Below are 57,671 nucleotides of genomic sequence, written 5' to 3'. Positions count from 1 at the left end.
AATCTAATGCTTCAATTTCATAGATATCATCATCTTTCCACACAATCTCACTTTTACAAGAAGTAGGAGTGAAATCATTATCATCATAGAAAGACGACCGAATATCAACGGAAGTAAATAATGATTCACCCTCGTTAAAGTCCTCATTTAAGTATGTTATTTGCATTTTAAACGTAGAAAGCTCCTAATTTCATTACGTAAACAAGGTTGACAACCAGTACAAACACGATCAGTTATACTAGATACTAAAAAATCGATCAAAACATAAAATTTATTTTTAAATAGATCTTCATATAAGTCTTTAGAAAAAAACATGCCCTTCTTCATTTGTAAAAAACGAACTTTCATCTCGTAATATTGGTTCCAACTTATAATAACCAGACAAAAAATAATCTGTCTTAAAATAACGGATTGATATAACACCCTCAGTTAAATTAAGAGCATCAATATAACGTATTTTCCTTTTAACATAATCACTTATAAAAATACTTAATCCGTATGTTTGGGATATATCCGGCTCAACTTTAACAAGTCGGATTTTATAATTATACAAGCTAACTAGGTCATCAATTTTATGCTCTGTATAATTCATGACATTTCCCATTCAACTGACCAATCGGAAGCCTTTTGATACTTTGCATATGAAAAACTCTTAACAGAGTTGATTTTCTCTATAATTGATTTATGAAAAAAAACAACGATAGAACCATAAGAGGGTTTGAATACCAACCTTTCCTCGACGGGTATTTCTGATAATAGATCAAAGTTAAACCCCTTAACTTCATTCTCTATATCGATAATATTATAACAATGAAGATAAACAAACTCTTTCTCTTTGATCTTAGCAGGAACAAGTGAGTTTTTGTATAGCATTAATTCTGATAATACTGCAAGAAAATCCAGGTCAAACAATATCTCAGTGTTGACAGAAACATCAAACGGAGCATCGATAGCGCTGAAATTCTTTAAGCTAATACACTCAAAGTTAACATGCATGGTTGTAGATATCGCTTTATCCATTAACAAACTAAATCCACGTTCATCTTCCATGTTTACTACAAAATTCACCTTTGTGTAGTCATTTGATAACACATAATATTCTTCACTAATTGGTATCACACCATGCTTCTTAAACAAATAATAAAAAGAAGGCTAAGCGTTCAGCTTGCGTTTCCTCTTACAAAATACTCAACACATTACATAAATTGAAGTTACGTGCTCAAAAAAGCGCCTTTCGGCGCTTATTATACATCCCTAACCCAAACGTCCTTGACGTCTTTTTTAAGAAGGTCAATCACACTTTTGTGAATGAAAACTAAGCCAAAATCTTCTTCTAGTTTAAATATCAATCGTTCTTCTAAGGGGATATTTTCTAATTTAGAGAAATCAAACTCTGTTGACTCGATATCTAACCAGTTCAACTTGCCATATTGTTTTTCTTTATCCGTCAATTTATAAGTTTGATGTATGTAAGGCATACGATAATCTTCGTAAACTTTAATTTCATCATCAGATGGCTGGCTTGGAGAACAATCCACGCGAGCGTCTAACCACTCTACTCCGTGTACGACCAGTTTCTCTACTTTTGACGCAATATCACTGATGATAAATAGCTTCGGAGAAAAAGTCATTTCCAAAAGCAGATCAGGCTCTACTGGCACTATTGGTTTAGGGGTTTGCTGGAATGGGAAGTTAGTTAAGTTTTGCTTTGTTAAAATAATATAGTCTTCTTTCATTATTTTCCCCTAAAATTTAGGTGCACGCATAGATGTATTCTTCTTCATTTTCCTAACTAGAGAAAATCTTGAATCATTACTAATCAAATCATAGATTTCTGGAGCGAAAAATACTGCAGTATCAGCTCCTTTAGCCCTATAAACCACCCGTTTATGGAAGGGGATCTTTAAAATTTTCTCTGGGCTTAGAAACAATCGGTGGACGATCAGGTCCCCATTGTTTGGTGATACTTCTACAACACTTCGTTCAAAGTCGACAACGTCTTGAATGTTATTCAGAGCTAGTATATATCGATCGGTGATGACTCCATCTTTAGTCGATAGTGATGCTGGATAAAACTCTACACCATAAGGATCAAAGCTCATTACAAGATCTGCAAATTCTTTAGTAACACATATGTCACCATTGTCCGAAATGGGGTGAACCATGGAGGAAGTTACATTTTATCCTCCCATCTTATTGGACTCTCCGAACTCGTTGGGTGAAAATTATTTGTACTATATAGAAATTCACGATCATCCACACATTGGAATACCGTTGAACTTCTCATATAGTCCTCAGAGATTACCGAAAACTCCATCTTATACCTCTTTATTGTTTGGTAATTATCTTGCTTTGCTCTCTTACACTCATAAGGCGATATTACTAGTGAAGGAATTAAAAACACATCAATAATCTTCTGTAGGAGCAAACCTTTTTACAAGCGGAATTGGCTGATTAGGATATGTTAATACGTTGGATGGAACCGAATAAGAAAATTCATCCGGAAAATCATAAAGTGGTGTTTCAACAATTTCTCTAGCAAAGTAATAATCGCTCATTTACAACTTCTGACGTTCTTATTTTATTCTTGTTCTTTAATTCAACAGGCATCAGCGGTGCTTCAATCGTAGTATTAAAGAAAAAGCGCCATGAGACGCTTTTCAATGCTGGCAGTCTAATAACGGCCATATGGAGCTGTGGTATCATACCATACATCGACACATCCAGCTGACTTCAAGTCTTTAACGAAGTTCTCACTAATATATAATTCATTATTCTCGTTAAAAACAAAAGCATATTTTTCTTCTACTTCTAAATCTGTCAGGGCTGGGAATTGTAAAAGTTCAATTGTTTTATAATCATCAAACTGTCTATCATAATCGTCGGGATTACTACCAAAATCAAAATGACTATCCCAAGTATCTTTTCCTTCTAACCAAAATTCATTTAACTTTTCTAAAATTTCTTCCCAAATTACGAATCGGATAGTATTGTCAAAAATAATAAACAAGTCAGGGTTAGAAAAAACCATACCTGGTCTTTTTTCTGGTAGAATATTGCTTAAATTTTCTTTAATAAACTTAATATACATATTACTTTAGGATTGTTATTTACATAAAAGTCATTTAAATTTAATTTCATCTATCTAAAGTCTGAATAGCCGTCTGCCGGTATAAATTCCACACCGACTAGCTTAGAATTTTTTATTTTTTCAACTAAACTTTTATGGAAAAAAACACACTTCAACCAACCAGGATCTATCACTATCTGTCTTCTATCTACTGGTATAGTCTGAATTAGTTTTTCATCTAATATAAGATTAAGAATACCACTAATCATCTCATCACCATTAGAATCCTTTCGGTACCTCTTGATCTTACTTTCAGATCTATCAATCAACTTAATCTCGTTGACAACTTGTAGCATAAGAAAATCATGTTCGCCTTTATCATGAAGTTTAATATCGACCCAATTAACCCCAAAAATGTTATTAAAATCTAATTTCGAAAATTCATTTTTCTTAATCGAGAAATTTGGCATTTCAAGTATATCTGGGATTTCATAATCATCTTGTGGAAGAAATTCGACTATCAAGGGAACAGGTGCTTTAGGGTAAGTAAAACTCGTTAAGGGCACGGAATCGATGTATTCATCTGGAAAACAATAAATTGGGGAATTGACACACTCTCTTGCAAAAAAATATTCACTCATTTTCCAACCTCAAGTTTTCTAGGTTTCATAGTCTTACCTTTTACATTCTTTATATTGTGTTTTTCTTCCGGTAGCTTGGAAGATCTACTTGGGCATGCGCTTCTTGATTTATTCTTGCTTTCTATATTACTCTCGCCTGCACAACCTATGTCACTTGCCGGAGAGTAATCATGACCAAAAGTCGAAATTGTATATAAAAAGCTATCTAAACACACTAAAACGTCTTCAGAGACGTCGTCTAAATCAGACTGAAAGTGCCTTTTATTCCCTGATTTGCAATAATAGCCTCTTCTTGCACTTTCTTTTACACCTTTAATATCTCGATTAACTGACTTTATATACTTTATATCATCCAGCCGCAACTTAGATGCTACGGGGTCAGGAACCTTTGTTACCGGAATTGATGTAAGTTCACCACTTTCAAGATCTGAACTTGTTTCCCAAAACTGTTCTTGCTCGGTCTTGAAGTCCAAACCTCCACCATGGCCAGACTTATGGACGTGTGTATTGACTTGACAAGCGATATCCGTTTTGGAAGGGAACATTACCCCATTTTTCCAGGTGTTTATATCATACTCATATGCTTCTCTGTATTTTTTCCACTCTGGAGTATCTAAGTTTTTAGTTGTTATGATGTGGTGAGCCTGAAGTCCGAACTGTCCGTCATCCCCCTTCAAACGTCCATCCGCCCATAAATGTTCATTGAAGCCCGACTTATAGTGCTTAGATTTAATTGCTTTTGCTAAAGCAGGCCCTGAACCTTTTATAAGACTATGTGTTTTTGCAGTTGAGTTTTTAGCCATGATGGTATTGACCCCTAATAAGCATCACATTTTTCTGGTTTTTTCTTACAAACGGGACAGACAAAGTCTTTTTTATCTTTGTCCTCATTTGCCTTCGCAGAACTCTTTCCTGACTGTGCAGACTCGCCAGTATTATGTTTTACTTTTGCTGGGTAAGTTTTCTCACTCTTACCTAAAATTCGAGCAAAAAGGTCATCAAACTCGCCCATCGCTTCTTTAAGCTTATCCGGTACCATCTTATCGATGATTTTTACCTCATCCGCTAATTTCAAGAAATACGTACCGAGCTCATCTGCACCCATTCTGTTTGCGTATGAAGCCAACTCAGTTGCCACTTCAATGCAAGGTTTTAGAACATCGCTAACAATCTGGCTGGTCTGTTTTGCATAATCCATCCAATCTAACGTGCGTAGGAATTTTTCTGGATCGCCTTTACCCATGCCTCTTAAAACAGCAAGCAAAGTATCTTTTGATGTTCCTTTACCGCCTTTTAACGCAACTTTACAAGTGCCTTTGACTGCACTACCAAATGTCGGGACACAACCGATAAGCGTTAATGAAAGAGCTAGCCAGTTTTCCGACTTTTCACGTTCTTCCTCATTCAACAACGTCATAATGTTCGCTGATAAATCGCGGACATCTGCTGCTTGATCGACAACAGGGATCATGGTCAGGGCCGTATTGGCAATGATCTGTTCTACGGAGGCATCATCGTTAAAGTCACCAAGAATAACGCCCCAAACCCAGCTTGCAGCACCAGACATTCTCTTCCACGCATTCTCCCAGAAACCGACTTCTCCACGCTTAGCTTCTTCAATAATTAGCTGCGCGTTTGCACTTGGATCAAAGTTCGGGTTAGTCTTGGTTGGAACATTTGGCATAAAATCGCGACTGTCCTCACCATACTCTATGGCAAACTCACCCGGAGCAACACCACCAACCGATGCTTTACCGTTGTTGTCTAATGTTCCTTCAAATACGGCGCCAGATTGATCTGTGAGAGTGTAAGTTGCGCCTTGAACGGGTTCGCCGTCTGAGTAAGAGAGGTACAAATCAACCGTATACGTCCCTTCCTGCTCTTCAGTCACAGAAACCGATGGGTTTTGTGCGCCACCCAAACACATAGTGTTGGCTTTGTTCATGGTCATTTGATCGGACAGACGACATACGCCCTTACCTTCAAATTTAACCGTTGGTGAGGCTGAAATGAATTTTGCTTCGGCTTCTATCGTGCCTGAGGCAACGCCTTTTCTGTCACCGCCCGCATCGCCGGTACTTTTTGAGAACGTACTGCCCTTGATAGCGACACTGTTACCGCCATCCATAGAGACTGTCGTAGTCCCACCAGCAAGGTCTGCTGATTTAGCATTGTTGCCATAAGGGATAGGGACGACTGGCTTGCCGACCTTAGTTAAACAAACATCTGGGAGCGTTGCATTCGCTTCACCACCTGAGCCTTTATGAACTATCGAAAGTCCATTCGCACCAACTGTTACGCCCATAACCAATCCATTTGAATTTTATTGATTGAATGATAAAAGAGATCGCAAACTGCAATCTCTCTAAATAACTAGTGAATTTCACTAAAAGACCAGTGATATTCACAATAAGCCCTAAAACTGGCAGAAGATCTCATTTTAGATCTCTGGTTATCTATACATTTCAAGCAGTTGCTGAAATTTTAAGTCTATGACGATGTAGGTTGCCGCATACATAAGCGCAAACGTCATCGCACTAAGACTCAAGATCAGCTTGGGTGAAATTACCCTTTTTAACGGCTTCTTTAGGTATTTAGCTTTAAGGTTGATTAAAGAAACTTTTTCTTGTTCTGCTAGGCGGTCATCTCGCACTAATCGATAAATGGTGCTGCCAATTTCCGCTAACTTTTCATTACCACGCTCTTCACGGCCGTACTTGCCTTGGAAACCAAGTTGAAGCAATAAATAGAGAAACTCTATAACGTGACGGTATTTGCGAGGGTCGGCTTTTAAGCGGTCGAGAATAACGAAAAACTTGTCACCACCAGATGTTTCGTTATGGAATTCAGACAGTAAGCTGTTCTGGCTCCAGTGACTATTTGCCCCCCACTCTTGCCGACAAACAGATTCATCAATCGCCGCACACAAGCAGTAACGAATAACAAGAACCGAAGCACGATCGAGCTCCATTTCATTAAGTTTTCGTTCACCTTTTCGAATCTCACGTGCCACTTGTTCACGAAATGGCATCGGGTCATCAAGCCAAGGGATCGAAGACATACAAGACAGACTAGCGATCAACCATGAGAACTGGTCCACTAGCGGGTTAATACCCATGTTATCGATAGATAGATCTTGTACTGCGATGTTTCTCGACAAGTCAGGCGCTGGCATTACCTCCATTGGTTTGCCAGGCTCTGGTTGGAATAAGACTACGGTGACGTCGGTTTCTGCGTAACTCATAGACGAACGGCCCAAAGTTGCAATGATAAGTTAGCGAAATCGCCCGCAACGTGAATCGCAATCGCAGCAGTGTTCTTCAATGCCATCCACTCTTCGCCCGTTTTATCGAGCTCGAAATAGGTGTAGCCAGCGTGATACGGCAGCGCGCGTGGCACAACTGGCATTGGTTTGATCTCAATCCCAGGCAGTTGAAGGTTAATCAAGTCACGTATGTTATCGATAGAACCGATCTTCGTTTGGCTGACAAACTGGGTATGCAGAACATCCAAGGTCACGTCGGCTTTAACTGCGAGGATAAAGGTTGTCGTATCAATGATCTTATTGTCAGGGATTGCTGCCGTTCTGATGCCATAGTTCTGATCTTTTAAGGTCAGTGGAATTGCTCTTTGCTCAGACATCACGCTCAATGTCATTTTTGCACTGTCTAGGACACGAGAAAGACAGCTAGTAAGATCACCATGATTGTACTTCGTAAACTCAATAGGTCGGCGTGTCGTTGAGCACAGCGTCGAAAGCTCACCTTCTGCCTGAAGAAGAATTCGATACAAAGACTCAGGATGCACAGCTTCTGTGCTTGCGAAATGCCAAAACAAGGGTTCGTATCGGTTGAGCGCTTGCAATAGCATAAAGTCAGAAACCGATGATACGCCTTGTTGATCCACCACCCCTAATCGCTGAACTATCGATTCCGCGCGATGCTTCAACATAGAAGCAAACTCGGTCGCAAATTTACTCAGTACTGTCGACGCATGAATATCGATACAGGTAGGAATGAAACTATCATCTAAGATCACGCTGCCATCAGGCTTCACTTCTGAGATCTTTAAGATCGGAACAGACGTATAAGCACTCTTATCTTCATGATCGTACATTAAGCAAAAGTTAAGCTTACCGACGACGATATTTGCCATGTCTTCCGAATCATAACAAGCGTCAACCGCTTCTTGAGATTCCATCGTATAGCGCGCACCGTCTTTTTTGGTACCAAACAACTCAGAACGTTCCGATGGTAACGGACAGCACAAATAAACGACTTTATCGGCAATCGAAGGATCTACATCTTTCACTTCAGGCAGCTCGGCAAGCAACGGAAGCTCAAATGGTGTCCGGTCTTGTAAAATACCTTCAGCACGAGTAATACCGATTTTACCCAGTGCTAGTAACTGAGAGTTGATTTCTAAACGTTTAACTCCCCAATGCAAAGGCGATGCATTGGCACTCAGTAGGCTCGATAGTTTACTTTGCGAACGATCGAGTTGTTGAAAATGCTGCGGCTTCATGAACATTCCATCTTGCCAAACAACTGGATTGTATAAAGACATGTTTCTATCCCTTAAAAGTAAACCTGTTCAATGCCGCGAGTGTTATCAGAAATTAACTCACTGCCCTCTAACTTGAGCTTGATGTAGTACTCGCTCTTCTCTTCAATAACTTCCACTTTTCGCCATGACGAACCATCAATATCACGAAAAGCCACTGAAAAACCGACGGCACGAGTGTCAGGGTCTAGCGTTAGCATTTCATGAACTTTTCCACCTGGCTGTATTTGATATTCGTAACGTTTGATGTACTCATCACCCAACGACGCTTTATCGCTCTCAAACAAGGCAAAGAAATCTAAGCTTCGGAACAATACTGGCGAACTTAATTCGTGAAGACGGAGAATAACTGGAGATGACTGGCCCCCATTTCTTACATTGAGTACAGGTGATGCCTCAATAACCAATTCAATCGACGAAGTTTCTGGTGTGATACCAGTGGACTCTTTAAATTGATCCCACATGGAACAACCGGACAACATGGCAAATCCGAGTAATACGGCGATACTACGCATGGTTTCCCTTAATCACTTTGTTATAGTTTTTCTTAATCAGCCCTTTTAAGGATGTTTCATTAAGCAGGCGACGATTATTAGTGTAGAAATCTAGGTATTCGGTCCACAGCTTTGACTTAGTTGAGAACAAAGACTGGCTAGTGACCCTGTTAGCAAATGCTACGGGATCGTTCGTTTCTGACTGTTCTAAAATGAGCTCATTCAGTGCTTTGTTAAACATAACTTGGTGGTCGTTCAGCTCATCGAGCATTTGTTCAACCAGTTCATTTGGAGCCAGTAATTGCTGACTATTCAAAGTGAGCATTAGCTCTGCAATGTTCGAGTTAGCCTCACTCGCACTCTGCTCATCTTTTAACGATTCCACTTCGTGCAACTCTTTCTGTAGGTTATCAATACATAAACGCAAGCAAGTGCCCATTTGCTTGAATAACTGCGCCTCGTTTGTCATCAACTCTGAGTTTCGAATACCCAAACCATCAAAAAACGCTTGCGCTATATCTTGAGAGCAAACGGCCGCATCAGTATCGACTTGTGCTTTCGTCGTACTGTTTATCGCGTGCTCTGCCGTAGGTATTTGAAGTTGCTGATTAGTGTTAGGAGAAGGCGTAAAAGATTGGGTCATCTCTTCCCATTTTGACCCTGTGTTAGCCTGCTCTACGACCATCTCAGTAACATTAGGCGTACGATGTTGTCTTTGAATCGTGCTATCTGGGGCTACTGTGCCAGGTTGCATCACCTCAGCTGAGGCAATATCGGCTCTATGTGCCTTACCGCTTTCTGGCGCTAATGCATCATTGACTGATGCGTTACTCTTGGTTTCCGCAGCCATCCAGTCTTCAGGGATTAGGCTTGGCTGATCGAATTCGGAATATATACTGAAACTGTCATCGACCACCTGACGCGTGCTTTCCACGGTTCTAGGTTGTTCAGATTCTGTACGCTCATTATCACGAATTAAGTAATCGTCATCTCGCTGCATCGAAAAGTTAAGGTGAGCAACAGGATCATGACAATCAATGTCATCCTGTTTAGTCTCCATAAACAAATCTTCTAAGGCACCGACTTTTTCTTCCTCTTCGACAACCGCATCTCCTAGACTAACCAGAGGATCGCTAGATACTCGCTCAGGAGCAATATCAGCGGCGATGTCTAGTGTTGAGGTAACGTGCTCAAGAGAAACACCAATCTCATATTGCCCTAAAGAAATGATGTCGCCATCAACTATCGCAACGGGTTGATTTTTTAGTATTTTATTCCCATTTACCATTGTGCCATTAGTTGATACGTCACTTATATAGTAGGTATCTCCATACACGCTGAGCAAACAATGAGTGCCCGATATAAAGCGGTTGTGATCGGCTAAAGACACGCTACAGCTTGGGGAACGACCTATCGAACCACCACTTTCAGGCATTTCAATATGCTTTGCACCGGTGTATTCCTCTGGACACTTTGAGATAAATAAAACTAGCTGATTTGAGTACATTTACGAACCTCAAAAGAGCAAAGAAACTGATAGTTCAAGCCCACCAATTCCATCATTTACAACCGGAAGGATATAAGAGGCCTGCGGGATAATTTGTATATGGGCGTCAGGATTACTGCCTAACTTTATAGCAGTACCAAGGGTCATAACCGCACCTAACTCAAACTGGTCGATGTCTTCAACACTCTCATAACGATAGCCCTCTTGGTCTACTTGCCAGCGATTAGAATATTGCGAGTAACCGACAGACAAGCCCGCACCAACGTATGGCGTGAAAACACTCCAAGAAGTCAACGCATATTGAGGAACAACACGAAGTTCATAGTTCGTCGCTTCTTGATATAAGCCGTTTGCTGGCGCTTCAATATCTTCTGCTAGATAGTTTAGCCCTAACCACCAACGCCAACGGTTATTGTTTTCATCAATAGGACGAGTATGAACCAAGCCGAACCTAAGCGTATCCTGCTCACCACTTTTACCTTCATCGTATTTAATGCTATCGATAGTCAACATACTGGTAGAGAGTCCATATCGCTCCCCTTTTGCCATTGCAACAGAAGAAAATAGACACATGGCTGAAATCAGCCCAATTTGACTTGGTTTTAGCATTTCGTCCCTCTAGGAAAACCGATATTCTACTTAGAGGCGAAAGATATCAATTATATTCTCTTTTTCAATAAGCCTAAAAAAACACCTATAATTTAATACATTTCAACTATCAGGTTGGTTGTTTTACCTACAAACAAAAACTAAAGAACCGACTACAGATTAAGTGACGAGACAGTAAATCTTTCTATTTAAATAGAAGTAACAGAATTTGATTGCTAATTGAACAAAACGTAATCTCCGATAACAATTTAGTTACTTTTTAATCAACGTTCTTATCTTCATATATAAGTTTCTTCTTATAAATAGACTTAACTATTGATATTAATATTATGAACAAAGATCACACTAAAAGTAATTTAATTTCTTTTAATGAATTTTTATTATCTAATCCGCTTATTTTGTCTATAGAATTGCGGCAGATGTGCACTGCTTATAATTTAATATAACAGTAGTGAAATCCTATATAACTTAATACTTCTATATGATCAGTTGGAACTTTCCTTATGTTTTTTACCGACTTCGCTCGAAGACCAATCGATGAAAATAACCCAAGCGGCTCTAATCCTAATGGTTCTGAGGATTTTGACGAAATTAAACGTCAAATAAACAACCTGAATAAAGTCACAGGGAGAGTCTCGTGGAAAACGGTTCAAACACTCTCAAAAAAGATCTTGAGTACCCAAGCGAAAGACCTACGTTGTTGCTGTTACTTTACCGTTGCGTCAACCTATAACGACGGCTTAAGAGGCCTTGTTGAAGGGTTAAACTCAATACTTGATGTGTGTGTCGTATATTGGTTCAACGCGTATCCAGAGCATTCAAAGTCAAAGGCACGAATGAGCGCTATTGAATGGATGGTAGAGCATACTGAAAAACGAATTAATAAGCATCGGGCGTTACCAGAAGAGCTTCCATTGATAGAGGCAGCACATCAATTATGCTTGAGGATTGAGGAAGAGCTTCGTCTTCATTACGGTATTGAAGCGCCGTCATTAGGTCGCATTCGCCGTATTTTGAATCAATGGATTGAGCAGATAAAAGAACAACAAATTGCGGCTGAGTTACGCGAGAAAAAACAAGCCAACACTAGCGCTCCTGCAGCAACGCAGAAGGCACCTGAAATTAAAGTGAATGTGTCTCCCTCTCCCGCACCGGTGTCATCACCCAACCTAAATAGCCAAGAGAAAGCATCACCGGCAAAGTCTGGTCGATTTATGATCTACTTCGTTATTGGTTTGATTGTTACTGCGATATGTTCACATTTCATGTACGAGCAACAACGTTATCGAACATTGGAGCAAAAAATTAATCAAGCTTCACTTAATGAACTTGTAAATTTGGTCGCCTCGTTAGATTACGAAAATAAAAAATATGCTCAGTCATTGAAAACGCAGGCCATTAATCGTGTCGATATTATGATGAATAACTGGTTTTTAGACTCGGCAAAAGTAAGTAACGTCAGCGAGCTCGATAGCTTGACCAATGAATTAATCGCAATCTATCCGGATTCGTCTTCTGCACAGCAGCTACGTCAAAACTTTTTGACACAGAGCGCCCATTTAGAAGACCAGTTTATGGATGTTTATAAGCGATTCTCAGACGCAAGAACGGTGTTTGCCAACGTAGCTAGACAGAATGTAGATAAGAACTCTGAAAAGGCGTACGAATACAGTAACTCGTTATTCCCGCTTTTAGGTCGTATTGAATACGCTGAAAAGTATTCACAGCAAAAGGAAATTGACCGCGCAACCCTTTTACTGAACATCTACCTATATAAATTGAGTCAGCTACAAGCTGAAAAAACTGACAATAAATAACAATACAATTAAAGAAGTTTTAGGCTTATGTTCAAACAAAAACTGTTTAAAAATCCAGTGGTGATTTCTACTATATTGATGTTTTTAGTGGTTGCAATTATCACCACTATTTATCTGCTTTTTCTTGACGAAATCGATCAACTTTATCTTTGGCTGACCCTTGGTGCTATCGCCATTGTTTACGTCACTTTTCAATTCACATTATGGTTGAAGAAAAAGAACAACGCTAAAGCTCAACATTTGGAAACCGAGGAAGAAGCACTTTCTATGGTTATCCAGCCTCTTCTTGCTAACTCAGGCAAGAAACCAATTTACCTGATGCTTGGTAATAAAGGGTCAGGGCGACGTCAATTTTTATTTAATTCTAGTGCAATTAAACCGATGGATCGCACTAGAACCGCTAAGAATGACTTTTTTGAATGGTACGAATCTGACAGCGCTGTGTACATCAAACCAGACCAACGCTTAGTGTTCCAGGAAGTATCAAGCAGTGATGCTTCTTTATGGAATACGTTCATTGAAGAAGTTATTCATCATCGACCTCGAAAGCCATTTTCTGGGTGTCTATTCTTCACCGATTTCGAGTTCATGATCGTCTCTGAGCCAGAGCAAAAAGAGTACACCATTTCGTCGTTATTGGCGCGCTTGAGTACCATCAACTCTAAAACGTCTTCAGCATTGCCAATCTATTTGATTATGTCAAAGCTAGACAAGTTAGACGGCTTTAAAGAATACATGCACTTTAGCTCTCTCAAGACACGTGTTGAGTTCCTCTCTATCCCACTAAAAGAAGCCAAAGGTGTATTTGTAGAGTACTACCGCGATAGCTATCGAAATCTAGTGAGAGTGCTTGAAAGTAATGCGCTAGATGCATCCGCTAATTCAACGGACATTGATGAGAAACAAGCAATACTCGCTTTCCCTAAGCAGTTTGAGCTATGTCAGTCTGAAGTCAGCTATGTGCTTGAGCGTCTATGTGATGTTAACAACGGTGTCTATTCACTAGACATCCGTGAGATTTTCTTTAGTTCGAGTCTGCAAGGCGGTCGCAAGTACAATTTACTTGCAAAAAGTTGTAGTAATTACTTCAACTTACCTATTATCGCGTCAGAGCATACTCAGTTAACAGAAACGCCTTATTTCTCTCGCTTTCTGATTGATTCACAAATATTGCCGGAAAGCGACTTTGCGGGCGAAAACAAGACGTATCTTCGTCTAATTCAGAGACAAAGCCGTTTGGCAATACTCGGCTCTATTATCCTGCTTACTGGGGGCAGTTACTTCTTTTTCACGACATTAGACAGTAACTTACATGTGATGAATCAACTCTTGAGTATCGATGACAAATCACAAGTGGAGCAAGATGCAAGATTCGATGAGCTTTTAGCGAAGGCGACGAAAGCAATAGAGCCTTCTTATGGGGCGTGGCTTAAAGGTTCTAAGGCTTTGGATGAAGAGATATTACCACTCAACATTAGCCGTTTGGATCAAAGCACTCGCATCGCTTACGAAGCATTACTTAAGGACGTTGCTCAACAGTTGATACCTCTCATTGAGAAAGGTTACCGTCTACAACTGACACAAAATCAAAACACTTTTACACGCGCTTTACCTCTATTGAAGGGGTATCTAATGCTAAACGATCCAACAAAGCGTGATATCCGTTTTTTGCGTCATCAAACTCTCCAAATGATGAACGACTTGAGCAACCAAAATGACGTCGTCAATCAGGCGATGCGCTATTTGGACGCTTACTTTCGCACACAGTTTGATCCAATTGATATCAATATGGATCTTGTTCGCGCAACACGTCGCTCATTGCTAGCAAATTCGAATGTTGATCTCGTTTATGCAGGCATTTTAAACGAAGCAAATTCGATTGATTTAGGAACCCTAGATCTGCAACGAGCTGTGGGTTTTGAGTTTAGCAATGTGTTCAACACACCAATCGATAGCGAACGCTTGATCGTAGATAAGATCTATACCTCCACTGGTTTTAGCACTTTTTATCGACCACGCGTGGACCTAATGTCACAACAAGTCATCAGTGACAACTGGGTTTTAGGTCTGTCACAACACGTTATTCCTACTAGTGAAGAACAAGAAGCCTTCAAAGAGGAAGTACGTAAAAAATATACTGACGACTACATCAGTAATTGGCGCAATGCGCTGAGTGAACTAAAAGTCCAGAACTATGACAATGTCGGCGATCTAACGAACGCGATAGACTTAATCTCGGGCCCTTCTTCACCAATGACAACCGTACTGAAGCAGGTCTATGCCAACACACAATTTTCACCCGTTGGTGAAAAAAATGCTCTGATTTCAAAGCTAGACCCGAAACTCGTGGCAGCGGCAGACTCCGCATCAGACGCAGTAGAGGAAGTAGTTAAGCCTGATTACTTGTTGATGAAACGTGTTGAACAAGCTTTTCACTTATTAAACCAACTTCAGGTCAGTGAAACACCAAACTCCCCTACTCCTTGGGATGAGACCGTAACAGCGCTAAGCCGTGTTCGCACGTATATGAAAGACATTGCTGATGCACCTGACCCGCAAATGGCGGCGCTAGCGGCAGCTCAGCATCGAATGAACAGCAGTGAAGCTGACCCATTAATCAAACTTAAACAGATTGCCCAAAAATCACCGGAACCCGTTCGTAGCTGGTTGTTAGATGTGGTTCAACAAAGCTGGTCAGTCATGATTAAAGAGTCCGCTAAAGGCATTCAAACCCAATGGTACAGCGAGATTTACACCAAGTTTAAAGAGATAGGGCTGGGACGATACCCATTTGATCTAACAGCGACCGAGGAAATCTCAATTGAAGATTTTGAATTACTGTTTGCTTCAGGTGGCTTGTTAGACACATTTATTCAGAAAAATTTTGCACCGTTCTACGATACCAATTTGTGGACGCCAAAACAGGTGGATGGCGAGACGATGCCAATCTCTCCGGCTCTGTTAGTGCAACTGCGTAACTATAACGTTATTCGAGACACATTAATTAATAAAAGCACTAACCGCGTTCATATTCCGTTTAGTGCAAGAGTACTCGATCTTGATTCTAGTGCGATTAGAGCGAGCTTAAAAATTGCAGATACCAATATAAGTTACTACCACGGTCCAAGCCGCATTCGTGAAATGGCATGGCCACCGCAAAATGGTGACTTCAATATTAGTATCACACTCCAGGATGTAACCGATGAAGGCAGACAGCACGTTTTAAATAAGAGTGGTCAATGGGCGATATACAGATTGCTAGGTGACTCGACCTTGACAAACACTCATAACGGCAGCTTTGTCAGTGACATAAAAGTGTCAGGGAGGGACTTGAGCTTACGCATCACTCCGTTGACACAGAAAAACCCATTCACTCTTGCTGAGCTGTATAACTTTACGCTCCCAGAGTCGATTTAATAACAATATAAAAACAAAATAGGCAGAACACATGATTTCAAACATGACTTTACAAGGTTTAGATAAATTAGATCGAAAAATACTTTCAAGTCTATTATCGAATGGGCGAGAGTCGATTGCGAATCTATCCCGAAACATTGGTTTGTCTCGAACAGCAGTAGCAGAAAGAATTAATCGTTTAGAAAAGACCGGTATTATCAAAGGCTATACCGCACAGATTCGTGTAGAAAATGAAGGGCGAAAAGCCGCTAGTTATCTACTGATCTCTTGTGAAAAGGGTAAGAAGAATGATGTAACGAATGCACTTAAAGAAATCCCTGAGGTTCGCTTAACGAGCGTTGTTGGTGGCAACTTTGATATTATTGCCCTAATTGAAGCGCCCGACCTGCAGTCTATTCATCATCTTTGTAATGAAATTGAATCATTTAACGGCATTCAAAGGCTTGATACTACCGTTGTACTGCATCAGCCGATCAGTCGTTAAGCTTTTCTGACCTCTTTGAGGAAAACATAAAGGGCCGCTCGTTGAGCGGCTTTCTTATATGCTTCCGATAAGTCGAATTTTGGCGTCTTTATCACCTGGGTTGCCAAGCCAGAAGGTTTGACCTAGTTGGTTCCCTTCTCCATTACCCAGTTTGTTTTCTGGAATACTGTCTAAGTTAACTGTCAACTTTAGGTCCCACGACATTGGGTCACGCAGAATAAAGCGCATCAAGCCCACCAGCGTCTTATGTAACTCACCATCGTAGGAAAACTGCTTAAACGTTTCAAAATCGATGTTGTCGATACACAAGTTAAACTTGCCGTTCAAATCCGCAATGCTTTGTCCCAAGTGTAAGCTTTGCCCCAATACACAATTGGAGCGGTTGAGTTTGTTGCGTTGGCTTTCTGCAATCTCGACCCGCCGATAAACCCATTCTTCGATTCGCACATTCGGCAGTGAAAAGTAGTGTGAAACAATACCGGAAATAAGCTTAGGTGAACGTGTACGCGTAGATAACTGGTTCACGTAAGACAGAACTTTCGCTCGATCTAACTCCGCGACTTCGCAATCTTGCATAACGCTAGAGAGACCAGCCAAATGCAGTATGCGCCCAGAAAACGCATCGCTTGCCCCGCTTTTGTACTGCACGTGATATCGGTATTTCTTCCAAACACGATACAGTAAGCTTGTATAGCGGTTGTGGAAAAAGTCGAAGAAATCCTTCACTGGGTTATCATCGGGATCACGACCGACGAGTTTCTCAGTGTAAGACGCAGGTAGGGGCGAGCTTGAACCATGCAAGCCAAGAAAGTTCGTCTCAATACGTGAATATTGCTGTCCGTTTCTTTCCATATGAGTAATAAAGTCCATATCACTCTTTGGAAAGCACAGGTTTGGCGACACGCTGAACTCAATTCGCTCTTGGTGAAAGTATTTGTTCTCGCCCACGGCAACAAAATTTGAGTTTGGCTCCAGCTGGTAGTGTTTCTCTAACAGCAACACCGCTTGGTAGAAACTAAACTCATTCGACTTATCAGAAAGTGTGTTAATCATAGTATCGTCTGCTGCCCGATTAGGCTTGCCCAGTTGTAAACCTCGCCCGTCGCTTCATCGAACACCTCTAGTTCGGTAAAGGAGTTCACACTCGAATACAAACGGATAAATTCATTCAATACCGTGGCCATAAGGAACATATCGCCTTCATTTACGAAGAACTTAGAGTCCGTCACGAGCTTGAATTGGTTACCACGCACAGATACACCACGAAATACGCGATCGATTGGTTTCATCTCTGAAGAAATAATGCCATCAAGTCGATGAATCGACGCGCGGTGGGCTTGTCTATCGACTCGAGAGTGGAAATCATAAGTCGAGAGCAACACTTTCAACACATCGATATTGGCCAAAGACAAGTAGTTGAGCGACATGTTGGCAATCAACTGCCATTGAAGCTCACCATTAACCTGAGGACTTACTGACTGTGTTGGCTTAGTAATGTTTTTAAACGTCGCATACGTTGGCGATTTGTGCGTCGCGTACGTGATGTCTCCTACTGACAGGCGCTCCGCTAAGTCCGCGTTACTGCATTGCAGTTTCATCAATACTGTTTCAGTCCCTAAATCCGCGATGTCGCCATTGTGAGTATGGAATGAGATATAGCGCTCTAACCCTCTTCCGCTTACTCGCTCGCCCACTTTGGATTTGTAGAACTCTCGCTTATCACGCTGGTTGATTTGGTGCTCAAACGATTCAAATTCAATCAGTGGTTTTCGGCGACGCTCGTCTTTACTCCAGCTCTCCACTTGCTCAATGGAATAAACCTCGTAATGCTCCTGAGTGTTACTTTGTGGACGCACCTTGTACTCGTTTCGTCGATGCTCTAAACGGATTGGATCGCCGTCTTTTTCAAACAAGTTGACGGCAGGTGTGCAGTGCAACCTTAAGTGTTTATCTTTAAGCACCACTTCTGAAGGCAAAGCACGCTTAAAGTGGAATTTGATTTTGACCGTACTGCGTTGGGGAATGCCTTTTAACCACTCTAAACCCTTGATGTCGAAGAACATGAACTTATCTGGCAAAGAGAAGAATTCTTGCAGCAAGCGGTAACCTGCGAAGGAGTTTTTACTGTAAGGCAGCAGCGCTTCGTCTTCTTCATGCCCCACTGGCTTAACGTATTCTGGCCCTAGGCGGTGTTTGTAGCCACCACCAACATCTAGCTCGACGTAATCTAGATAACGGAACAGCCATAAGAAGACAGTGCGAGTAATATGAATCTCACCATGCAGGTGCAATCGCAGCGTGTCTAAACCTATCCGAGACAGCTCAAGGCCATGCTCCGTCGATAACGTCACATCAATCATCGAACTGGTGCGGCTGTTAGTTTGTTCAATGTTAGTAATCGTAATTGGGTATAGATTGACGTCATAACAAGTACGGAACAAACACTGCGTGCCTTCTACCTGCTCGCTGGCCATTTCCGCACCACGTTTCACCACGGTTTTCTCAGTAACACTTCCGGTATGCGGTTTTAGTTCGCTAATGCACAAAGACGGGATCGAACGCATGTAATGTGGCCACAGCAAAGTCATCAGAGATTGCGTTAGCTCAGGAAGTTCATCGTCAATCTTTTCGCGGATGCGTCCGGTCAAAAAAGCAAAACCTTCCAGCAATCGTTCGACATCTGGATCAAAAGTTCCTTCAGAGAGAAAGTGAGTTAACTTCGGATGATATTTGGCAAACTCACTACCCGACTCGCGTAAATACGTGAGTTCATCTTGAAAGTATTTACTGTTACTCAAGTGGCACCTACTAAACGTTAAATTGGCCGTCGGTTCCCATGTAGACATCGATCGACATTGGGACTTTACCGCCGTTATGGGAAACTTCGCCGCGAATACCAAAGCCGAGTTGTAATGGATTATGGTGGTCTTCACGGTAATGAACCTCGACATTAAGCAGTCGGGGCTCAAAGCGCTCTATGGTTGACGTGATGTTTTTTTGAATATGGCGAACGAGGTTTGTGTTGTTAGAAAGTACGTCGTTAAAATCTGGCAGACCATACTCATTGTCGATCATTGCGTTGCCGGAGTGCGTATTCAACAAGTCAGCGAGATGCGAGTGAATGGATTCAATCAAATGCTTATGAGACACCACTTTCTCGTAGCAGTTTTTTGGTTCTCCTAGCTCGATCCGCTCTAAAAGACGGTAACCTTTTTCCATATGCGGTCCTACGAAAAAAGCAGCCAGTCTTCACTGGCTGCTTGATGGTTTCAGTAATGGGTTATTGGTCTAGCTTACCAACTAGAGACAAGTCGAAGCTGGCGCCCATGTACTTGAAGTGAGGACGTACAGACATCGATACTTTGTACCAGCCTGGATCGCCTTCTACGTCTGATACTTCAACCTTCGCAGCGCGAAGTGGGCGGCGACCACGAACTTCCGCTGGCGGGTTCTCCTGGTCAGAAACGTATTGACGAATCCACTTGTTCAATTCGATTTCTAGGTCAGAACGCTCTTTCCAAGAACCAATTTGCTCACGCTGTAGCACTTTGATGTAGTGCGCTAAACGGTTGATAATGAACATGTAAGGAAGCTGAGTACCTAGCTTGTAATTCATCTCGGCTTGTTTGCCTTCCGGCGTGTTCGCAAACACTTTTGGTTTTTGAACAGAGTTTGCAGAGAAGAACGCCGCGTTGTCAGAACCTTTACGCATGGTTAGCGCAATGAAGCCTTCTTCCGCTAGCTCGTACTCACGACGGTCAGAAACCAGGATCTCGGTTGGGATCTTAGTCTCGATTTGACCCATAGCTTCAAAGTTGTAAACCGGTAGATCTTGTACAGTACCACCGCTTTGAGGGCCAATAATGTTCGGACACCAACGGTACTTAGCAAATGATTCACTGATCTTAGACGCCATCGCGTACGCTGAGTTACCCCATAGGTAGTTATCATGGCTGTCTGTCACTTGCTCATCGTAGTCAAACGCCTTAATTGGGTTGTCTTCAACAGAGTAAGGCGTACGTAGCATAAAGCGAGATGTACATAGACCTAGGTAACGTGCATCTTCGTGCTCACGCAGACCACGCCATTTCGCGTACTGTGGACCTTCAAATACAGACTTCAGATCTTTTAGGTTTGGCAGCTCTTCGTAGCTGTCTAGGCCAAAGAATTTAGCCGATGCAGACGTGATGAATGGTGCGTGAGACATTGCACCTACGTTAGCCATGTATTCCATCAATTTGATGTCAGGCGACGAAGCTGACATAGCGTAATCACAAATGACGGCGCCAACAGGTTTACCACCGAACTGCCCGTATTCACGTGTGTAGATTTGCTTGTACAGGCCAGACTTCACCACCTCTGGAGCGTCTTCGAAGTCATCAAGAACTTCGTCTTTCTTCGCAGAGATCAGTTCGATTTGAATGTTCTCGCGGAAGTCAGTGTGATCAACCAGGTACTTAAGGCCACGCCACGTTGATTCAATCGCTTGAACTTCTTCGTTATGAAGAATTGCATCAACTTGCTTAGACAATTTTTGGTCGATTTCAGAGATCATCAGATCAACCAGAGATTGGTCGACTTTCTCTGTGTTCGAACTGCTTAGTAGCTCACTGATGAATGCTTCTACGCCGCGTTTTGCAACGTCAAAACCTTCATCACTTGGCTTTAAACGTGTTTCGTTAAGAATGCTATCCAGAAGTGAGCCTGATTCAACTAAGGCTGCTTCTTGTTCTGGCGCTTGTGCTTCTGCAGACATGATATCCCTTACTCTTCTTTCGCGTCTTGGTCGTTGCCAATGCTTAGTTCATCCAACAGTTTCTTTCTCGCTTCTTCATCTTGAAGAACCGATGCGATCTTCTTACGGAACGCAGGAACGTTTCCTAGAGGACCTTTAAGTGCAACCAAGGCTTCGCGAAGCTCAAGTAGGCTGTTTAGTTCAGGTACACTTTTCGCGATCGCTTCAGGAGAGAAGTCCTTCATGTTTTGGAAGGTCAGATCAACACCAATCTGGCCGCCTTCTTCATCAGAAAGACGGTTTTCAACGTTGACTTTAACGTTTGGAGACATGCCCTCTAGCACTTCGTTAAAGTTGTCTTTGTCGATGTTAATTGGAGTACGTTCTTCAATTGGTGTCTCATCTGCACGCGCAGTAAAGTCGCCAACTACCATCATGCTTAGCGGCAGCTCTACGTCTTCTTGCGTATCGCCAGTTGCTGGAACATAACGGATATTAATTCGCTCTTTAGGAGCCACCGAGCCGTCACGTGACATAATTCGTTCCTTATCTAACTCTTTAATTAGTCGTAAATTGCTTTCCACTCTTCATACTTCTCAGGTAGAAGATCCTTGCTTCCAAATAACCGATGGAGTGTTTTTCGAATTAGGTCTTCTAACTGTGACGATAAGTGGGGTTCCCAGCTCGCGAGATTAAACGCTTTTTGTACTTCCCACCCCTTCTCAAGATACGGCAAACACAACGGGTATAATCCAACAGACTGGTAAGCTGCTATCAATTGCAAATACAGCATGAACTGCCCACGTCCCGAGCTATCCAGCTCAAGTTTGCGGGCAAGCTCTGCGGCACATTCCCCTAGATTTTCTAGAGTGATATCCTCCATTGGCAGCGAGTCTTCCTGCGAAATCACAACCGTTTGAACAACGGGTTGAGAAGTCGAAGAAGTAGTATCTTGAGTCGATAACCAGCTCAAGGTCGCTTCATCTGCAAATGGTATAGAATTCTTAAATGAGAGGTGCTCGATGCCCTCTAGCGATTCAACAAAACGCGTCACTTCTTGTTTCACAGCAAGCGCTGCATCATCAAAGCCCAAGTTATTAAGCATCGAATACACGAAGTAATGGCCCGTCAGCCAAAACGGCGCATCCGTTAATGTGCGCTCCAAACGCTTAATGGTGTCGATGTCGCTTTCTTGGTCAGCTTTATCTCGGTATTCCGCTTGTTGATCGGACGACACTGCCAAGCTCAAAGGCGTTTGATTATTTTGGTGGTCGGGTAGACCATCAATGTCATCCCAAGTCAGATGACGATAAATCCGGTAAGCCAGCGGATCACTTGGGTTCGCATGAAGCATGACTTCCGCAACCTTCTTCAAGGTGCGCTTAGAAGCCGTCGGCGAAGAGAAGTCCGTATCGACATCGACTTCTTTTACTACCGCTTTCTTAACTGGCGCAGGTTTAGGGGCCGGCGGAACCGCCTTCACCGGTGCGGTTTGCACTTCACTCTGCGCTGGCGTTTCTTCGGCAGCAGGCTGCGTAGCTGGTGCAGGCGCCGCTTGTTCGACGTTAACGACTGCATCATCGCTCTGCTCATCAGCCACCGCTTGTTGAGATAAGACATTGAGTTGAGTGCGAATCTCAAAGAAATCCGCTTCTGAGTCTTGGTAAACCTCGTCGTACTGGCGCTGCACTTCTTCAATAGTCGAAATGCAGTTTGATACCAAATCCCATGACTGAGCGCTTTTCGCTAACTTGCTGCTGACCAGTTTAAACTGATGGTTCAACCATTCGACCGCGCCATCTCGACCCCGCTTTCGCGAAGGATACAATTCAACGCCAAAGCGACTTAACGCCTCACTAAGCAGCTTTAGACCTTGTTCAAAGCCTTGCAGACCAAACTCTTCTGTTAGCGCGCGAACGAGGTAACAAATGGCTTTTAAGTCTTTACTGTGGTGCTCTAGAACTTCAGTCGCGTGCGTTTTTACCACGCTCCAATCTACTGTTTCGCCAAACAAGGAACCGAATTTCTTCACTTCGGACTCCATCATTTCATAGCAAAACTCGTAACGGGCATCGTTTCCCACTGGAGATTCATCAGAAATAGGATTAAGCAGACGATCGATATCAATGTTGGACAAAATTCACGTCTCCTTCAGTCAAGTAATCTCTCAACGCACGCGCTACCGCAATTGCGCCATTTGCTGGCTTAGATAATCGATGGCTCTGCTCAATCGCATCCGACGCCATGCTATCTAGAATTTTCGTGATTTCTGTAAATTTACTTGGTGCATTCCGTTCTAAATCGGCAAGGGATTCATGTAGCTTTTGTTTGTCGTAAACGGATTGCTCCATCACGGTGCTAAACAAAATAAATTCGCTTCTTGCGACGATTAAATCCTTTATTTTTTTGTCTAGTTCTGGCGTATTACCGAAGTAGGCTTTGGCTAATTCGGCTTCTTCAATTGCTTTGGTGTAAAAGTGCGCCTCTGCATGTTTATCGATGGAGTCATTAATATTTTCCATCACAGCCTTTGGTAAGATTTGGTTGTAAAAATAGGCTTGTGACTGGTTTAACAACCATGCCTCTTTCATTTCATTTTCTGCGAGCTTAGCTTCACCATCTAAAATTAAGCGAGCAATCTGCTTATCTCGACTGCCAGCTATGGCAGATACTTTCATGGAATCGATAGACGCGACATTTAACCCAGACATCACTTTAGTCAACGCCTCATCCGCATATGGAAACAGAGCACCGTCACGAACAAGGGTTTCTCGCAAGGTGACAAGCTCCTTACGTAATTCGACTAATGCCATTGGTAAGCCATCCGCTAACGATTGATACGACGTTAACTGAGCCTGTTTTTCTTCATATAAATTCGAGAGGCTTAACTGCTGAGCTTGATATGCTGTTCGATAAGCTTCTGTCATATCAATACTCTGAGTAGCTTGAGACAATTCTTCTTTGATTTTCCATGGAGGCTGAGCCAAAAAAGAAGCCGTTTCAGAGGGCGTAATAACGTGAGTTACAGTAGTGACACCTCGGGAAAAAATGGCATCCAATTGATCTTTATTCTGTTGATACAAATAACTTCCTGCTGTTGCCAGCACACTCAACACTAAGCTCGCCTCTAATATTTTAAAGCGACCATACGCCGTTTTATCATTTGGCTTACAGTGTGTAAGCAGCAAGTCCGCGTTACGCAAGCTACTGAAAATTGGTGCGTTAGAATTTGAGCTAATTGATTGCGTATCGATTCGCGCTAACTGTTGAGCAAAAGAAATAGCGGTATAGCCATGCCCTCTTGGTTTGTTGATGACTTCTTTCAGCAATTTCCAAATATGAGCCGGGATCAAAGCCGGACGCTTTCGATCTTTTAACTGCTTATTCCAAGCATCACCAAATATTGATCCTAAAAATAGGTGTCCAGCGAGCAAAGCGAGAGAGTAAACATCATCTTGCGGTTCCGCGATGCCAGTTTCTATATAAAGAGGGGAAGCGTAGCTCAAGCTTGCTTCTGCGTAAGGTTCTGTCTCTCCAATGTAACGAGCAGCGCCGAAATCAATGAGCTTAACGTAATCGCCTTCACTCACTAATACGTTAGATGGTTTAATATCAAGATGGCAGATACCTCTTGTATGCATAAACTCTAGAGCGCCAGCGAGTTGATACACCAACCAAGCGATGTGGTCGTGGCGGAAGCCTTTAGAAGAATGACGCTCCATTTTTTCTGCCAGTGATTCACCTTGGATCCACTCGTACATCAAATATGGGCGTTCGAATTCGTTGCCGATTTTTACAAAGTTAGCCACGCTAGGGTGTTGAGAAAGCTCCAGCCTGCTCGCTTCGTTAATCAACATTTTGCTCGCAAATTCTGGCGAGTCATCATTGATAACTTTGCAACAGATTTGCTTCTCTGGCTGCCCTTTTTTTGCAAGATGGTAAACCGTTGTCTTACCATTTTTAGAAGGAAGCTTGTCTAATACATCAAACTGTGAAAAAAGCACGTACTCAAGCTTCGGCTTATTTTTTTCTGCTAGCCTTTGCTCATTCAGTTTCTTTTTCTCAATAGCTTTAACAACCAACTGATCGATATATCCTTTGGCTGTACTCTGATTATTAGACACTTAGTACTCTTTCATAGAATAAATATTATTAGAGTTGAATAATATTTTCTTGAACGTACTTGTATCAAGGTTGGTATTTAAAACAAACAGTAAGCCTATTATTTTAGTTATTATTACTAACTTATTAGACCTTTTTACTTACGCTTTCACTGCATGAGTTATACGCTTTTTCGTGTTACAAACTTCAACCTAATAATATGAGTATATTTTCATTGCCATTTGATCGATGAGTGCCCACTAACATTGCAGTAATTGGAGAACTCCTTTGTCACCATGAAAGTCGAACATTAACAACGTAGTTGGTTGCTTAAAGTGGTGCTCTCTGACCGCAAAGGCAATTAAAGCGAGAGAAGAACAACTGCCCATTGTGCCCCACAACTCATTGATAAGCTGCGGTTGTTCTGGGTTCGTGAATCGTTCTGCTTTCGCCCCCAGAGCAAAGCCGTAATCTTCCGAATGCATGCGCAGGTTCGTCATATCGGAATACACTTCACCAAATGAATCGAGCTTTTTAGTCGCACGTTGAACAAGTCGAAACATGCCTCTTCGGTCTGAAGTGTTTAATTCCGTATCAATGTAGCCAAGCTGCGCTTGAGGCTTAAGTTTCAATGTTTCTACGGTGTTTTTTCGACAAAGAATTAAACCCGCCCCACCCTCGCTCGGAATAACGCCCCATGGATTATTGGTACTCATTACCATCGCATCGTCGATGAGTGTTTGCATCGAACTCACCAAGGAATCGACACTGATACACATCATAGCATCATATTTATCCAATGATTTCATGGCCTGGAGAACGAAACTAGGCCCACTGGCATGAACAGCATTCACCACAGAGAGAAATTCAGCATAGTTACTTTCACCAAGCCATTCTTGCACCTTTACTAGAGAAACAGACACAGGCACCGCTATAAGCAAAGGTATTGGTCTCAATGAACGTGGTAACTGCGCTAACAATGAATCAAGCAAGTGGGTGATTAACTCACACGTTTTTTCAAACTGCTCACTTTCTTTGGTGTATTCGATTTTGGCGTAAGTAAAACGCTCGATACCATCATCCCCTACACATTGGTCGAATCTTCCTAAATCAGCATACGAAACTGCACTAGCAATATCTAAATTCATACCGGTTGGCGTCATCACTTCCATCCCTAGCACGTAACGGCCTGTTGAATTATGCATGCTCGCTTACCTCTTCCAACTTAGTGATGGATGTCGACACCAACAAATGCTCCTTGCCCTGACAAGGAAACGCAGCGGTGTAACTGATTGATATAGTTTTCTTTTCCGCATCAACGAATAAGGTGTACATCGCCATATCAGCTTGATAACTTTGATCTTTGAACGTCGCGATCGCACGGTATTTTTCTTTAGGAATTCGAAATGAAAGCGTGTCATCATGACAAAAACCACTCATCATCAAACGCTCCCCCCCACGAAGGAAGCCTTTGCACTGTTGATCAATAGGCGCGCTTTGGAAGAACCGCTTATCAAAATCGAGTGGCAACATTGGCTTGCGATTCTCAATCCAATCGTCATCGAACGTGCCGGCCAGCTTCTGGCGCGACTCAAAGAACGGAGGCACAGGCCCGAACCCCGCAACGCGTAGCTTTTTCGCGGCGGCACTCCAGTCCTCTCGGGGATAAAAAATCGAGGGTACTTTCTGTTCAAGCAATTCTTTGTTGGAGTCGGCAACCCCACCACCTATTCGGTTACGTAAATCACCGCCTACCGCGCAAGTGTAATCAATGTCTTTTTCAATAAATGGGACTGGATTGCTCAGCGTGATACTGCCAGCATGCTCAACCCATACGCGTTCCCCGTGAATAGCGAGAATCTTATCGATATGACCATCAATCAACACGCGACACTCTTGGTATGTCACTGGCTTTTTCGCGTAACTGCGCGCTTTGCCGTAAACAAGTACATCTGTGTTGTCTTTGGTATACGCGAACTCGTGGTCAACTTTCATCGCAGAGAAGCCTTCTTCGCCCAAATATTGGGGATCATCGAAGATTTCACTTTCACCTAATTCGTGCCAAACCACACCATCGAATTGCCATGTGCGTTTGGCGACCACAACCCACACTTCATCGCCGTTTTCGTCACGTTGAAAACGACCTTTAAGTGATAGCTCAGGGTGCGCCTCAATATCCCATAACTGCATTGCTATTCCTTAAGTTGAATCGTTCGCTCGCAGAAGGTGCGGCCTTTAAATTGTTAAAGTTCCAGTCTTGTTGATGAATCGGCATTGCCATATCCCAAGGCACGTAGGCTCTGGATTGAATACAGATTTGGCGCCATAGCCAGTCGCGGAACAGCACATCAACGTTAGAATCTTGCATCGCAGCTAACGTAGACTCGAAGCTCAATGCGTAACCCAAGCGGCTTGGTAGATTTTGGATATATTTTTCATCTTCCACCCACTCATTGAGCAGATCGACGATCTCTTCCCATTCATACTCGACACCAACATCTTGCGGAGTCAGAGGAAGAAGCTTTCCGTAGACGACATACAAGGCTTGAAGCCAAATTTCACCTTCAGCTTCCTCCAGACTTTCCAAGTGCTCGATGATTTGGGGCACCAGTTTCCAATCACCACTCAGCGCAAAATCAACAGGTGCTAATGAAGAAGAGATATCAAACGCCTCAAACTCTTTTAACTCAAGCAACTTGGCGTAAGTGAGCACTTGCGCTGATGGTAATCTATTTGGTTCGATGCCAAAGCACTGACGGAACCAAGTGCCTCTGTCACGTTTGGTAATCAAACGTTCAAATAGATATTGTTCGCTGCCTGCATTGTCATTAAGCCAATCAATCCCCTCTTTTACGTCTTGTAAAACGAGCAGTGGCAAAGCAACTTGAGAGCTAATGATGCTGGCTTTGTGCCAGCGCTTGATGAGAGAAACACTTAATGTTTGACGTACACGTAAGCATTCAAAGTAAAACGCACTGGATGTCGCATTGCCCTCAATAAGCTCCGAAAGCGTGCTATCCATAGATTCAACCGGAGATTGTACGGCAATGACCATTGCGGTTTTAGCGTCAATATCTTCGAGTAAACTCAATCCGCACAAAAGGTTATCCAACTCTGAGCCCAACTCGCCCTGTAGCATCAGCCAGCTGTAGATTTCTGGCTCCTGGCCTCTTAACTGATGAATCAACCCCGGTGCTAGCCGATAAAACGACAAGTACACCTGCTTCAGTTCTTCAATTTGGCGTTCGATCAGCTTGAGATACGCCAACTCACGACTTGGATAACCCCTTTTGTGAATTTGAACTCGCTGCCTGATTAAAAACCCGATACTTTCAGAAGCAATGGACAGCTTTTCATTACAGAAATCCAGCCATGTTACTGGCAACTGGGAAAGGTCATTCACAGCGCGATCAGCTTTTGCTAACGCGCCTTCGACTTCTTGATTGGTTATGGGTGCCTTTAGGTGCTCGACACCGATTCTTTGTCGCATCTAGTTATCCGTTATTAGCGTGCCATAACGCGATTGCAATTAGTTAATACAAAGTAATTAGCTAACTCGACGTAAATTAGCTAATGCTAGGTAATTAGTTAATTGCGATCGTTCCGCCTTGAATTTTTTGTGCTTTTTCTGCTTGAGAAGTGACGTACTTCGCTTTAGTGGTAATTCGTCCATCGCGCCCGCTATAGCGAGTTTCTGTCTCACCACTTTTGACTACCAACTCTTGTTCTGTCTCGATAACCATCTTCTTCGCTCGCAATACAAACTCGTCAGAGTCATCCAGAATGGAGAAGAAAATGTCCGTCACAAGAGGCAAGCTTAAGTCGTCGTTCAAAAATTCAACTCGACAACTTAATCGATTATCGATAGCCATTTGCAGCTCAGAACGACGAAAGCCACGTCCTAGTCTCGCAGTGAGTGGCTGCTTAAATGGGTTACCATCAAAATCAACTCGCACACTGCCCGTAGACTCATTGATAGCCACTATTCTTCCAAAACGCGAAAAGCAAGCCGTTGATTCGGCTTGCTGCTTTGATATTACTTCTGTTGTAAGAGGTTGTTTTTCCATTGTTAGTTAACCACTACGTTGCCACCTTTCACGACGACTTTGTCACTGCCTTCGATCGTAATAGCCGAGCCTGATAACTTTATTGAACCATCACTGTTCATCACTAAAGAGGAACCACCCGTTTTCAATACAATCTTGTCGCCACTGATAATTTGCGTTGCACCATCAGCTTTATAAGCGGTATTCCCTTTCACTGATACCGTTAAGTTGCCACCAACCGTCTGGTTATCATCCGCACCAATATCTGAACTCTTAGACGCACCGATAGTAAGGTTACTGTTTTCGCCAATATCTAAGTCATCATTTTTACCGATCTTAGTCGTACGGTTATCACCAATTTCTAAGTCAGAATTGTTTTTCACATACTGGGCTTCGTTCGCGTTGTATGTAACGGTAACGTCTTGCTCGACTGTCTCGGTAAACGTACTGTTTACCTGTGTCGTTTTATGCCCATGAATGGTTTCTTTATGGTCACCATGAACTTCATTCGTTTGGTGACGTGCAACCTTCAAGAATTCATCTTGACCGATATCACGGTAACGGTTGTTGAGCACCTTGGTCGACATGTCTTTTTGAGCGTGAATATAGACTTCTTCTTGGTTCGCTTCGTCTTCAAAACTCAACTCGTTGTAACCTGTTCCTTTGTGCGTTTGCGTGCGGAACGTGGTACGAGTTTTGTTTTCTGGCAAAGAGTACGGTGGGAAATGCAAACCGTTGTAAACTGCGCCCGTAACTAACGGACGATCTGGGTCCCCCTCAAGGAAAGTTACTACGACTTCGTGGCCAATACGCGGCAAATAAACTGCGCCCCATGTTGGCGCCGCCATGGATTGGCTTACACGAATCCAACAGCTTGAATGCTCGTTGTTATCACCGTAGCGATCCCAATGGAACTGTACTTTCACTCGACCAAGCTTGTCGGTGTAAATCTCTTCACCTTCTGGTCCTACAACAACCGCCGTTTGCGGGCCATCAACCACTGGTGCTGCTAGTTTAGGCGCTTTAAATACCACATCACGTGGAATACATGAGAACTGGTTGTAGTAAGTAGTTGGCATACCACTCGCTTCATCTTCATGCACTTGCGGATCTTGACCTGTGTGCATTACAGACAACATGAGGTAATCGCGGTTAATCTCAGAACGCGGGTGGTCACTGACGTTAAAGCTGTAACCAGATGCTAAGCGCATTACGTCACTCGTTGCTTCCACTTGTTGATTATCGACTATGTGTTCCGACATCCACTCCGTGGTTCTCACCTGCCCCATCAGCGGGTCGACGTATCGTCCAGGATAATCAAACTGCTTGAGATCTTGGTCTAGCTCGCCAGCCTGTGTCATCTCTTGTGGAATTTTAGGGTGTTCGTAGTTGTAATCTGTGTACGTAACCTGTCCCGTTCTAACGCGGTTAACTAACTCGAGATCAGAGATATGTTCGCGATCGGCAACACCGCCACCATCGGCATGATAAACAATCGGCCCAATGTAAGAAGCATTTAGTGGCGAGCTTATCAAAGGTGCAATCGCGTCATTACTGTCGACAATGACCATCGTATGATTTGAATCGCTATGGTCAAAGTAATACCACATACCGTGTTCAGCCATCATACGCTGCACGAAGTGCAAGTCAGACTCACGGTATTGCAGAACGTATTCTTTTGGAGGATAAGTACCCGACACTTCAAATCGGTAATCGGTGACTGCCCCATCATCGAGTACTTCTGTGATGATGTCTTGCGCTGACTTTTGCTGGAAAATACGACAATCTTGGCGCTGAGATAAGAACCAAGCTTGAGGAACCAAGACTAATTGATAACGAGAAAAACGACGCCCAGTCCCTAAGTAACGAACTTCATTCACCACGCCGTTGAACACACGCGCAGCCCCAACACCTTGTCCGTAAAGTGTCAATGTTCCTGCTTTACGTATTAACTCATCGAACGAGATATCTGGATCAAGTGAAAGTAATGAGAGATTGATGTGGAAAGGCTTAGATAACTCTTCATGAACATGAAAGCTCTCGACCCGAAATTCATGCCCACATCCAGGCACTTCAAATTTAAATTCTACGTCATTCACCATATCTTTTACCTGATACAAATAATCGAATTAGGGCCAACAATCGTTGGCCCTGAATCTTTACGCAACGAGCAATTAAGCTTCGCGTGGAGCACGCCAGTCGTCGTTACCCGCAGTACCACAGTTTTCGTGAGTTACTTCGATCGCACGGTAAGTGAACTTAAGCACTTCTTCTGTCACGCGGTCAGCTGTTGCTGCGTCTTGACAGTGGTTCATACGAGTTTGGATATCGACAAGTAGCGCATCAATCAATTTGATTGAGTAGTAGTGCTCTTGTTTACCTTGAACTGAAGTGCGGTAGAAGCGGATCACACACTCAGGAAGTTTTTCGCCAGATACTAGTGCGTTGAATAGTAGTGGAGATGAGCGATCTTGAACTTTAGTTACAACAAGTGGACGGTGTACACGTTGACCAGTTGGCTGACCACTTTGTGGATCACGTGGAACTGTTAGCACGTGATCAAGTTCTTGTACTAGGAACTCATCAACGTGAGCTTCTTGCCATGTGTTACCTACTGAATCTGCAGAGTAAGTATCTTTAGTAATATGGCCTTGAGTCTCACCTTGGATAGACATATATGCTGGAGTTGGCATCGCTATTTCCTTTTCTAAAATCTGTTTTGTTTAAATCACCAAATCGCTTATCACCGCGACTAGTTGGTATAATCAAAGTCCGTGCCAACTTTAAAAATCAAACAAAAACAACAACTTAAGTAATACCAGGCATTGTTCACTAATATATTGAGTACAATTTATTGGATAAAAAACCAAAAAGTTGGATTAAGATAATAATAAATTGTTCTAACTTTAAAAAGTGAAAATAACCATATAAAACCGTGTAAATAAAGTCATTAAAACTAATAAATCCGACACTTTTACTATCAATTAATTTAGAATAACAACGCCATTAAAATAACCACAAACATTAATGTCACAATAATCATTAAAAATAACCAACAAACGATAGTCAAAATATCTTGATAAAAAAAGAACGCAATTACTTTTAGTATAATAGCCGCTACCTCTTTTCCTCTAAAGAATAAAATGGCTATGATAAATATAAACCTTTCTTCATTAATTCAGCGTCTACACCCGATTGCAAAAGTAGCATTAGAAGACGCCGCTGCACTTGCAGTCTCTGAAAAAGCAAACGAAGTTCAAATTGAGCATTATTTACTGAGTCTATTAGAAAGGCCAAATAGTGATTTTGACGTCTTATTGAGTCATTTTGATTGTTCTGAGAACTTATTAAGACAATCGGTTCGATCCACACTCGACACCAACGCCAAAGGAAATGGCAGCAAACCTGTTTTTTCTGCTTTATTAATCGAATGGTTGCAAGAAAGTTGGCTGGTTTCTTCTTTAGATCTATCCGAAACACAAATCCGCTCTGGTGCCCTGCTCCTTACTCTTGTTAGCAACCCTCTCCGTTACGGCCAACATGGTTACGCCTCTATCCTTGAAGCGGTAAACCCTGACAGCCTTAAGCGTAACTTTGCAGAGCTAACAAGCCACTCTATTGAGGCGCAAGTTGCTACTTCAGAAAAAACACAAGCTCGTGAAGATGGTTCAGCACTGAGCAAGTTCACAACCGACTTCACTGGTAAAGCACGCAAAGGCGAAATCGACCCTGTTTTCTGCCGCGACCAAGAAATCCGCCAAATCGTGGACATCCTTGCTCGTCGCCGTAAAAACAACCCTATTGCTGTTGGTGAACCGGGCGTTGGTAAAACCGCAGTAGTAGAAGGCTTGGCACTTAAGATTGTACAAGGTGACGTACCAGACAACCTCAAAGGTGTTGAGCTTTACGGCCTGGACATGGGTCTTCTGCAAGCTGGTGCAAGCGTAAAAGGCGAATTCGAAAAACGCCTAAACGCAGTATTGGATGAAGTGAAAAACTCGCCAACCCCTATCATTCTTTTCATCGATGAAGCACACACCCTTGTTGGCGGTGGTAACCAAGCGGGCGGCAGCGACGCGGCAAACTTGCTAAAACCAGCCCTAGCGCGTGGTGAAGTGAAAACCATCGCTGCGACAACATGGTCGGAATACAAGAAGTACTTCGAGAAAGATCCTGCTCTTGCGCGTCGTTTCCAATTGGTGAAACTCGACGAACCGTCTCCTGAGCAAGCAGCATTGATCATTCGTGGTCTGCGCCCAGCATACGAGAAGTCACATAACGTTTACGTGCGTGACGATGCTATCACTGCTGCGGCAGCACTTTCTGCTCGTTACATCTCTGGCCGTCAACTGCCAGACAAAGCGATCGATGTACTAGATACGGCGTGTGCACGAGTGAACATCAGCCTTAATGCCATTCCTGCTTCTGTTGAGACTCTGCAGCAAGAACTTGCAGCTCAACAGCGCGAGCTTGAAGCACTTGAGCGTGATGCTCTGCAGCAAACTGGCGACAAGCACAGCCTTGCTAACATTCCAGACCTAAAACTGGCAATGGAAACAACGAAAGAAGAGCTAGCAGAACAAGAAGCGCAATGGCACAAAGAAAAAGAGCAGATCCAAGAGATGATTGCTCTACGCTCTCGCTTACATGAACTGGTCTTTGGCGAAACAAACGAAGAAGAGCTTGTTGCAGACGAAGATTCAGAACAAGAGCAAGACGTTTCTCCATATGCAGAAATGGATGAAGAAGCCGTTCGCATTGCAATTTCGGGCTGCCAAGAACAGCTAGATGTAATCCGCAATGGCAACCCACTGGTTCACTTTGAAGTGGGCCCAGATGAAGTCAGCCATGTGATCTCGGACTGGACTGGTATTCCAATGGGTAAGATGCTTCAAGACGAAGCAGAAACCACGCTAAAACTGAAAGAAAGCCTAACACAAAGCATCAAAGGCCAAGAATACGCTATCGATGCACTGGCTGAAGGCATTCAAACCGCAAAAGCAGGCTTAGGCAACCCAGACGCACCAACAGGCGTATTCCTGCTGGTTGGCCCAAGTGGCGTGGGTAAAACCGAAACTGCTCGTGCAATTGCTGATCAAATGTTTGGTGGTGAGCGCTTTATGACGACCATTAACATGTCTGAGTTCCAAGAGAAGCACACGGTATCTCGCCTAATTGGTTCACCTCCGGGTTACGTAGGTTACGGCGAAGGCGGCATGCTGACAGAAGCGGTTCGTCAACGTCCATATTCTGTTGTTCTTCTTGATGAAGTGGAAAAAGCCGACCCTGAAGTGTTGAACCTGTTCTACCAAGTGTTCGACAAAGGCACGCTGAACGACGGCGAAGGCCGAACCATCGACTTCAAGAACACGCTGATCATCATGACCAGTAACCTTGCAACACACGAGATTGAATCTTTGGTTCATCAATCAAAAGACATCGATGCAAACATCATCGCAGAAGCTATTCGCCCTACATTGAACCAACATTTCAAACCAGCGCTGTTGGCACGTATGTCAGTACTACCATTTGTTCCGCTGTCTGATGAAGCAATGACAGAAATTATTCACCACAAGCTGAACAAAGTTTCTCAGCGTCTACAGAGCCATCACAAGTTGTCGCTAAGCTACGAAGACAGCTTGGTTGAGTTCGTACTAGGTAACTGTCGCCTTGCTGAAACGGGCGCGCGTAACATCGACGCGGTCATCAACCGTCAGTTGCTGCCGCAACTATCGACTCAGCTATTAGTGCATGACAAGGATGATTCACATACGCAAATCGAAGTGTCTGTCGATGAGCAAGGAACACTAACCTATGCGTTCAGCTAACCATAGCGAACTTAGTAACGCCCTACTTGCGATCAGTCAGTCTTTGGCTGATCGCAGCCAGCTTACCCAAACCTTGGATGCTGTGTTGACCGCTGCGAGACAAATGACCCTCGCAAAGCACGGCATCATTTATGTTTTGGACCAGACTGGCCAGGCGTTGATTCCAAGTACCGCTCACCATAACGATAAAACGATTGTTTCCCACCCTTGGGAGGCATTGCAGATTGATTCCGCTAGTGAGAACGATCCATTTAACTTTGCCATTCGTAATGGTGAAGTGGTGTTGATTAACGAGTTGTATAAGTACAACGGCTATGACTGCGAAAGCATCTATCAAACAGAACAGACGCTAGGGCTAAAAAGCGAGAACTTACTGGCTTGGCCTTTGATTGATAGCGAAAGTAAGACCATTGGACTCTTGGTCTTGCTCGATTTAAGTGTTATCGACAATGAAGCTGCATTGACTGAGTTTTGTCGTATGGCCGCGAGTAATATTCGCCAAGCCGTTTGGTTAGAGCAATACGGGCAAGTAATAAAAAATCTCAATGCCGACAATCAAGCCCTAGTGCGCGAGAACACTCAGCTCAAAAAACGTACCCAGAAAGCCTATCAAGGTCCTATTGCAGAGAGCGAAGAAATGCTCAATGTCTTGAATCGTCTTGATAAGGTGCTATCTCTTCCTGTCGACGTTCTGTTGCGTGGTGAAACGGGCGCTGGTAAAGAAGTGATCGCGAAATACATTCACGAAAACTCTAATCGTTCAGAACAACCTTTGATCGTACAGAACTGTGCCGCAATCCCAGAGCAGTTATTAGAGTCAGAACTCTTTGGCCATAAGAAAGGCTCATTCACTGGCGCGGACAAAGACAAAGTCGGTTTGTTTGAAGCAGCCAACGGCGGCACGCTATTCCTGGATGAGATTGGCGATATGCCAATGCTACTGCAAGCAAAATTGCTGCGTGTGCTACAGGAACGTAAAGTTCGCCCAATCGGCACTAGCAAAGAGATTGAAGTGGACGTTCGCGTTATCGCCGCAACCCACTGTAATCTTATGCAGCAAATCAAAGATGGCGGATTCCGTGCCGACTTGTTCTATCGCTTAAATGTCTTCCCTATTACATTGCCGCCCCTGAGAGCCCGTAAGTCGGACATTATTCCCCTTGCTGAACATTTCGTGCAACACACAACCAACACGCTAGGTTTGCCGCAAGCGCCAGGGTTAAGTGCCAACGTACGTAAACAGCTCCTTGCCTACCAATACCCAGGGAACGTGCGTGAGCTTAAGAACATCATTGAGCGCTCGGTGCTACTGTCCGATTTTGAAACCATTACTCACATTGAGTTTGGCGAACAAATCCCAGAAGATGTACCAAGCATCGACATGAAAGCAGCTTCACCTACCCCAGAGCAACCTGCTTACGAGCAGCAAGCACAAGTGGATTTAGAAGACGTTTCAAAGAGCCTTAAGGACGTTGTCAGCCAATACGAGCGTACAGTAATCATCGATTGCTTAAATGCCTGCAATTGGCACACCAAGAAGGCCGCTGAGCAATTGGCGCTGCCAATGAGCACACTCAACCACAAGATGAAGAAATACGACATTTCTGCAGCGGGTTGATGGGGCTTAAAAAGAAAATTCTAAATTCAGTATGAAGTCATAAGAAAAGAAAAACCGCCCGAAGGCGGTTTTTTATTTATTTAAAATCCAATCATTTATCAATTCAATTTGGTCATCACTTAACCTATTCGGCCTAGCTTCACCCTTGTCCAGCCATTCTAAAATAGGTCGAAACTCATTGTGCGTTTTTCCTAGACGGCTTACTATTTCTTGTCTCGAAAATAAGTCTGTTTTATCCTCTATTTTCAGAATTTCTTCGGCCCCTTTGATTAGCTCATCCTTACATTTATACCAAGTTACTGGAATGTCCTCACGGTCAACGGCATGTATATTAAGCTTTAATTTTTCTGATTGCGCATGTAAACCTGATCCAATAGGCCCAATAAGTTCAAGTTGAAGGTCAATATATTCGTGAAAATTATCAACTAGCTTCTCAACTCTCTTAAATGGTTTAAGCCCAGCTACTTTTGAACCTAATACATTGACATATTCGGGCTTGAAAATCTGTGCATAGATATCCGTCTTCTGGTGCAATCCAACTAAGTTGGTGATAGCGTGACTTTTAAGTTCATTCGAACTCATTCTTGAATAAGATTGACGTAAGCTCTCTAGCTGAGTGGAGAGCTCAGTTTTTAATGGTGCTCCATGCTTTTGTGAGGTCATTACGTCAAACTGCCATTCATTATCTTTTTCAACAATGGTGCCTATTCGATATAACTCCTCTTTACCCAAAGTGAAGTGAGTTCCACCTGACACACCAGGTAGAAAATCAATATTGTTTGTAAGCTCAACCGCTCGCAATTTGGCCTCAACACCTATCACTTTACCAGGCGCGAATCCTAGGTTACTGAAATGTGTATCAGGACAGTGTTTAGTCTTAACGACCGCTAGGCAATTGACCCACTTACTCCAATCAAAATCCTCAACCTCCTCCTTGTAGTACCGCGCGAAATCAGAGTATTTACCTTCAAGACCTTGCTGCATTATATGGAGTTCAACGGTCGGATCATCAAACACTTTCGGGAAACTACCTTGATCTGCATCTGGTTTAGGCGCTGACAGGAAACTTCCTGAAACTAACAAATGATCAGCATGTTTAATGTCTTTATTTTTACCAAATTGATAAAGCCGAGAGGGGCTTAATGAAAGATCGAATGTAGAAATCCCCCATGTCCCCCAAAAGTCATAATTAATAGGTTCAAATGAATCATTAACCCCTTTGATGCCCGCCAGGTACTCATACTCTAGAGGTAACTCACCGGTGCGTAATTCTCTATTTTCTTCTTCAAACAAGCGGTTCAAATATATGTTTTTCGGCGAATCGGACGGAATCCACGGTCTTGTTCCCTTAATTTTGTTGACTCCAAAAACAAAAGACGGTTCGATAATCACGCCCCAAGTTTCATCATCAGATTTCTGGTTAAACAGCGCTTGTTCTTTAGAAGTCAAATTTAAATTATCAACTATCGGCTTAATATCTCGCAGGTACTCTGAGCTTTTATTGACGATTTTGGACCCTTCCATCACCGCATCTGTCTTAGTTGAGTAATTCGACCAATTCCAGCGAGCTTGAACCTCAATTCCCACTCGATGTAAAAAGCGGCGCTTTTCTGGCTCTAATGACTCGACCGCTTCTTTAGCTAAGACGACGATAATCCTAACCTCATCAAACGGTGACAAAGACCCATACTCTGCTAGGAACTCATCCATTGCTATCCATTTTTTTGGTGCTCCATCACGAGCCGTTTTAACAGATATTGACTGTTTAGCTCCTTTGTACAGCGCTTCCAGATCTTCAGTTTTAAAGGGAACTTCAAACATTTTGACAAGCGCTTGAGTATTAGCGGATGCCATGTAGTGAATTGGGCTGTATTCCATAAATGGTCTTGGGCTTTCACTATCCTCAGCGTCAGAGTACCAATCGCTCAACTGTCTGCCCGCAATACTTGCCCCTAGCTGTGCGTAAGCAGAATAAGTGCTGGCTTTTAGGAGTGATAGCTCTGCTTGTGCATAGTCTGAATCCATAAAGAACTCATCAAGGTGGACCATACCAAAACCATTTTCATTAAGTTGCCACTGATCGTTGAGCAAAAAAAGTTTAATGTAATCATTAATATTTTCTATCGAAACGTTGCTATGGTCGCCTGACATTTCTTGATAGTTTCGTTCAAGCAATAATCGACTCAAGCCATTCAGCGCGTGAGCACGTTTGTAATAACTTGACTTCATCTCGTCAGAGAGACTTTCTGAACCAAATGACAATATTTGTTCTTGAGAGACAATATTTTGGTATTGTATTTTTTCAAGATTATTTCGTAGCTTTAAAGTGTCTGCTTCTTCAGTAATAAAATCATAAAGATTTGAGAACAGCGAAGAACCTGCCTTGCCCACCGTATAAATAAAGTTAGCAGTCGCTCCCAAAGGCGTTACTGAAGCCACATCAAGGGCAGTATCAAGGGCAAGTTCTATTGCATCTAAAGTGGCCGCGTCAAGCTGCATCTCATTAGCAATCATCATTTGACGGGATTTTTCGACGACAGTTAATCCACCGCGAGAAACTGGGTAATCTAAGATTGCTTCAAAATGAAGCAGTAAGTCGACGCGACGATTGCGTCGGCGTTGATCTTCAGAATCATTGGGGACAAGCGGTTCTCGCTCACCTAGACCAATGGCACGTATGCACGTTTTCCAAACGGCCTGGTTAGACGTAATCCCTTCTAATATACATTCTCGTATATAACTCGCTCGCTCTTCTGATAAAGTCTGGTTGTATTCGATCGACCCACGCGAACAAGTGTGACCTTTTATCGTAATTGGAATCGGGCGATGTATTTGCGATAGTATCCCCCCTAATTCAATTAAGTTGGCTCTAGCTTTAGGGTTATTTGAGTCGCTACGGTCAAAAGCAAACGTCGTGCTTCTTAATTCGAATATGTGTCGCCCTTTTTTAACCTCGGTATTTAATGAAAGCTCATCGTTGTCTCCAAGCTTGGGCAGTAGGTTTTTGAGTTGTTCAAGTGCCTTAGTCTCTGCGTCCAAAAGTGCCTTATCACCAATACTAGCCAAAGATTTCATTCCAGGCTGCTGTACAGTCGCAAGGTACTCAAGCACAACAGAATCAAGCCTTTTGCTCGCCTTATCGTCTTTGTTGTAAGCCTCTACTAAGTTTCCACCTTTAATGATGACATCAGCCAAAGTGAAACCTTTACCGATCTTTTCCGCTATTTGAGTATCTTGTAATAACTGACGCCACTGCGAAGGCACTTCAATCAAATTGATCTTGTCTTTCAACTTATCAAATAAGATATTGCCTTTGTCACCGAACAACTTAATCATATCGATTTGACTCTGGCCAAATGCGGCCGTGTTCGCTGAAAGGTCATTAGCTTTACTTATAACGGACAAACAAGCCTCTGTCGCACCCGCAATATTTCTCATTTCGCTATCAGCACTGCCACCAACAGAAGCCGCAGCAACCTTGGCTACGGTTTGCCAACTTAACTTGTGTTGCATCGTTTGGGCTGCACTTTCAATGTACGCTTTATTGCTTTGTACACTGTGCCATATCTGAGGAGCAATTGCGTTTTTTGGCTCACTGGCGAGTTTTTCAGGCAAATCAGTTGGGCTTTGTTTCAGTTTTTCCAGTAAATTGGGATAAAGGTGAGGGGATTGATTGAACAGTGCTTCCTCTACCGAGATGGGATCACCGTTCACCAGAGCACTGCGTCCAAGCGGGGTTGAGATTGGTAAGTGCAATACTCGTTCGCAAAAACTGTATTTTTTTTGAAAGTCTTTCCTTAACCAATAAGCTGCTGCATTTCGGTCCACAGTAGAGAGATCAATATCAAAACGGCAATGCTGGTTCGCCTCCTCGAGTTTAAACACCGAATCGGAAGTTATCCAAAATGTCGCGCTGTAGATATTTTTATCCTTTCCATCGATATCTCGAAACTCTAACGGTTTGACTTTGCTCACCGCGGTTAAGTTACTCCCTTCTGCATCCCCTTTAATACTTAATTGTGAAGGAAAGTTTGACAGCGTGACCGTCGCGTCAATAAAGCTGGCATCAGAGAAGTGGACCACAATTGTAAATGTCTGCGGTAAAACAATGGCATTTAGCGTCTTCAGTTGCTCTGTCTCTATCGACTTCTCAAGTTTACCGATAGCAGCAGCATAGTGTTTCTCACTGACCCCTTTACTAGGTAATAGAGCTGTAATGGGAAAATCTCTTTGATTAGCCTTTGTGAAATAGTTTTCGTCAGGCTCAGTTTCTGCTCCGGAGATAAGTGAGTTATACAAATTCGAAAGCCATTTACCGTCTTTCCCTTCCTCACTCATAAGATGAATTGGTGCTAAATAAGGCGGAAAAAATAGTAAGCGAGAGTGACCAGAGGCAAACGTTGTCGCGGATGCAGGATTGCCTTGCAGTGGCAAATCTTGCCCCAAATCTAATGATTCAGGTGCGTTAAAATAGGTAATTTTCCCGAGTGCATCACTGTACAGTAACGCCGCTTTCGGTGGTGTTTGAGTTTGGTACCCTTCGCCATCATAGGTGACAGTCCTGCCTTCACTGTCATCTTTAAGCGCGAAACACACATTACGCAGGGGAAAGTATCGACTATTAGGAACTGGTCCCCTGTCATCAAAAAGTTGACCCAGGAGGTAAACACCACTGACTTTAAGGTTTGATTTCGCCACGTAGTTTACTCCTTATTTGACCTTATTTGAGTCGCAATGTGTTGTCACAAAAACATTGCCTTGTTTTTCAATTTGACATGTACGTTCACATCGAAAGATATCTTCACCAGAAGAATTTTCGTAAGTTACTTTTTTGCACTTTTGTTCCTGAGATGCGAGGTAGCGAGCATAGGCATCTTTAAACTGGGAATGACTTGGCAAGGCTGGGAATTCCTGACGTAAATCATAATCAGAAAAATGAGGCAGTAAATTCGCTGGAACATAAAGGGAAAAACCGCTGACACGATCGCCTTTCAACGGGGTTTGATATTGATACGTTAATTCATCAATTGGTGAGATCTCTTCTGCTTGTCGCGCTCGATTAAGCCTAGTTAAAATAGATTCTTTTCCACTAAACACTCCAACCTGAAGTGCATAGCGACTGTCTCCAACTAAGGGAGTAGGCTTACTCATATCTCGGGTATTAAACGCACGATAACCATCCTTGGTGTTGCAAGTAAACGCACCACCATCCTCCCGCCAGTAGATATAATCTGCAACGGCATTGTACTTTCTCCGCTCTTCGAGTAAATAACATTCCTTAGGGTAATAACGCTCCACAGTGTAATGTTGCCACTCGCCAACTTGATAGATGAGATTGGTTTCCTCATCGACCCGACCTAATACAATTTTGTTATGAGAAGTTCTTGCTGTTACCAGTAGCTGTTTTCCTTGATTCAGAAGTTGTACTCTTATAGGTTCATCATAAGCATGCTCATTACCATCCAGCCATTTCTTTCTCAGTTCTGGAGAATCTGGGTTAGGTAAAGCCAGCGGCAGCTCACTCATAACCATGCTGTTGGTATCAAATTCATACGCTTTACCAAGTTGCGACATGTAAGCTTTACTACTGTCAGGCAGCCAGCCACCAAAGTTACAATCACCCCCAAAGCGTTCGATTTGGCGGGTTTTAAGGTCTGCAACGGCGCAACCTTTTAGTGGTACAAATAATCCCATGTTAAAAAATAAGAAGCGCCCATTTGGTGAGCGCTGCGGGCGCAAGTTTTTGGTAAACCCAACTAAGCCGCCAACTTCTTCTGGGGTCAACAAGGTTTGTAGGTTGCTGCCGTCTAAATTCATGGTGTATAAGCCTGCCGTCTCGCGATTTTCAGCACGATGAATCTGCGTAATGATTTGCGGCTTGTCTCCGGGATTGTCCCACTGAGTCAAAGGCGCGGTACGTGGGTCTGCAACCTCTAATATCCAGTCTGTTTTCTCTGATGTTTCACCAACAGCTAGCCCTAAGTAAGAGACTACCGTGTTTAGCGCTTTGTTATATTTTTCTTGCTCCGCCTGTGCAATCGCTCTTTCATCTAACCATTGCTGAACTTGTGGGCTAAAGGCAGTGCCAACCCCAACGCCCGCTATAGCTAATGCGGTCAAGCCAAAAACGACTTTTTTATTCATAACTTACATTCCTAATTCTTGTTTCCACAGCGACATATATTGGCTGAGATTCTCTTCTGCATTCAGCTCTTGTTCGCTGCATTCTGGCTCGGGCTCTACCCTTTCCGCCATTTGAGTCGGAGTCGACCAATTCTGTATTTGCTCAAGAGTTAAGTCTTGAAAAACCAGTTCCGAGTGATGGGTATAACCTGGAGAGGTGATCTGTAAAGTGAATTTTCCTTTTGGAGGAAAACCACCGAGCTGCGCCGTCGCAAAATGTGGGTTTTCTTGGTCATATTGCAGCGCTTCACTCAGTACCCAATCACTTTCACTATCAGATATCACCGCATAATGAATAACAGGAGTATTAAAATCGATCAGCCCGGTTTCAACTGACAATTGAAAACCACTGTTTTTTCCATCCACATAAGCAATGACCGTATTACTCTGGTCATAGCTGCGAACGATGGCTTGTTGGTCACTCAGCCATGGCATGTCGTCTTCAGTCACTTTGTGGATGGCTGCGCTGTCTACATCGGAGGTGAATTGTTGTGCACTGAATGACTGTGCGTCACTGTAACTGCTTAATTCATCTAATGGCGTGCTGGACTTCTCTAGCAAACCAGCATCCGATTCTAATGCTTCAATTTGAGCAAAGCGCTTTTGCTTTGGTGAGAAAATGATCTTGAGTCCATTTGCACCCTGTTGGACTTCACCCGATATTTTGTAAGGTGCCCAGAAATGCGCCATGGCAAAACCGCTTGCACTTCTTTGTATTACCTGAGGTGTGTCCTTTTTCTTTTCTTCTTGCTCTAGGGTACGGTAATACTCGACGTCAACATCTTGGTAGTAACCTTTCTCGTTTATGGCCATCTCTCGCCAAAGCTTCCCTTTCCAGAACACATAAAGGAAACCACCACGCAAATCAGAAGCTTTTGCTTTGTCGTTGCTACCATCTAAGTAAGCCAAAGGTCTGACCGGCACCAACACGTTATCCCACTCATCCATCTGAGTCTCTTTATCAACGGGTTGCAGATCTTCGGCGAGTTTAAGCAAGATTGGCTGAGGCTGGTCGGAACAAGGAATTTTGATATAAAGCGTTTTGCCTTCAGCATCCAGATCTTTAAACGTGGCAAGGCTGCGGTGTTTGTTTTCGGTATCGGCCTTGCCTACAGTAACTTTTTCTTTTTGAGCTTTGGTTTTTCCCAACATCAAACATGCTGCATTACTAGACCACTGCCCTGCAAACTCAACAACGATTTTTTGATCTGGGCTTGGCTCAGAAGGTACATGCGTGTAACTACGAACTAAAGCAACATCATCAGTAACCTGCTTGTAACCCGCTTTAAAAACTTTGCTTTCATCCGAAGCAGATACAGAGTCAACGAGTGTTTTAAGTCTAGGGAAGCTTTGTAACTGAGAGTCCGTTAATGGCGACCTACGAGCAAAGGAAGATAATGAGACCCAACTGCCTTTCCCAAGTTCGGTTCTGATCGCTGTTAGCAATCCGCTGGTCGTTTTTTTAGAAGAAAGAGAGATCTTTTGCGCAAACTCTTTAGGGAGGTTTCTAAGGATGTCATCTGAATTTCGCAAACGCGAAAGCTGCCCTATACACTCGTCCGGTGTAAGGACATAAGATAGCTCGCTGGAGGATAGCTTCGAGCTAGGTATAAATTTGCAAACTAAATGCATTTGAATTCTCCACAACCAACATCGTAAATATGGTTGCGGTGACATTTAAGCTGATAAGGCTTACAAGTACGATTTGGTGCACTAATGCTACTAATTTAATTTATAACATTCAATCACATAGAAAAATCAACAAATAAGCTAAAAGCCAACCAAAAGACACATTAGCTAGCAAATAAGTCACTTTAACTACAGATAAAGACAAAACAACTAGACATTGAAATCAAAAAGAAGGATTCAAATAAAAGGATTTTTTTTAATTTTGAGCAGAAGTTAACAAATTCATTATTACGCAGGGAAAATATCGACTATTGGGTACTGGTCCCATGTCATCAAAAAGTTGACCTAGGAGGTAAACACCACTGACTTTAAGGTTTAATTTCGCCATGAAGTTTACTCCTTATTTAGCTTTATTTGAGTAACAGTGTGCCGTCACAAAATGATCGCCTTGTCTTTCAATTTGGCATGTGGTTTCACAACGTCCGATTTCAAGTGATGTCCACTTTCCATAATCTATTTCTTTACATTTTTCTTGCTGTGCTTCCTGATAACGGGCGAAAGCTTGTTTGTATTGAGCGTGAGCTGGTAAGGCTGGGAATTCCTGACGTAAATCATAATCAGAGAAGTCAGGCTGCAAACTCGCTGGAACAAAAAGGGAGAAGCCAGTAACACTATCGCCTTCTACAGGCGGTTTATACTGGTAAGAGAGTACATCAATCGGCGAGATCTCATCTGCCTGACGCGCTCTATACAGTCTCGGGGTAGGCGCATCCTTGCCACTTAATACGCCGAGTTGCAACGTGTAGCGGCTGTCTTTACTAGCCAAAGGTAAGGCTTTGTCGGTTGCTCGAGTATTAAATGAACGATAACTATCCTTGGTGTTGCAACTAAACGCACCGCCGTCCTCCCGCCAGTAGATATAATCTGTAACGGCATTGTACTTTCTCCGCTCTTCGGCTAAATAACATTCCTTAGGGTAATAACGCTCCTCCTTGTAATGTTGCCAGTCGCCAACTTGATAGACGAGATTGGTTTCCTCATCGGCCCGACCTAATACAATTTTGTTATGGGAAGTTCTTGCTGTTACTAGTAGCTCTTTTCCTTGATTCAAAAGTTGCACTCTTATAGGTTCATCATAAGCATGCTCGTTACCATCCAGCCATTTCTTTCTCAGTTCAGGAGAATCTGGGTTAGGTAAAGCCAACGGCAGCTCACTCATAACCATGCTTTTTGTATCAAATTCATACGCCTTACCGAGTTTCGACATATAAGCTTTACTGCTGTCAGGCAGCCAGCCACCAAAGTTACAACCGCCGCCAAAGCGTTCAATTTGGCGGGTTTTAAGATCTGCAACGGCGCAACCTTTTAACGATGCGAATAACCCCATGTTAAAAAATAAGAAGCGGCCATTTGGTGAGCGCTGCGGGCGCAAGTTTTTGGTAAACCCAACTAGGCTGCCAACTTCTTCTGGGGTCAGCAAGGTTTGCAGGTTGCTGCCGTCTAAATTCATGGTGTATAAACCAGCTTGTTTGCGGTTTTCTGCACGATAAATCTGAGTAATGATTTGCGGCTTTTCTCCGGGGTTGTCCCACTGAGCCAACGGCGCGGTGCGTGGATCTGCAACTTCCAATATCCAATCTGTTTTCTCTGATGTCCAACCATCGAAGAGCCCCATATAAGAAACTACTGTATTTAGCGCTTTGTTATATTTTTCTTGCTCCGCTTGTGCAATCGCTCTTTCATCTAACCATTGCCTAACTTGTGGGCTATAAGCACTGCCTATCCCAACGCCAGCTATGGCTAATGCGGTCAAGCCAAATATGACTTTTTTATTCATAACTTACATTCCTAATTCTTGTTTCCACAGCGACATATATTGGCTGAGATTCTCTTCTGCATTCAGCTCTTGTTCGCTGCATTCTGGCTCGGGCTCTACCCTTTCCGCCATTTGAGTCGGAGTCGACCAATTCTGTATTTGCTCAAGAGTTAAGTCTTGAAAAACCAGTTCCGAGTGATGGGTATAACCTGGAGAGGTGATCTGTAAAGTGAATTTTCCTTTTTGGGGAAAACCACCGAGCTGCGCCGACGCAAAATGTGGGTTTTCTTGGTCATATTGAAGCGATTCACTCAGTACCCAATCACTTTCACTATCAGATATCACCGCATAATGAACGACAGGGGTATTAAAATCGATCAGCCCAGTTTCAACTGACAATTGAAAACCACTGTTTTTTCCATCCACATAAGCAATGACCGTATTACTCTGGTCGTAACTGCGTACTATGGCTTGTTGGTCACTCAGCCATGGCATGTCGTCTTCGGTAACTTTGTGGATGGTTGCGCTGTCTATATCGGAAGTATACTCTTTTGCACTGAATGACTGTGCGTCACTGTAACTGCTTAATTCATCTAATGGCGTGCTGGATTTATCTAGCAAAGCAGCATCCGATTCTAATGCTTCAATTTGAGCAAAGCGCTTTTGCTTTGGTGAGAGGATGACCTTGATCGGCTCAGGCTAGTCGTAAATTGAGTTTTTGATGTAATTGAACATTAATACCGTAACAATAGCTAAATCATTGAATCAATTGGGCCTAGAGTACTTTCCTTCTTTGTTTTTCTTCCATTCGACTATGGCTCTCATCAATCCAAAAGATCAGAGAGCAAAGGTTGATTAGGGCTGTATTACACTGGTCCCATATAACTGTTTTGTTTCGAGGTTTAAGCATTAATCTGCGACGATCCTTGGAATTCGTTCAGATCGCAGCTTATTGATTTAATTCCATCGATTTAAGCAACAAAACTCCAATAAGCAACCAGTATAGTTGAAAGGGTGTTTATAAATCACACATCCAATCGAAGTAAAAACAGGATGTTTATTTACCCGTCCCTACTACTAAAAAGCGTAAAAACTGAGGAGCCTTCCCATTCAAACTTACAAACTCAAATCGTTTATAGCATTGTAAACTCAGTGACTTCTCCATCTTTGTAGATGAACTGAGTTTTTACACCGTTTTCAGTCCAAAGTAGTTCTTCACCATTAAGCTCACCTTGGGTAAAGTGGCTGGTTGACTGCGGTTTACCATTCTTGTACCAAGTTTGTTGCTTGCCTTGTTTCAAACCAGCTTGATACTCAGCAGTGCGCATTAATTGCCCATTTTTATACCAAATTGACTCTTTGCCCTGCTTAAGACCGTCTTTGTATGTCACGTCACTTTTCAGTTGACCATTCGGATACCAATAACGTTCCCGACCTTCAAGCTTCCCACTAACATATTTGGCTTGGACAGCAATGTTGCCATTTTCAAACCAGTGTTCATGTTTACCGTTATATTCACCGACAGTAAACGTAGTTCGCTGTTTCAGCTTGCCATTGCTGTAATACCAAGTTTGCGTACCTTGCTGTCGGTTATTTACGAACTCACCGCTGAATATCAGCGTACCATTACCGTCCCAACCCTGTGTTAACCCATGACGCTCACCTTGATTCATATTGATGAACCATTGCTTACGGCCATATGTGTCCCAGTATTTGGTTAATCCGTGTTTTTTACCATTGAGATACTGACCTTCCCATGCCATCTGATTAATCAGGTGTGTGTACCAGATAGCAGCGCGCCCATTCAACACACCATGCTCATAAGTATTCAACATTTTAGGGCGACCAGAATAAGTCCAAAACTTCTCTTCACCGTGCTTTTTACCGTCAACATAGGTGATTTCACTAAGCTTATTCAAAGATTGCTCAGGCTCATCTTTATCCATAAAGTACTGTAAGTCAGTGCCCGTGAAAGGTGTTGTATGACCTCGCTCATAAGCAAGCATTTCTTTTTCACCTTTAAATTCAAGAATAGCTGCATTAGCAACCAGCGGAATTAAACACAAGGCCAGCAATCCATGTTTAATAAAATGGCGTGCTTTATCGTACATACTTGTCTCTTCCAACATATAAACGCTTTTAATACTCTGTATTAGATCCATTATGATTACAGACTCCATGATTTTTCTGAATGCAACGTTCCGTCATCCAACCATTTTGTCTGCTTGCCAACGAGCTGACCTTTAACATAGTGAGCTTGCTCTTTCAGTTGACCATTGCTGTACCATTGCTTTGCTTCACCATTCAATACACTCCGATTACCCCACCTATTCTTTTCAATAACGTAACTTAGTTCACTCTTTAGTTGGCCATCCTTGTACCACGCCTTATGTGTACCAATTTCGCCATCACGAACGATAATACCTTGTGTTTTAATCTGCCCGTTACCGTACCAAGATGTTTTTGAATACCTCTCCGGATTCTTAGTCGCTTTTATCTCATGTTTTTGATTACCATTTTTATACCATTCAGCCATACCAATATAAGCTGATTTATAAGGTCCCTTTTTATTTATATCAAGGCGGTCTATCGTTTCAATACTGCCTGAGTCATACCAGGTATATTGCAAATCATCAAAGTGACCACCAAAGGTATACTTCTCACTAGAAAGTAAGTTCGTGTTTCGATGATATCGAAGCCACTTGCCGGTCAGCGTCGGTCTCATACTCAGTAATATACCCTGAGGATTATAACTTTGGATAAAACCATAGTTCTGCCCATCACGGGTACTGTATATCGAACGAATCTTACCTTTGTAATGTTCCCACTTAATCCCTTCGTATTTGCCGTCTTCTCTAAAATAAAAAGACCTCTCATTGTATCGCGCAACACCATCAATCATGTCGATATCATAATCGAGCACCATGCCGTCTTCCCTTCCGCGATTGAAATACTCTTCTCCTTTGAGGCGATGATCAGCAAAGTAGCTGCGACTTAACCCCGCTCTGGTACCGTCAACGTATTGTTCGTCGCTAGAAAGATATCGATTGCCTTGTTTATCAATATCCCATTGCTTTTTATCACCTTGGTATTTGTTATTTACATACTGCACCTCGCGATAAAGACGACCTTCACGCCAAAACTTCTGTTTGCCGTTATAAATACCATACTGATAGGTATTGAGCTCTTCGAGGTAATAGCTTGGCTGGCCTTGGTCATTCTTAACAGAACGATCTATTTTCCACTCTTGTTCAGTACCGTGTTTCTTACCATTAAGCCAATGGCTTTTTGATTCTAAGCGACCATCTTCAAACCAACTAAAGCTTGGTCCATGCTGCTTTCCATTTAAGTAATAAGCCTCAGCACGCTTAGTCCCATTATCATAAAAAGACTCTGCAACCCCGGTATAAGGGCTCTTATCTACCTTTAGTAGCGCCGTCACATCGTTTCGATTACGTATATTACGTTCAAACTCAAGGTCATTGAATGGAGTCGCCGATACCGACAATGAAAACAGTAAGCACTGACTCATTAGTGCTATTGTCATGCTTAATGACAAGGCTTTTTTATAAGGCGAGCCTAATAACAGCATTATCGTTTATCCTCTTCGTTACAAACTTCAGGGCTACGGTTACAGATGATGGGCTTCATATTCATATCAAAATCATATTTTTCGATCATGAGTTTGACCCAAGGATACACTTCCGCATCACGCTCTTTTGGCATGTATTGGTACACTTGAACTAACATGTTCAGCGCTGATGCGGATTCTTTCGCAACAAGTTTAAGATACTCAATCCCTCGCTCCCGATCTTTCTCAACTACCATGCCTTCTAAATACATGTAACCTAAGTTGTAATACGCACAGCTTTCCCCCTTAGCCTCGGCTTGTCGTAACAAAGCTAAGCCTTTCTCACCATTGGCACTGTCCTTGTGTTCAAGGCGAACATAGTCAACGCCCGCTGCGCACATTGCGCCTGGGTCACCTTGTTTTGCGCCCAACCGTCTTGCTTCACGCGCCAATTTCCAGCGCGCATCGCCCTCTTCATAAAGTTGATAGTGATCGCCTAATAGTGCACTTGCTTCACCGTCCCCCATCTCAGATGCCTTAATTAGTAACGCTTTCGCCTCATCGTAATAGCGTGTGTTGGTCAACGCTTTAGCTTTGGCAACCAACTGCTTTGACTTACTCAATGAAGTGATATCTAGTTCAGGCGCAGTTTCAGAGCAATGATTCATTACGCGGGTTAGCATTTCAGCGAGACCACTAACAGGGAAATCATCGTCAAAGTCGTTAGTCATCTGGCTGAGTTGACCTTTAGTATTGATCTCAACATGCACAGCACTGTTGCTTTTGAGTGCATCAATGAACGCCGCTTTAGGTTGAAAAAATTGTCTGTTAGCAGCAATAGTTGGTGCGTACTGGTCTGCATTTTCGCCATGCTCAACACGGTAGTAATGACGAGTTCCATCTCCAAAGGTGAACAAATAATCACTATTTTTAAGGTAGAAATCCATGTATGACTTGTTGATACCAAATTGCACTTTATGGCCATCACAAAAAGCATAGAAACCGTCTGCAACTTCCCAGTCGAATTCCGGGTCTCCGATATAGCTCGCGCCTTGAACTTGCACGTTACCATTATCATCTTCTTCAACCGTAGATGCGTAATAAATGCTCGCATCAGGTGTATAACCATGGGTGACAATGCCTTCAGTGTCACTGGATACACGTTTCTCTTTAATATCGGTATAAACAAACGGCTCATTTTGAGCATAGACATATGAACTTGCTGCAAAAGCAAGGCATGCAAGCTTGATTGATGTATTATTCATTTGAACTCTGTTTTAAAATCTTATTTACTGGAAGTAACTTTTAAGGAATGCTATCGATTCGTTTGTTACAACTAGCTATTATTGCTTCTCCAGTTAGTCCGACAAATTGCTCCATCAAAGTTGGATTTTGTTGCGGTGTAGCCGACAGCGGAGACAACTATAATCGTCAAACCCAAGCTGAGTAATATTTTCTTTTTCATTCTTAATCCATTCTTTAATTGGGTTGCCATGGCAAATACGCCCCCAACAGATTAAAAAATATGAGTATATTTCCCAGCTCTGACTTGTGGGACGCAGACAAAGAATGGTTGACAAAAATTTGAGGTTAATCAGTTAAAAGGACCTTATCATTTTGTCCCTTCAGTATTCTCAGACATCTAGAAATCATATAAATTAGACACATCGCTATAGCAGCCAATAGACTTAATTGGGTGTAAAGTAACACCTCAGTACTGCCCCAAGCCTCTCTTAATTCAGAATAATCACCAACAGCGGCGTTAATAACCACGCCAAGGGCAATAAAGAGGTATAACAACCACAATTGAACTTTATTTCTAGGGAGAGTCTTCCACGGACATCTTTCACTAGACTGAAACACTCTGATAGCCTCACTATCTGTCTTTGCATCAATCATTTCTTCTTCAACGAAAAAGCCTTCCGTTTTTAGCCTATTGATATCAGATGACGATGTTGCACTCATTAGGTCAATCGCCACCGCAATCTTATCCCGATGTAAAATAACGTAACTATTCATTAGTACTCCCATAAAAATGAGACACTTTACGTTATATCAGTTGACGATTCAGCTTTCAGTTTTACTAAAATATTAGCGAATAAGTCGCTTTCCGGACTTCCGTGATCTTGCTCGAATATTCTATATGGAAGACAAACGTCTGTGTCTGAGCCTAGGTAATAAAGCCTCACTGGAGCCAGAAAAGACTGCCTTCAGTAGGTGCTTGCAACACTCTACAGCTAACTACGGAAGCACAATAGTAACTTGAGATACAGATCCTTTGGTGACAAGCTATGTTGCTCCACTAAATCATAAGCCATCATTCGATAGCCCAACATACAAACTTATATTGAAGTCAATGCCTATTTCGCCAGTACGTAGAATATACCATTGCCACCCTATCCGTCTTTCACGCTCGACGACTGTTATACGGGGGCAAACGGTGATATACACTGAATCGATCACTTTTATTTTTGACTTTCATAAAGCTTCGGTAACGTAAAACGGTTTGCAGGGTAAATCCTTTAGAGCTATTGTAATCTAACGTAACGGCTCAGCTATCTATATTGCCATCAATTCGTTTCAGACACTAAAGTACCCAACCTTACCAGAGCTAGCGAAACTGAAGTTTTCGCCTTTAAATCAAAAATTTACGCCAAACCCAGTTTTTGTATGCCAATCAAATATTCGACCTTCATCCGTATTGTAGCTGTAGAATAAAGCGCCAAATAAGTAGATTTCATCATCGTAGGTTCTGGCCATTATTTAGCCTCCTTAAACCAGTTGCCATGATTTGCAGAGAGGTTATACACAATGGCGGGGTCTAACGTGCGGCTGTAACCCAACGGAGACCAACTCCACGCTTGTTTTGTCTGGTTGTTCTGTACTGACATCAGCATCGCGTTATAATTCGTCAAAGAAAAACGTTTATTTAGACCGATGGCATATTGCATTGCCCCATCACGCTCAATCTGTTTACCATTTGCTAAATCAACAATAAACACATTGTGATAGTTGCGATTAGCCGCCCAAACGATGTCCCCTTCTGGACTGATCGCCGTATAATGCGCTTTTGCTTTATTAACAGGTAACTTTTTCCCCCATTGAACCAATTTTACAAGCTCATGAGTCTTTTCATCAATGATTCCAGCTCCAACATCTCCCACCTCATAAATCAACCCGCCTTTTATAAATCCTGTACCGAATATTTGTAAATCCGTTTTTTCCGCCTCACCTTTAGCAATATCCCACTTATACACCACACGCCCCACCTTACCCGTGCGGTAATAAACGTAGCTGCTATCTTCCGCCCACAGGAAACCCGGAATACCAGCTAAACGATGCGGCAAGTCAATTAATTTTTGCTCTTTTAAATCAAAAAGATGTATGTCAGGTCCGGAGTTCAGTGCAACGTAACGATTATTTGGTGAGCGACTGGTTTTGTATCGAGTGCTGGATGCCTTTCCAAGATAGGGTAAATCTGTCACCAAACGCAGGTCCGTACCATCGGTCTTCATACTCCAAACTTTTACACGCCCTTCGTACTCATCGTACATTGGGTCTGGTCCATATCCTTGATCGTCTGATAAGTTTGCCCAAGTAAACTGAACGCGTGGCAAATCGTAAGAACTCGCGTCGTTTAAATCTTCCCTTGGCCATTCTTTGGCACGATGGATAAAGTAACGAGGAAAGTCACGTTGTTGATAAGTCGCAGAGCCAGATTTACGGACCTTGCTCTGCTCCATGGTGTAGTAGTTATGTTCACCCACGTAAGTGCGGCCGTCATCTTTACAACCCGCTATCGATAAAGCAGTAAGTAACAGTAATAGTATTTTTTTCATGGTTTAACCTAGCAATTCTGAAATGGGTACATTTTCTTCTACAACAACAAGACGTTGGCTACCGGTGGAGAGGCTCGAATGAACACCTCGAACAATATCGACGTTCTTGACCTCTGCCGGCGGGAATGCAAAACGCAGCGTCATATAACCATCGTCGTCTTTCATCGCTGAACGAAAGTACGATTTGTGAATCCAATCGTGTTCTATGTTACGAAGCCCAAAGAAATCGTCCGGTTGATCTGTCAAAGGCTCGTGAAGGTAACGTATAGAAGGCAAAGCGCCTCTTGGAGCCAACTTAAGCCCCGCGATATTGCTTTCTTTATGTTCGTTGATGATTCCACTGCCAGTCCCTGTCGATGCGGTACCGGAAACTGGAATAATATTCTCACCCGCATTATCAAAGCTTTGGGATGAGGAGTATATTTGCAACTCTGAAAGAGACTTAGCAATTGAAGCAGGATCACTCTCTAGCTCAGACAGTTCCGTGTTTGTCAAAGCCAACTCGGAATAATGGATATAACATTCTTGTACTTCTCCCGCGACTTTATATGGCACCCAAATATGCGGTAGAGGAACACCTTGTGCAATACGCAAACCATCTTTGCCAGCTTTATAAGGGCTTAGCGCCGTTTTAACAGTGATAGGATCAATATCTAATTCTGGAAAAACAACATCTACTTCCTCATCTACAAGGCGGAATACCCTAGCACCTTGATCAAGGCTTAGATGTCCCGAATACACTTTCTGACCGGATTGATAAATCTCAAATGGTTCTTCGCCAATATAGTAGTCTGGTACAAGGTTTGCCCCATCAATGTTGACATGTCGTGTTTTCATCGAGGATTCAGGATCATTATTTCTGTAGTACTCTAAATCGACATCAGCAAAGTAGCCTTTTGTTGTAACTTCAACCTCTCGCCAAACTTTGTTATTCCAGATTACATAGAAATAACCTTCTGCAACCAACTCATGTCCATTTGTGCCCTCTAGCATAGGTAGCACAGGCACTAACACGTTATCCCACTCATCCATCTGAGTTTCTTTATCAACGGGTTGCAGGTCTTCGGCGAGTTTAAGCAGGATTGGCTGAGGCTGGTCAGTGCAAGGGATTTTGATATAGAGCGTTTTGCCCTCAGCTTCGAGATCTTTAAATGTCGCGAGGCTGCGGTGTTTGTTTTCTGTATCAGCCTTGCCTACAGTCACTTTTTCTTTTTGAGCTTCGGTTTTTCCCAACATCAAACATGCCGCGTTGCTAGACCACTGCCCTGCAAACTCGACAACAATTTTTTGGTCTGGGCTTGGCTCAGAAGGTACATGCGTGTAACTGCGAACTAGAGCAACATCGTCAGTAACCCGCTTTAAAAACTTTGCTTTCATTCGAAGCAGATACAGAGTCAACGAGTGATTTAAGTCTAGGGAAGCTTTGCAGCTGAGAGTCCGTCAATGGCGACCGACGAGCAACGGTAGATAATGACACCCAATTGCCTTTTCCCAATTCGATTCTTATAGCTGCTAGCAATGCGCTGGTCGTTTTTTTGGCAGAGATGGAAATCTTTTCGCCAATTCTTTAGGGAGGTTTCTAAGGATGTCATCTGAATTTCGCAAACGCGAAAGCTGTCCTATACACTCGTCCGGTGTAAGAACATAAGATAGCTCGTTGGAGGATAGCTTCGAGCTAGGTATAAATTTGCAAACTAAATGCATTTGAATTCTCCACAACCAACATCGTAAATATGGCTGCGGTGACAATTAAGCTGATAAGGCTTACAAGTACGATTTGGTCTGCGTATCCTACTTACTTAGCCATTTATTTTCAAAGAGATAGAAAAATCGCCCGAAATCAAAAACACCAAAAAAATGGTCATTTTTGCTATCAAAACATGCAATTTGACCACTATAAAAGCCAGTAACATCACCCACTCTGTCAAAATGGTAAAATCTTACTATCTAAAAAATTTAATTTATGGACTGAAGTTAACAAAAATCGTAGTAACGTGCGCTTCAGGTAAGTACGAGGAAATTCAGAAGTTTATGAGGTGCCCTCCTCAGCAACAAACAACAAATTGACTGTTACTGAGGAAGTTTAAATAAAAAGGTGAGCGCATTACGCACTCACAAAAGTAACTGCTCTGAAGCTTGCTAGGATTAAATTTGCTTCATCGCGAGTTAAAGAGGTGAGGTATTACCCATCGACCTCATGCAGAACACTATACTCAAAGTATAGAAACGATCGTAAATATATAATATTTAAAAAGATTTTCAACACGACACATTCACCACAGCACCTGCCGAGCGACCATCACAATCACGTCATACACACCTAAAAGCAACATTGGCCTAGTTATTATAGTTATTCAGCCTTGTATTAAGACGATTCATTAATTCGAGTAACTTATCAATAAAGGCAATTATTTTGATAAATATCACAAAAAGTCCCAAAGAAATAAAGCGAGCTAAACGCTCGCTTTATTTATGCCGCATTTTTTAAAGTTTTGTTATCACTAAAATATCGGTTGTAAACAGCACCTAAGGAGGCTGTACTTGCGAAACGATCATAGTTAAATGTTGCTTGAGCCCCTTCGGCAGAGGCGGAAAGCTTGTTGGTACCATTTACATAAATCGTCACTACCCCCTCCTTCAGTCCTGAAAGATCTAAATCAGTTGTCCATGAGTCTGAAAGCACGGTTGCCATGCCTGTGGCTTCTGTACCATCAGCGTCGACTGCTTTGATATCTATGAACTCACCATCTTCAAATCGTTCACTGCTACCACTTACTGTCACGCTTTCCACTCCAGTAACATCGTTGATAGCGTCTAGGTGTATTGTCGGTGTAATTGGCATGGAGTAAGCCGTGCTCTGACTACCGGTATTCCCTGATAAGTCTTGGTAGTCACGAACAAGCAACCCCACATTGAGCTCTGACGTGCTTGGTACCACCACATCACCAGTCCAAACACTTGGGTCCGCGGTTGCCATTAATGAAGTGATCGTTGTACCACCTAACTCCGCCGCTGCGGACTGCAGATCTTTATCGAATTCTAGCGTTACCGTCACGCTTTGGCTGATGGCTTGGTGCTCAGGCGTAAACGTCACGTTAGTCAGCGTTGGCAAAGACTGCGCCAATGTAAAACTCTGGCTTTCACTTACTTCAATGCCCGCTGAGTTCGTCCCCGTCACCATCACGGTATAAGTGCCGTTGGTTTGGTGACTCATATCAATCGCGTCACTGGTCCAATTGCCACCGGCTTGTACCGTCGCACTGCTGCTTTTCAATACCGTCGCGCTGCCTTGGGCTTTTACTTCAAGACGCAGGGACTGACCATCAAAACGTGTCGACGTACCTTCAAATTGTAGCGTGGCTGCATGCGCTTCATCCACATTACCCACTGGCGTAATAGCTAAGGTTGGCGTGATCGGCATGGAGTAAGCCGTGTTCTGACTACCGGTATTCCCTGATAAGTCTTGGTAGTCACGAACAAGCAACCCCAATTTGAGATCCGACGTGCTTGGTACCATCACATCACCAGTCCAAACACTTGGGTCCGCGGTTGCCATTAATGAGGTGATCGTCGTGCCACCTAACTCCGCCGCTGCGGATTGCAGCTCTTTATCGAATTCCAGCGTTACCGTCACGCTTTGGCCGATGGCTTGGTGCTCAGGCGTAAACGTCACGTTAGTCAGCGTTGGCAGAGACTGCGCCAG

General features: G+C 42.9%; 42 protein-coding genes and 3 pseudogenes (1 of these 45 running past the window's edge). 5 read left to right on the top strand and 40 right to left on the bottom strand.

Annotated features, from left to right (window positions below):
- The 15 genes and pseudogenes from R7E29_RS06995 to R7E29_RS06925 form a co-directional block, all read right to left on the bottom strand.
- On the bottom strand, nucleotides 1–166 hold the beginning of the coding sequence (locus R7E29_RS06995; protein WP_017633713.1) for an imm11 family protein. Its footprint begins 401 nt before the window's first position; only the first 166 of its 567 coding nucleotides appear in the window; it begins with the start codon at nucleotides 164–166; the stop codon falls past the left edge of the window.
- 135 nt (nucleotides 167–301) lie between these two features.
- The gene (locus R7E29_RS06990) at nucleotides 302–592 is read right to left on the bottom strand and encodes a hypothetical protein (RefSeq protein WP_054576086.1); all 291 of its coding nucleotides are present in this window, start codon (nucleotides 590–592) and stop codon (nucleotides 302–304) included.
- Nucleotides 589–1,050, bottom strand: a complete 462-nt coding sequence (locus R7E29_RS06985; RefSeq protein ID WP_230856627.1) for a hypothetical protein — start codon at nucleotides 1,048–1,050, stop codon at nucleotides 589–591. Before R7E29_RS06985 ends, R7E29_RS06990 begins: the two co-directional genes overlap by 4 nt.
- 194 nt (nucleotides 1,051–1,244) lie before the next feature.
- Nucleotides 1,245–1,736 (bottom strand): hypothetical protein, encoded by a 492-nt coding sequence (locus tag R7E29_RS06980; protein WP_017635715.1) that lies wholly within the window; start codon nucleotides 1,734–1,736, stop codon nucleotides 1,245–1,247.
- A 9-nt stretch (nucleotides 1,737–1,745) separates the two neighbouring features.
- A pseudogene (locus tag R7E29_RS23060) lies at nucleotides 1,746–2,317 on the bottom strand (hypothetical protein).
- 88 nt (nucleotides 2,318–2,405) lie between these two features.
- Nucleotides 2,406–2,558: a hypothetical protein gene (locus tag R7E29_RS06970; RefSeq protein ID WP_157632379.1), complete on the bottom strand. Its 153-nt coding sequence runs from the start codon at nucleotides 2,556–2,558 to the stop codon at nucleotides 2,406–2,408.
- A 116-nt stretch (nucleotides 2,559–2,674) separates the two neighbouring features.
- Nucleotides 2,675–3,091, bottom strand: coding sequence for a hypothetical protein (locus R7E29_RS06965; RefSeq protein WP_054576087.1), 417 nt, complete (start codon nucleotides 3,089–3,091; stop codon nucleotides 2,675–2,677).
- 50 nt (nucleotides 3,092–3,141) lie between these two features.
- Nucleotides 3,142–3,711, bottom strand: a complete 570-nt coding sequence (locus tag R7E29_RS06960) for a hypothetical protein (protein WP_053304698.1) — start codon at nucleotides 3,709–3,711, stop codon at nucleotides 3,142–3,144.
- Nucleotides 3,708–4,514: an AHH domain-containing protein gene (locus R7E29_RS06955; RefSeq protein WP_017633750.1), complete on the bottom strand. Its 807-nt coding sequence runs from the start codon at nucleotides 4,512–4,514 to the stop codon at nucleotides 3,708–3,710. The genes R7E29_RS06960 and R7E29_RS06955 overlap by 4 nt, the downstream gene beginning before the upstream one ends.
- A gap of 14 nt (nucleotides 4,515–4,528) precedes the next feature.
- Nucleotides 4,529–6,016 (bottom strand): PAAR-like domain-containing protein, encoded by a 1,488-nt coding sequence (locus tag R7E29_RS06950; RefSeq protein ID WP_081008329.1) that lies wholly within the window; start codon nucleotides 6,014–6,016, stop codon nucleotides 4,529–4,531.
- A 147-nt stretch (nucleotides 6,017–6,163) separates the two neighbouring features.
- The gene (gene icmH / locus R7E29_RS06945) at nucleotides 6,164–6,955 is read right to left on the bottom strand and encodes a type IVB secretion system protein IcmH/DotU (protein ID WP_005373354.1); all 792 of its coding nucleotides are present in this window, start codon (nucleotides 6,953–6,955) and stop codon (nucleotides 6,164–6,166) included.
- Entirely contained in the window at nucleotides 6,952–8,277 is a 1,326-nt protein-coding gene (tssK, locus tag R7E29_RS06940) for a type VI secretion system baseplate subunit TssK (RefSeq protein ID WP_054576088.1), read from the bottom strand. The genes icmH and tssK overlap by 4 nt, the downstream gene beginning before the upstream one ends.
- 11 nt (nucleotides 8,278–8,288) lie before the next feature.
- Nucleotides 8,289–8,789, bottom strand: a complete 501-nt coding sequence (gene tssJ / locus R7E29_RS06935) for a type VI secretion system lipoprotein TssJ (protein WP_005386118.1) — start codon at nucleotides 8,787–8,789, stop codon at nucleotides 8,289–8,291.
- Entirely contained in the window at nucleotides 8,782–10,275 is a 1,494-nt protein-coding gene (locus R7E29_RS06930) for a type VI secretion system-associated FHA domain protein (RefSeq protein ID WP_054576089.1), read from the bottom strand. Before R7E29_RS06930 ends, tssJ begins: the two co-directional genes overlap by 8 nt.
- A 9-nt stretch (nucleotides 10,276–10,284) precedes the next feature.
- On the bottom strand, nucleotides 10,285–10,884 hold the full coding sequence (locus R7E29_RS06925; RefSeq protein WP_054574680.1) for a hypothetical protein: 600 nt from the start codon (nucleotides 10,882–10,884) through the stop codon (nucleotides 10,285–10,287).
- Between the two features lie 503 nt (nucleotides 10,885–11,387).
- Between R7E29_RS06925 and R7E29_RS06920 the strand changes: the two genes are divergently transcribed.
- Genes R7E29_RS06920 through R7E29_RS06910 form a run of 3 tightly spaced genes read left to right on the top strand, consistent with a single transcriptional unit; the run spans nucleotide 11,388 to nucleotide 16,602 of the window.
- A complete protein-coding gene (locus tag R7E29_RS06920) occupies nucleotides 11,388–12,701 on the top strand; it encodes a type VI secretion system ImpA family N-terminal domain-containing protein (protein WP_005386112.1) in 1,314 nt (437 codons plus the stop codon).
- Nucleotides 12,702–12,728: 27 nt separating this feature from the next.
- Nucleotides 12,729–16,118 carry a type VI secretion system membrane subunit TssM gene (gene tssM, locus R7E29_RS06915; protein ID WP_054576091.1) on the top strand — a complete coding sequence of 1,130 codons (3,390 nt, stop codon included), beginning with the start codon at nucleotides 12,729–12,731 and terminating at the stop codon, nucleotides 16,116–16,118.
- Between the two features lie 31 nt (nucleotides 16,119–16,149).
- Nucleotides 16,150–16,602, top strand: a complete 453-nt coding sequence (locus tag R7E29_RS06910; RefSeq protein WP_005373369.1) for an Lrp/AsnC family transcriptional regulator — start codon at nucleotides 16,150–16,152, stop codon at nucleotides 16,600–16,602.
- A gap of 54 nt (nucleotides 16,603–16,656) precedes the next feature.
- On the opposite strand, the gene tssG is transcribed toward R7E29_RS06910, so the two are convergent.
- The 13 genes from tssG to R7E29_RS06845 form a co-directional block, all read right to left on the bottom strand.
- Nucleotides 16,657–17,655, bottom strand: coding sequence for a type VI secretion system baseplate subunit TssG (gene tssG, locus R7E29_RS06905; RefSeq protein ID WP_005373373.1), 999 nt, complete (start codon nucleotides 17,653–17,655; stop codon nucleotides 16,657–16,659).
- Complete coding sequence (tssF, locus tag R7E29_RS06900) at nucleotides 17,652–19,400, bottom strand: type VI secretion system baseplate subunit TssF (protein WP_017633756.1); 1,749 nt, start codon at nucleotides 19,398–19,400, stop codon at nucleotides 17,652–17,654. The genes tssG and tssF overlap by 4 nt, the downstream gene beginning before the upstream one ends.
- Before the next feature lie 10 nt (nucleotides 19,401–19,410).
- On the bottom strand, nucleotides 19,411–19,821 hold the full coding sequence (gene tssE / locus R7E29_RS06895) for a type VI secretion system baseplate subunit TssE (protein ID WP_005373376.1): 411 nt from the start codon (nucleotides 19,819–19,821) through the stop codon (nucleotides 19,411–19,413).
- A 61-nt stretch (nucleotides 19,822–19,882) separates the two neighbouring features.
- Nucleotides 19,883–21,358: a type VI secretion system contractile sheath large subunit gene (tssC, locus tag R7E29_RS06890; RefSeq protein ID WP_005373378.1), complete on the bottom strand. Its 1,476-nt coding sequence runs from the start codon at nucleotides 21,356–21,358 to the stop codon at nucleotides 19,883–19,885.
- An 8-nt stretch (nucleotides 21,359–21,366) separates the two neighbouring features.
- The gene (gene tssB / locus R7E29_RS06885; protein ID WP_005373381.1) at nucleotides 21,367–21,873 is read right to left on the bottom strand and encodes a type VI secretion system contractile sheath small subunit; all 507 of its coding nucleotides are present in this window, start codon (nucleotides 21,871–21,873) and stop codon (nucleotides 21,367–21,369) included.
- A gap of 26 nt (nucleotides 21,874–21,899) precedes the next feature.
- Entirely contained in the window at nucleotides 21,900–23,474 is a 1,575-nt protein-coding gene (tssA, locus tag R7E29_RS06880) for a type VI secretion system protein TssA (RefSeq protein ID WP_054576093.1), read from the bottom strand.
- Nucleotides 23,461–25,461 carry a serine/threonine protein kinase gene (locus R7E29_RS06875; RefSeq protein ID WP_053349228.1) on the bottom strand — a complete coding sequence of 667 codons (2,001 nt, stop codon included), beginning with the start codon at nucleotides 25,459–25,461 and terminating at the stop codon, nucleotides 23,461–23,463. The genes tssA and R7E29_RS06875 overlap by 14 nt, the downstream gene beginning before the upstream one ends.
- Nucleotides 25,462–25,698: 237 nt before the next feature.
- Nucleotides 25,699–26,643, bottom strand: a complete 945-nt coding sequence (locus R7E29_RS06870) for a hypothetical protein (protein ID WP_213906666.1) — start codon at nucleotides 26,641–26,643, stop codon at nucleotides 25,699–25,701.
- Nucleotides 26,636–27,628 (bottom strand): DUF2169 domain-containing protein, encoded by a 993-nt coding sequence (locus tag R7E29_RS06865; protein WP_017633760.1) that lies wholly within the window; start codon nucleotides 27,626–27,628, stop codon nucleotides 26,636–26,638. Before R7E29_RS06865 ends, R7E29_RS06870 begins: the two co-directional genes overlap by 8 nt.
- Nucleotides 27,609–28,928 carry a hypothetical protein gene (locus R7E29_RS06860; RefSeq protein ID WP_017633761.1) on the bottom strand — a complete coding sequence of 440 codons (1,320 nt, stop codon included), beginning with the start codon at nucleotides 28,926–28,928 and terminating at the stop codon, nucleotides 27,609–27,611. Before R7E29_RS06860 ends, R7E29_RS06865 begins: the two co-directional genes overlap by 20 nt.
- 94 nt (nucleotides 28,929–29,022) lie before the next feature.
- Nucleotides 29,023–29,505 (bottom strand): hypothetical protein, encoded by a 483-nt coding sequence (locus R7E29_RS06855; RefSeq protein WP_017633762.1) that lies wholly within the window; start codon nucleotides 29,503–29,505, stop codon nucleotides 29,023–29,025.
- A 2-nt stretch (nucleotides 29,506–29,507) separates the two neighbouring features.
- On the bottom strand, nucleotides 29,508–31,586 hold the full coding sequence (tssI, locus tag R7E29_RS06850) for a type VI secretion system tip protein VgrG (protein WP_005373412.1): 2,079 nt from the start codon (nucleotides 31,584–31,586) through the stop codon (nucleotides 29,508–29,510).
- Nucleotides 31,587–31,658: 72 nt separating this feature from the next.
- Nucleotides 31,659–32,177, bottom strand: coding sequence for an Hcp family type VI secretion system effector (locus tag R7E29_RS06845; protein ID WP_005373415.1), 519 nt, complete (start codon nucleotides 32,175–32,177; stop codon nucleotides 31,659–31,661).
- A gap of 456 nt (nucleotides 32,178–32,633) precedes the next feature.
- On the opposite strand from R7E29_RS06845, the gene tssH reads away from it, so the two are divergent.
- Together tssH and R7E29_RS06835 are read left to right on the top strand one after the other, a co-directional pair.
- Complete coding sequence (gene tssH / locus R7E29_RS06840; protein WP_213906672.1) at nucleotides 32,634–35,312, top strand: type VI secretion system ATPase TssH; 2,679 nt, start codon at nucleotides 32,634–32,636, stop codon at nucleotides 35,310–35,312.
- Nucleotides 35,299–36,930 carry a sigma-54-dependent Fis family transcriptional regulator gene (locus R7E29_RS06835; RefSeq protein WP_054576094.1) on the top strand — a complete coding sequence of 544 codons (1,632 nt, stop codon included), beginning with the start codon at nucleotides 35,299–35,301 and terminating at the stop codon, nucleotides 36,928–36,930. The genes tssH and R7E29_RS06835 overlap by 14 nt, the downstream gene beginning before the upstream one ends.
- Nucleotides 36,931–37,002: 72 nt before the next feature.
- Here R7E29_RS06835 and R7E29_RS06830 read toward each other — a convergent pair whose 3' ends face one another.
- From R7E29_RS06830 to R7E29_RS06770, 12 genes and pseudogenes are all read right to left on the bottom strand, one after another.
- On the bottom strand, nucleotides 37,003–41,628 hold the full coding sequence (locus R7E29_RS06830) for an OmpA family protein (RefSeq protein WP_258630880.1): 4,626 nt from the start codon (nucleotides 41,626–41,628) through the stop codon (nucleotides 37,003–37,005).
- A gap of 12 nt (nucleotides 41,629–41,640) precedes the next feature.
- Complete coding sequence (locus R7E29_RS06825; protein ID WP_213906667.1) at nucleotides 41,641–43,074, bottom strand: hypothetical protein; 1,434 nt, start codon at nucleotides 43,072–43,074, stop codon at nucleotides 41,641–41,643.
- 3 nt (nucleotides 43,075–43,077) lie between these two features.
- Nucleotides 43,078–44,745 (bottom strand): hypothetical protein, encoded by a 1,668-nt coding sequence (locus tag R7E29_RS06820; RefSeq protein ID WP_213906668.1) that lies wholly within the window; start codon nucleotides 44,743–44,745, stop codon nucleotides 43,078–43,080.
- Nucleotides 44,746–45,142: 397 nt separating this feature from the next.
- Nucleotides 45,143–46,579: a hypothetical protein gene (locus R7E29_RS06815; RefSeq protein WP_213906669.1), complete on the bottom strand. Its 1,437-nt coding sequence runs from the start codon at nucleotides 46,577–46,579 to the stop codon at nucleotides 45,143–45,145.
- Between the two features lie 3 nt (nucleotides 46,580–46,582).
- Nucleotides 46,583–47,248 (bottom strand): annotated as a pseudogene (locus R7E29_RS06810) (hypothetical protein); the annotation flags it as partial.
- A 443-nt stretch (nucleotides 47,249–47,691) separates the two neighbouring features.
- On the bottom strand, nucleotides 47,692–48,669 hold the full coding sequence (locus tag R7E29_RS06800; RefSeq protein ID WP_228010132.1) for a toxin-antitoxin system YwqK family antitoxin: 978 nt from the start codon (nucleotides 48,667–48,669) through the stop codon (nucleotides 47,692–47,694).
- A 56-nt stretch (nucleotides 48,670–48,725) separates the two neighbouring features.
- Nucleotides 48,726–50,150, bottom strand: a complete 1,425-nt coding sequence (locus R7E29_RS06795; protein ID WP_053304432.1) for a toxin-antitoxin system YwqK family antitoxin — start codon at nucleotides 50,148–50,150, stop codon at nucleotides 48,726–48,728.
- Nucleotides 50,150–51,394, bottom strand: a complete 1,245-nt coding sequence (locus R7E29_RS06790; protein WP_017635775.1) for a tetratricopeptide repeat protein — start codon at nucleotides 51,392–51,394, stop codon at nucleotides 50,150–50,152. The genes R7E29_RS06795 and R7E29_RS06790 overlap by 1 nt, the downstream gene beginning before the upstream one ends.
- A gap of 325 nt (nucleotides 51,395–51,719) precedes the next feature.
- Entirely contained in the window at nucleotides 51,720–52,148 is a 429-nt protein-coding gene (locus R7E29_RS06785; RefSeq protein ID WP_017635776.1) for a hypothetical protein, read from the bottom strand.
- Between the two features lie 740 nt (nucleotides 52,149–52,888).
- Nucleotides 52,889–53,968, bottom strand: coding sequence for a hypothetical protein (locus R7E29_RS06780; protein WP_213906670.1), 1,080 nt, complete (start codon nucleotides 53,966–53,968; stop codon nucleotides 52,889–52,891).
- A 3-nt stretch (nucleotides 53,969–53,971) separates the two neighbouring features.
- A pseudogene (locus R7E29_RS06775) lies at nucleotides 53,972–55,672 on the bottom strand (hypothetical protein).
- Between the two features lie 766 nt (nucleotides 55,673–56,438).
- The coding region (locus tag R7E29_RS06770; protein ID WP_318082506.1) for a tandem large repeat at nucleotides 56,439–57,671 on the bottom strand (1,233 nt) is incomplete at its 5' end.

Origin of the sequence: Vibrio sp. Vb1729 (assembly GCF_033338655.1) — a bacterium.
Lineage (GTDB): Bacteria > Pseudomonadota > Gammaproteobacteria > Enterobacterales > Vibrionaceae > Vibrio > Vibrio alginolyticus.
The sequence above is the reverse complement of the archived record's forward strand: the minus strand, read 5'-3'. Positions and strand labels throughout refer to the sequence as shown.

What these genes read in the sequence shown, in the direction of transcription:
- R7E29_RS06990 (WP_054576086.1), bottom strand. Translation starts at nt 592, where the DNA reads ATGAATTATACAGAGCATAAAATTGATGACCTAGTTAGCTTGTATAAT.
- R7E29_RS06985 (WP_230856627.1), bottom strand. Translation starts at nt 1,050, where the DNA reads ATGGAAGATGAACGTGGATTTAGTTTGTTAATGGATAAAGCGATATCT.
- R7E29_RS06980 (WP_017635715.1), bottom strand. Translation starts at nt 1,736, where the DNA reads ATGAAAGAAGACTATATTATTTTAACAAAGCAAAACTTAACTAACTTC.
- R7E29_RS06970 (WP_157632379.1), bottom strand. Translation starts at nt 2,558, where the DNA reads ATGAGCGATTATTACTTTGCTAGAGAAATTGTTGAAACACCACTTTAT.
- R7E29_RS06965 (WP_054576087.1), bottom strand. Translation starts at nt 3,091, where the DNA reads ATGTATATTAAGTTTATTAAAGAAAATTTAAGCAATATTCTACCAGAA.
- R7E29_RS06960 (WP_053304698.1), bottom strand. Translation starts at nt 3,711, where the DNA reads ATGAGTGAATATTTTTTTGCAAGAGAGTGTGTCAATTCCCCAATTTAT.
- R7E29_RS06955 (WP_017633750.1), bottom strand. Translation starts at nt 4,514, where the DNA reads ATGGCTAAAAACTCAACTGCAAAAACACATAGTCTTATAAAAGGTTCA.
- R7E29_RS06950 (WP_081008329.1), bottom strand. Translation starts at nt 6,016, where the DNA reads ATGGGCGTAACAGTTGGTGCGAATGGACTTTCGATAGTTCATAAAGGC.
- icmH (WP_005373354.1), bottom strand. Translation starts at nt 6,955, where the DNA reads ATGAGTTACGCAGAAACCGACGTCACCGTAGTCTTATTCCAACCAGAG.
- tssK (WP_054576088.1), bottom strand. Translation starts at nt 8,277, where the DNA reads ATGTCTTTATACAATCCAGTTGTTTGGCAAGATGGAATGTTCATGAAG.
- tssJ (WP_005386118.1), bottom strand. Translation starts at nt 8,789, where the DNA reads ATGCGTAGTATCGCCGTATTACTCGGATTTGCCATGTTGTCCGGTTGT.
- R7E29_RS06930 (WP_054576089.1), bottom strand. Translation starts at nt 10,275, where the DNA reads ATGTACTCAAATCAGCTAGTTTTATTTATCTCAAAGTGTCCAGAGGAA.
- R7E29_RS06925 (WP_054574680.1), bottom strand. Translation starts at nt 10,884, where the DNA reads ATGCTAAAACCAAGTCAAATTGGGCTGATTTCAGCCATGTGTCTATTT.
- R7E29_RS06920 (WP_005386112.1), top strand. Translation starts at nt 11,388, where the DNA reads ATGTTTTTTACCGACTTCGCTCGAAGACCAATCGATGAAAATAACCCA.
- tssM (WP_054576091.1), top strand. Translation starts at nt 12,729, where the DNA reads ATGTTCAAACAAAAACTGTTTAAAAATCCAGTGGTGATTTCTACTATA.
- R7E29_RS06910 (WP_005373369.1), top strand. Translation starts at nt 16,150, where the DNA reads ATGATTTCAAACATGACTTTACAAGGTTTAGATAAATTAGATCGAAAA.
- tssG (WP_005373373.1), bottom strand. Translation starts at nt 17,655, where the DNA reads ATGATTAACACACTTTCTGATAAGTCGAATGAGTTTAGTTTCTACCAA.
- tssE (WP_005373376.1), bottom strand. Translation starts at nt 19,821, where the DNA reads ATGGAAAAAGGTTACCGTCTTTTAGAGCGGATCGAGCTAGGAGAACCA.
- tssC (WP_005373378.1), bottom strand. Translation starts at nt 21,358, where the DNA reads ATGTCTGCAGAAGCACAAGCGCCAGAACAAGAAGCAGCCTTAGTTGAA.
- tssB (WP_005373381.1), bottom strand. Translation starts at nt 21,873, where the DNA reads ATGTCACGTGACGGCTCGGTGGCTCCTAAAGAGCGAATTAATATCCGT.
- R7E29_RS06870 (WP_213906666.1), bottom strand. Translation starts at nt 26,643, where the DNA reads ATGCATAATTCAACAGGCCGTTACGTGCTAGGGATGGAAGTGATGACG.
- R7E29_RS06865 (WP_017633760.1), bottom strand. Translation starts at nt 27,628, where the DNA reads ATGCAGTTATGGGATATTGAGGCGCACCCTGAGCTATCACTTAAAGGT.
- R7E29_RS06860 (WP_017633761.1), bottom strand. Translation starts at nt 28,928, where the DNA reads ATGCGACAAAGAATCGGTGTCGAGCACCTAAAGGCACCCATAACCAAT.
- R7E29_RS06855 (WP_017633762.1), bottom strand. Translation starts at nt 29,505, where the DNA reads ATGGAAAAACAACCTCTTACAACAGAAGTAATATCAAAGCAGCAAGCC.
- tssI (WP_005373412.1), bottom strand. Translation starts at nt 31,586, where the DNA reads ATGGTGAATGACGTAGAATTTAAATTTGAAGTGCCTGGATGTGGGCAT.
- R7E29_RS06845 (WP_005373415.1), bottom strand. Translation starts at nt 32,177, where the DNA reads ATGCCAACTCCAGCATATATGTCTATCCAAGGTGAGACTCAAGGCCAT.
- tssH (WP_213906672.1), top strand. Translation starts at nt 32,634, where the DNA reads ATGATAAATATAAACCTTTCTTCATTAATTCAGCGTCTACACCCGATT.
- R7E29_RS06835 (WP_054576094.1), top strand. Translation starts at nt 35,299, where the DNA reads ATGCGTTCAGCTAACCATAGCGAACTTAGTAACGCCCTACTTGCGATC.
- R7E29_RS06825 (WP_213906667.1), bottom strand. Translation starts at nt 43,074, where the DNA reads ATGAATAAAAAAGTCGTTTTTGGCTTGACCGCATTAGCTATAGCGGGC.
- R7E29_RS06820 (WP_213906668.1), bottom strand. Translation starts at nt 44,745, where the DNA reads ATGCATTTAGTTTGCAAATTTATACCTAGCTCGAAGCTATCCTCCAGC.
- R7E29_RS06815 (WP_213906669.1), bottom strand. Translation starts at nt 46,579, where the DNA reads ATGAATAAAAAAGTCATATTTGGCTTGACCGCATTAGCCATAGCTGGC.
- R7E29_RS06800 (WP_228010132.1), bottom strand. Translation starts at nt 48,669, where the DNA reads ATGTACGATAAAGCACGCCATTTTATTAAACATGGATTGCTGGCCTTG.
- R7E29_RS06795 (WP_053304432.1), bottom strand. Translation starts at nt 50,150, where the DNA reads ATGCTGTTATTAGGCTCGCCTTATAAAAAAGCCTTGTCATTAAGCATG.
- R7E29_RS06790 (WP_017635775.1), bottom strand. Translation starts at nt 51,394, where the DNA reads ATGAATAATACATCAATCAAGCTTGCATGCCTTGCTTTTGCAGCAAGT.
- R7E29_RS06785 (WP_017635776.1), bottom strand. Translation starts at nt 52,148, where the DNA reads ATGAATAGTTACGTTATTTTACATCGGGATAAGATTGCGGTGGCGATT.
- R7E29_RS06780 (WP_213906670.1), bottom strand. Translation starts at nt 53,968, where the DNA reads ATGAAAAAAATACTATTACTGTTACTTACTGCTTTATCGATAGCGGGT.